The organism is Synechococcus sp. RC10A2 (genome assembly GCF_047502605.1).
Genome location: NZ_JANSHP010000042.1, coordinates 1 through 56,609, shown reverse-complemented (window position 1 = coordinate 56,609; position 56,609 = coordinate 1). Strand labels below are relative to the sequence as shown.

The window sequence follows — 56,609 nt, the reverse complement described above, 5'->3', positions numbered from 1 at the left end:
GCAGGCGGGCAACAATCAGGCGTTCTCGTTCGGCAAGGCGCGCGCTCGACGCTACAACGAGAACATCCCGCGCGTGACCTTCGACGATGTGGCAGGGGTAGAGGAGGCGAAGCAGGAACTCGCCGAGGTCGTCGACTACCTCAAAAACACGCAGAAGTACCAAAAACTCGGCGCGAAGATTCCCAAAGGCGTGCTGCTGCTGGGACCGCCTGGCTGTGGTAAGACGCTTTTGGCGCGTGCGGTCGCGGGCGAGGCGGGCGTGCCGTTTTTCCACATCAGCGGCTCCGACTTTGTGGAGATGTTCGTCGGCGTCGGCGCGGCGCGCGTGCGCGACCTGTTCGAGACCGCCAAAGCGAACCGACCCGCCCTCATCTTCATCGACGAGATCGACGCCGTCGGACGGCAGCGCGGCACAGGGCTGGGCGGCGGACACGACGAGCGCGAGCAAACCCTTAACCAACTGCTCGTGGAGATGGACGGCTTCGACCCGAATCTGGGCATCATCGTTATCGCCGCCACCAACCGCGCCGACATCTTAGACCCCGCGCTGCTGCGCCCTGGACGCTTCGACCGCCACATCGTCGTAGACCCGCCCGATGTGGAAGGGCGCAAGAAGATTCTGGAAGTCCACACGAAGGGCAAGCCGCTTGCCCCCGATGTGGATTTGGATTTGCTCGCCAAGCGCACCCCGGGCTTCACGGGCGCGGACTTGGCGAACCTGGTGAACGAAGCCGCGCTGATTGCCGCACGACGCAACAAGACGCGCATCACGATGGACGAGTTCGAAGAAGCCGTGGACCGCGTGATTGCGGGACCCCAGCGGCGCAACCGCGTCATCGACAAGCGCGAGCGCGAAGTTATTGCCTACCACGAGGTCGGGCACGCGATTGTCGGCGAACTGCTCCCCGAAGCGGAGCCAGTGCATAAAATCTCGATTCTGCCGCGCGGGATGGCGCTCGGCTACACGATTCAGATGCCTGAACGCGATCGGTATCTTTACACACGCCAAGCGCTGCTGGATCGCATCACCACGATGCTGGGCGGGCGCGTGGCAGAGGAGCTGGTGTTCGGCGAGGTGGGCACAGGCGCACAAGACGACCTCAAACGCGCCACCGAGATTGCCCGCGCGATGGTCACCGAATACGGCATGAGCGAAAAACTCGGTCCTTTGACCTTCGGCAGGCGACACGGCAACCCGTTCCTCGGACGCGACATTATGGAAGACCGCAACTACAGCGAGCAAATCGCCTACGAAATCGATCAAGAGGTGCGGCGCATTATCGAAGAGTGCTACCAGCGGGCGCGCGAGATTCTGACGCAAAACCGCGACAAGATGGATCGCGTGGTGCAGGCGTTGCTGGAGCGCGAGAACCTCACGCGCGAGGAGTTTTTGGCGCTGATGCGCGACGAGGAAGGCGACCAACCCGTGCAGACGCTGGAGCCTGCGCCTGTGGAGCCGCCTGCCACGACGCCCGAAATCGCTGATGAGAGTGGCGCGCCTGCGAAACGCTTGCGCCCACGCGCCGCACCCAGCAGCTAAAACGCGCCCCAGGGGGAGGGACAACCTGGGGCGCCTCGGAGAGGGAGGGACAAGATGCTATGACCGCACTCGCTGTGCCTCGTAGCAACTTTCGTGCCATTTGCCTCGCAGTGCGCCCCATGCTATAATTCTGCGGAGGTCGCTATGCCGCTCGATTTTCGCAGTCGGGACGAAGATGGGTTCTCGATCAAGCGGTTCCTAAAGACGGTCGGGGCAGGGGTCGCCGTGTTTCTTATCTTCATGGCGGTCGGCTACTACGGGCTGGGACCGCGCATCACCATCTCCGAAGAGGGGCGCCTGCAGCTGCGCCTGACGAATACGCCCACGGACGCGACATCCCCCCACCCTGCATCGCCCAACTCCAAGCCGATGCCCAAAGTAGTGGTACAGGAAAAGCTACCGCCCGATGTGACGGCAGGCACGGGCGTGATTATCGGCTCGCGCGAGGTCGCGCCGTTCGATTACGAGCGGTATCAACAAAAACGACGCGAACGCCAATCCAAACCCGTCACACCTCCCGAAGAAACGCCTGCGGACGAGCCGCCGCCTATCGATGACGAATACTTCGTGCCCGACGAATCGGGAGAGCCGCCCGCACCAGAGTCACCTGCGTCACAGCCCGAACCCACGCCTACCGAGCCAAGTCCCCCACAAGAGCCTGCGACTTCCCCACCGCCCCAAACGGAGACGCAAGCAGGCGTCCTGTATCGCGTGCAGGTAGGGATCTACGAGAGCCGCGAGAACGCGAATCAGGTCGCGCAGAGCCTGCTTGCAAGCGGCTTCGAGGCGAGCATCGTGCCGTTCCAACGCGAGGGCAAAACGCTTTATCGGGTGCAGACGCTGGTGACGCGCGACCGCGCCAAAGCCGAAGCGCTCAAAAATCAACTGGAAAGCAGAGGCTTCCCTGCGGTTGTGACGAAAGTGCCGTAGCGTTTATTTGTCCGCCGAAAGTTCCCGCGCCAGCGCGCGCAACTTGGTAAGCGCTTGCTTCTCTAACTGGCGGATACGCTCGCGGGAAGGGCGTTTCGTATGCCCTGGCGGAATCTCGCTCACATCCATCCCCAGATGGCGATAGAGCGCCCACCGCTCGCCAGGGGTAAGATGTCGCTCTACCGTCTCGAATATCTCCGATATCCAGACGCGCTCGATGGCGACGGTTTCGGGGTCTGCCTCTTCAGGGCTGGCGAGCAACCCACCGAGCGGCGTGCTTTGATCCTCATGCGCTTTATGCTCCAGCGAGTAGTTCGCGTGCGCGTACCGCGAGAGGCGCGCAACCTTGCTTACAGGCATCTGCAACTGCTCGGCAATCTCTTCGTTCGTCGGCTCCTTGCCCAGCAGCGCCCGCAGTTCGTTGCGCGTGCGCTCAATCTTGCGCAGGGAGTCGATCGCATGGTTCGGGAGGCGAATCATGTTGGTCTGCGAATCGGCAGCGCGACCAACGCTCTGACGAATCCAGTGAACGGCGTAGGTGCTAAACCGCAGTCCGCGATTGACATCGAAGTTGCGAATCGCCTTGATGAGACCAATTGCGCCCTCCTGCACGAGGTCTTCTAAGGGCGAACCGGGGCGCACATACCGCCGCGCGACGCTAATCACCAAGCGCAGGTTCGATTCAATCAGGCGGTTCTGCGCTGCTTCGTCGCCCTGCTGCGCCCGCTGGAGCAGTTCCAACTCCTCATCAGGCTGCAAGAGCGGGCGACGCAAGATTTCGCCAAACATCGCGTCCAGAGCAGTGCCGCTCAACCCTTGCTCCTGCTCCAACTCCAAAGCGTCACCGCTCCAGAACTCCGAATCAGTATAACAATCCATAGAATAGTGCATTGCTCTAAAACCCCCGCTGGATACCGCATGGGGTCTTACAGCAACTTTCGTGCCAAACGAAGTGGGGTTGCGTCCGAAGCGACAAGCGGGTATACTTGGCGTTAGAGGGAATTTGCCGAGTAGAGGCGCGGGCAAGCATCAGTACGCCGCGAGAGGCGCGCCGACACCGACGAACGCGGCGGAAAGGGCTGCCCGCCGAAGCCGCGCGGAGTCTCGGCGACCGCACGGCTGGGCTGCAAGAGAACATCTTGCAGACTGTCGCTTCGCCCCGCGCGAAGCGGAGCGCTACTCGATCAGGCAGACCGCCTGCTCGACTCACGCTTGCCTCGCTCGCTGCGTTCCCCAACCTGCCCTGCGTTCTGGGGCGACTCGGAGACGACGATGCGGATCGGACTCATCGGCTACGGACGGATGGGACAGGCGGTCGAGCGGGTAGCGACCGCGCGCGGACACACGATTGCAGGCGTCCTCCGCCGCGAGACCCCGCCAGAGGTGCGCCTGCAGATTGCCCAGCAGAGCGACGCGCTGATTGACTTCTCGCTGGCGGACGCCGTGCCCGCGAATGTCGCGCTCGCGCTGCAGACCCGTACGCCGCTTATCATTGGCGTGACAGGCTGGGACGCCCAGCGCGAGGCGGTCGCCCAGCAGGTACAGGCGGCGGGCGGCAGCGTGCTGTACGCGCCCAACTTCTCCATCGCCGTGCAGGTGTTTCTGCAGCAGGCGGTCAGCCTCGCCGCGCAACTGCTGACGCTGGAGGGCTGGGATGTCGCGCTGGAGGAGATTCACCATCGCGGCAAGTCGGACGCGCCCAGCGGCACCGCCCGCGCGCTGGCAAGCCGCCTGCAGCACGCGCTGAACCACACGCGCGTCGCCCAATATCCCGTACCTGCCGACCATCGCTTGCCCGACGCGCAGTTCGCCGTCGGCGTGGTGCGCCTCGGCAGCGAGTTCGGCACGCACCGCCTGATGCTGGACGGTCCGTATGACTGGATCGAACTGACACACCGCGCCAAAAGTCGCGACGGGTTCGCCTACGGCGCGGTGCGCGCCGCCGAGTGGCTTGTCGGACGCACGGGCTTTTATCACTTCGCAGAGGTACTGCACGAAATCTTAGCGCACAAGGAGGAACGCTGATGCGAACACCGCCGTTTCGAGGGCTGGGCGTGGCGATGGTCACGCCGTTCACGCGCGATGGGGCAGTTGACGAACCCCGCCTGCGCGCGCTGGTTGACTGGTTGATTGAATCGGGCGTGGACGCGCTGCTGCCTGTCGGCTCCACAGGCGAGGGCGCAACGCTCACCCACGAGGAACACCGCCGCGTGATGGACATCGTGCTGGAGCAGGCGAACGGGCGCGTGCCTGTGTGCCCTGGCGCGGGCAGCAACGCTACCCACGAAGCCGTCGGGCTGGCGCAGCACGCCAAGCGCGCGGGCGCAACCGCCGTGCTGTCCGTAACCCCCTACTACAACAAGCCCGAGCCCGAAGGCTTGCTGCGCCACTACGCCACCATCGCCGAGCAAGCCGACATCTCCATCATCCTGTATAATGTGCCCTCCCGCACAGGGCGCAACTACCCCGCTGATGTAATCCTGCGCATCGCGGATGAAGTGCCCCACCTCGTAGGCGTCAAGGAGTCGAGCGGCAACATCGTGCAGGCGTTGGAGATTCTCGGCAGCCGTCCGCCAGGCTTTGCGGTCTACGCAGGCGACGATATCTTCGCCGCGCCGACGATGCTGATGGGCGGCGACGGGGTGATTTCGGTCATCGGCAACGAGCTGCCCGAATGGACAGCGAAGATGACACGCGCCGCGCTGCAAGGCGACGCCGAGACCGCCCGCATGTGGCACTATCGGCTCCAACCGCTGATGCAGGCGAACTTCTGGGAGACGAACCCCGCGCCTGTCAAGTGCGTGCTGGCGATGCTGGGACGCATCGAGGAGAGCCTGCGCCTGCCGCTGACGCCTGTGAGCGAGCGCACGCGCGAACGGCTGCGGAATCTGCTGCGGGAGATGGGGATCCTTGGCTAAACGCACTGGTCGGGGCGGGCAGATTCGAACTGCCGACCTCTCCCACCCGAAAGGAGCGCTCTCCCATGCTGAGCTACGCCCCGACCACTCCCCAATTGTACCCAACGGCGCAGGCGGGCGTCAAGGGGTGCGGGCGCATGCGCCGACACATTGTTCACACCTGCCCCTGCTCCCCATCCTCTACCCACACTTGAAAAAAGCAGGCGCACCTCCTGTACACACTCTCCCCCACACCGCACTGTCGCTAACGGGTACAATCCCACTATGAGTCCACTGGCTTATCTCAAGCAACAGTTGGGCACGCTGTCGTGCGAAGAGGCACTGGCAGCCTACCAGCAGTGGTGGGAAACCACGGGACGCGCCCTTTCGGAAACGATAGACCGCTGGGGAACGCCCGCCTTACGCCAGTATAATCGCTACGGCGTGCGCGTGGACGAGATTATCCTACCCGCGGGCTACCCCGAGCTGGTGCAGGAGGGTTACAAGCACGGCGTCGTGTGGCGCGTGATTGAGCAGCAGGACTGGGTTGGCAGTTTCGCGCTGGGCTACCTGACGGCATACTACGATCCAGGGCTATATTGCCCGCACACGGTAAGCCTTTCTACAGCCGTGCCGCTGGCGAAGTATGGCGCGCCAGCACTGAAGGAACGCTACCTGCCCCAGATGTTGCGTCGCGACGGCGCGGCGTGGCAGGGCGCGACTTGGATGACCGAAGTAGGCGGCGGGTCAGACCTCGGCACGAATGTGCAGACCGTCGCCGTGCCTGACGGCGACGCGTACCGACTCACGGGTGCAAAATACTTTTGTAGCAATGTGACTGCGGAGTTGGCAGTGGTCGCGGCGCGTCCGCACGGCGCACCCAGCGGGGTGCGAGGGCTCGCGCTGTTCCTCGTGCCCCGCTACCGCGAGGACGGAAGCCTCAACTACACCATCCGCCGCATCAAGGACAAAATCGGCACGCGCGCCGTTATCACTGGCGAGGTAGACCTTCACGACAGCACGGGCTACCTGCTGGGCAGCGCGGACGCAGGCATCTACCTGATTCTGGAGGTGCTGAACGTCTCGCGTGTGGCGAACAGCGTCGGCAGCGTCGCTCTGATTCAGCGTGCGCTGGACGAGGCGGAGGCATTTGCGCAGCAGCGCGTTGTGTTCGGCAAGCCCCTGTGCGAGCAACCCCTGATGCGCACGCAAATCACGCGCTGGCGCAACATTTTGGATGCCGCCTTCGCGTTAGCGTGGGAGTCGGTGCGCCTGCTTGCCGAAGTGTGGGCGCAGACGCCGCCCTACAACTCGCGCTATCACTTGTTCCGCCTTCTCACGCACCTTGCGAAATACTGGACAGCGGAGCAGGCGGTACAGGCAGCCAAGTGGTGCATGGAGGCGCACGGCGGCGCGGGCGTGCTGGCGGAGTATGGCGTCGAACGCCTCCTGCGCGAGGCGATGGTGCTGCCCATCTGGGAAGGCGGTAGCCATCGCCAAATGCTGGACGCGCTGGAAGTAATCCAGCGACGCAACGCACACACCCTTCTGCTGGAACATCTCGCGCCTTTTGCCGACCCCGCCGAGTTAGATGCTTGGCATAAACGCATCGACGCCTACCTCCAGCAGCCGCTCGAAACGCAGGAGGCGGCTCTGGAGACGCTCATCCCGCCGTTGGCGGCGTGGGTAGGTCAAACACTGCAGACCGCACAGGCGCATAGGGGTGCGGGTTGAGCGTCGGGGAGTATTTTCGTATTTAGACTACCCCCTTGACGCGCCGAATATCCAGTAGGTATAATACGGGCGTCTAAGGACGGCGAAGGAGACGCGCACCTGTGGAAGGGCTATTCAACGCGCTTTGGGTGTTCACGCAAACGGGTGTAGGGGCGCATGTGCCGCCGCCCGTTTTTTCTGTGCTATCAGGGATTGCCGCGCTCGCGCTGCTGCTGTTCGCCATCTCGGCGACGCGCAACATGCAGCGTCGCCCCGGACGCCTCCAAAACCTCGCAGAAATCATTTACGAATTCTTCGATAACTTGGCAATCAGCGTCGTCGGCGAACACGGACGCAAATATGTCCCCCTTGCAGGCACGATTTTCCTGTTCGTCTTGTTCAGCAACTTGATGGGCTTGATTCCGCCTGGAATCGCGCCCACCGCAAGTTTAAACACCACGATTGCCCTCGCGCTGATTGTGATTGTTTATGTGCAGTATGAGGGCATCCGTGCGCGGGGCATCGGCGGCTACCTGAAGCACTTTGCGCGTTGGGGCGAGGTGCCCATCCTGCTGTCACCGCTGCTGTTCGTCATCGAAATCGTGAGCGAGTTGGCAAAGCCCGTCTCGCTCTCAATTCGTCTGTACGCCAACATGTTCGGCAAGGAGCAGGTCACGATGGCGCTGATTACCGCGCTGGCGATGCCTCTCTTCAAGGCGACCTTCATTCCTTTGCCGATCCAGTTCCCCGTGATACTGCTCGGGCTACTGGTGGCGTTCGTGCAGGCGTTCGTGTTTTCAATCCTGACGCTGATTTACCTATCGCTGGCGACGGAGCATCACGAGGAACATCACGCGGAACATGCGCATGCGCACTGAGACGCTTTCCTCTGCTACAGAGGAGCCGCCGCAGGGAGTTGCGGCAATACACTAAGCAAGGAGGAACACTATGGAAGTAGGTACTGGGCTTTATCTGATGGGACTGGCGTTGGCTGTTGGCTTGGGCTTGCCGCTGGCAGTGATTGGCGCAGGTCTGGGTCAAGGGCGCGCGGTCGCAGGCGCGATGGAAGGGATGGCGCGACAACCCGAAATGGCAGGGCGCATCCAGACGGGTATGATTATCGGTCTGGCGTTCATCGAGTCGCTCGTGCTGTTCTCGTTCGTCATCTTCTTCCTGCTGCAAGGTCGCTTGCCGACCGTCGGCGGGCAGTAAACGAGGCGTCGGGAGGGGCAGTCCGCCTCTCCCGCAGGAGGTTCACGAACAATGCTCCAACTGTACCTGTATCTACCGAACCTGCTCGGCGCGGCGGAAGGCGGCAAGGGCGGCGGACTGCTCGAGCTGCTCGGAATCGACTTCAACATCCTGATTATTCAGCTGGTCGGCTTCCTCGTGCTGCTGTGGTTCATGACCCGCTATTTCTGGAAGCCGATTAACGCGATGTTGGAGGCGCGCCGCCAAGACATCAACGCGACCTACGACAAGATCGAAGCCGACCGACGCGCGATGGAGCAGCTGCGCACGGAATACGAGGCGCGCTTGGCGCAGATTGAAGCGGAAGCGCGCGAGCGCATCCAGCAAGCCGTCGGCGAGGCGCAGCAACTGCGCGACCAAATCGTTGCCGACGCGCGCCGCCAAGCCGACGACATCGTCGCGCGCGCCCAAGAGCAGGCGAAACTGGAAGGCGAGAAACTGCGCAGCGAACTGCAGACCTATGTCGCCGACCTGACGCTTGCGGCGACCGAACGGCTGCTGCGCGAGGCGATGACCGACGAACGCCACCGCCGACTGGTACAAGAGTTTATCGAGACTGCGGAGGTGCGCTAAGATGGTAGACCTGCGTGTCGCCCGACGCTACGCCCGCGCCCTGTTCGAAGTCGCGCTGAAGCAGAACCAACTGCAAGCGACGGCGGACGACTTGCGCAACTTGCGCGGCATCATGCGCGAATCGGACGAACTGCGCGCCTTCTTCTACAGCCCGCTCATCCCGCGCGACCGCAAGCGCGACCGCCTGCGCGCAGCGTTCCGCGAGCGCGTCCAGCCCCACACGATGCGCACGCTGGAGCTACTCGTCGAAAAGCGACGCGAGAAGATGCTCGACGCCGTCTGCGACGAGTTCCAGAAACTCCAAGAGGCGCATCAGGGCATCGCGCGCGCACACATCCAGTCGGCGACGCCGCTCACCGAAGCCGAGCAGAACGCGCTTGTGCAGAAACTCCAACAAAGCACGGGCAAAACCATCATCCCGACCTTTGAGGTGAACCCCGAATTGATTGGCGGTGTGCGCGTGCGCATCGGCGACTATCAGATCGACGGCACGCTACGCGGCGCGTTAGACCGCTTGCGCGACCAGATTATGCTTGAAATCGAACGGCGCGGCGCACGCGCCACCTAAAAGCGAGGTGCGATTATGGCTATCCGACCCGAAGAGATTACCAGCATCTTAGCGAAGGAAATAGAGACCGCCGACGGTAAGCCGATTGCCGAGAGCGTCGGCACGATTCTGCAAGTCGGCGACGGCATCGCCCGTATCTATGGGCTGCCCGACGCGCAGATGGGCGAACTGCTGGAGTTCCCGCACGAAGTGATGGGCATGGTGCTGAACCTCGAAGAGGACAGCATCGGCGCGATCGTGCTTGGCTCCGACGAGGAACTTAAGGAGGGCGACCCCGTCAAGCGCACGGGGCGCATTGCCGAAGTGCCTGTCGGCAAGGCGCTTCTTGGGCGCGTGGTGGACGCGCTCGGACGACCCCTCGACGGCAAGGGACCCATCGTCGCCGACGAGTACCGCCGTATCGAGGTAATTGCGCCCGGCGTCATCACCCGACAGCCCGTCAAGCAGCCCCTGCAAACGGGCATCAAAGCCATCGACGCGATGATTCCCATCGGGCGCGGGCAACGCGAACTCATCATCGGCGACCGCTCCACAGGCAAGACCGCCATCATCCTCGACACCATCATCAACCAGAAATACACGCACGAGACTGAAGGCGAGAAGCCTGTGTATTGCATCTATGTCGCAGTTGGGCAGAAGATGGCGGCGATTGCCCGCTTCATCGACACGCTGGAGCGCTACGGCGCGATGCAATACACGACGGTCGTGGTGGCGTCCGCAAGCGACCCGAACAGTTTGCAGTATCTTGCGCCTTACGCGGGCTGCGCGATGGGCGAATACTTCCGCGACAACGGCATGGACGCGCTGGTGGTGTACGACGACCTGTCGAAGCACGCACAGGCGTACCGCGCGGTGTCGCTGCTGCTGCGCCGACCGCCTGGACGCGAGGCGTATCCTGGCGATGTGTTCTACCTGCACTCGCGCCTGCTGGAGCGCGCGGCGAAGATGTCCGACGAGTACGGCGGCGGCTCGCTGACCGCGCTGCCCATCATCGAAACGCAAGCGGGCGATGTGTCCGCGTACATCCCCACGAATGTTATCTCCATCACCGACGGGCAGATTTACCTTGAGCCGAGCCTGTTCTACGCGGGTATCCGCCCCGCGATTAATGTAGGTATCTCGGTTAGCCGCGTCGGGGGCGACGCACAAATCCGCGCCATGAAGCAGGTTGCAGGACGCCTGCGACTGGACATGGCGCAGTTCCGCGAGGTGCAGGCGTTCGCACAGTTCGCGTCGGACTTAGACCGCGCCACCCAGTTGCAGCTGGCGCGCGGGCTGCGCCTGCAGGAGGTGCTCAAGCAGCCGCAGTTCACCCCGATGCCCGTCGAGGAGCAGGTGATGATTATCTTCGCGGGCACGCAAGGCTACCTGGACGACATCCCCGTCGAGAAGGTGCGCGCCTTCGAAGAGGGCTTCCACCCGTTTATGCGCGAGAAGTATCCTGAGTTGGGCGAGAAAATCCGCCGCGAGAAGAAACTCGACGAGGATACCGAACGCACGCTGCGTCATGCAGTTGAGGCGTACAAGCAACAGTTCCTGAAGGAGCAGGGTCTGGCATGAGGACGCTACGCGGGATGCGCGCGCGGATTCGCGCCGCAAAGAGCATCCAGCAGATCACGCGGGCGATGAAGTTGGTCTCGGCGGCACGCCTGCGTCGGGCGCAAGACCGCGTGCTGGCGGCGCGCCCCTACGCCCAGCGCATGCACGAGGTGCTGCAGGAACTCGGACGCGCAGGCGACCTGCCCGACCATCCCCTGCTGCAGAAACGCGAGCCGCGCACCGTTGGATTCGTGCTGGCGACCTCCGATCGCGGACTATGCGGCTCGTACAACATGAACCTCATCCGCGCCCAGCAGAACGCCATCCGTGAGATGGGGCTAAGCCCAGAGCAGGTGCAGCTCATCTGCGTCGGGCGACGCGGGTATCAGTTTTTCAGCAAGCGCGGCTACCCGATTGCGCTCTACCGCTCGATGCCCACTTCGGGCGCGGGGCTGGAAGACGCGCGCGCCGTCGCCGACGCCGTGCAGCAGATGTTCGTCAGCGGCGCGTTAGACCGTGTCTACCTGATTTACTCACAGTTTATTAATCCCGTGACGCAGCGTCCGACGGTGTTGCCGCTGCTGCCCATCGAGCCGCCTGCAGGCGAGAACGACGGCACGCGCTACGACTTCGTGTTCGAACCGTCTGCAGAGGAGTTGCTGGCGCGCTTGCTGCCCCGCTACTTGCTGACCCAAGTGCTGCAGGCGCTGTTGGAAGCCAGCGCGAGCGAACACGGCGCACGCATGACCGCCATGTCGATGGCGAGCGACAACGCGGGCAAGATGATCCAGGAGCTGACGCTGACGATGAACCGCCTGCGTCAAGCCGCCATCACCAAAGAAATTGCCGAGGTGGTCGGCGGCGCAGAGGCACTCAAGGGCTAACGACGCGCCCGTGTCAGGTATCCTCATGCGGCAATGTTCGAGAGCCTGACTGACAAGCTGCAGGGGATATTCGCGCGCATTCGGGGCGCGAGCCGCCTGGACGAGAAGACCGTCGACGAGGTGCTGCGCGAGATTCGGCTCGCCCTGCTGGAAGCAGATGTGAACTTCCGCGTGGTGAAAGACTTTATCGCGCGAATCCGCGAACAGGCGATCGGCGAGGAAGTCCTCAAGAGCCTCACCCCCGACCAGCAGGTGATTCGCATCGTGCGCGACGAATTGATCGCGTTGTTGGGGGGCGAGGCGGAGCCGATACGCTGGGCAGCACGCCCGCCGACGGTGTTTATGCTCTGCGGCTTGCAAGGCTCGGGCAAGACGACGACTTGCACGAAGCTCGCACGCTGGGCGAAATCGCAGGGGCGCAACCCGCTGCTGGCGGCGTGCGACCTGCAACGCCCCGCCGCTATTAAACAGCTGGAGGTGCTGGGGCAACAGGTTGGCGTGCCCGCGTTCACCCCGCAGCAAGCGGGAACCCAAGACCCCGTGAGTACCGCACAGCGCGCACTGGACTACGCCCGCACGCACGGCTACGATGTGCTGATTGTGGACACGGCGGGACGCCTACAGGTAGACGAGCCGCTGATGGACGAGTTGCAACGGATGCACGCCGCGCTGCAGCCCCACGAAGTGCTGCTGGTGGTAGACGCCACCACGGGGCAAGAGGCGGTTAATGTCGCGAAAGCGTTCCACGAGCGGCTGGAACTGACGGGCGTCATTATGAGCAAGATGGACGGCGACGCGCGCGGCGGCGCGACGCTCTCGGTCAAGGCGGTCGTCGGCAAGCCCGTGCGCTTTATCGGCATCGGCGAACGCACCGACGCCCTCGAACCGTTCTACCCCGACCGAGTCGCCAGCCGTATCCTCGGCATGGGCGATGTGCTCTCGCTCATCGAGCGCGTCGAGCAAACCATGCAGGAGGAAGAGGCGAGACGGCTGGAGAAAAAGATGCGCGACGCCAGCTTCGACTTCGAAGACATGCTCGCGCAGATGCAACAAATCCGCCGCATGGGTCCGTTCGAGCAGTTGCTCCAGTTGCTGCCAGGCTTTAGTCAGATCAAAAGTCAGATAGGCGATATGCCGATTGATGACCGTGCGCTCAAGCGTGCAGAAGCGATTATCCTCTCGATGACCCCGCAGGAGCGACGCCATCCCGAAATCATTAACTACAGTCGCAAGGTGCGCATCGCCAAGGGCAGCGGCGTGAAGCTGGAAGAGGTCAGCGCGCTGGTGAACCAGCTGTTTGAGATGCGCAAGCTGATGAAGCAGATGACCAAGTTCCAGCAGCGCATGCAGAAGCGCAAGTGGTCGCCGTTCGGCAAGCGGCGGTAGCTATTCCAGCGATTCAGCATCCAGCGCGGCGGCGGTCAGCAGCGCGGGGTCGGGCAGCGCGTCTTCCAGAATCTCGCTGGCGCGTGTGAGCGGGTTGCGCCGCACACGCAGGCAACGGTCGGCAGCCTCGTTAATCTCCTCAAAGTGCGAGATGACCAAGATTTGGTCGAACCATGTGCGCAGGTTGTTCAGCAGTTCCATCACGCTTTGGCGGCGTTCGGCGTCCAGCGAGGCGAACACCTCGTCGAGAATCAGCAGCGAGAGGGGCTGCCCCGCGCGTTCAGTGATTAGGCGTGCGAGCGCAAGGCGCAAACTCAGGTTCACGATGTCCTCCTCGCCACCTGAGATGACCGCCTTTCGATGCCCCTCGTCCAGCAGAGTGAAGCGGTACTCCTCGTCGATTTCGAGTTCGGAGTAGCGCCCGTTGGTGAGCGCGGTAAGGAACTCGGTAGCGAGCGCGGCGAGGGTGGGGCGCAAGCGCGTGTTCAGGTCGGTGCGGAAGTCCTGCATCGCTTTGCGCAGCAGACTGTGCATGCGCAGTTGGTGTTCCTGCTCGCGCAGGGCGCGCTGGAGTTCGAGCAGGCGTTCGAGTTGGGCGCGGAGTTGGTCGCGCAGGGCGGTTTGGCTGGCATATTCGGCTTGGCGGGCGGCGAGGCTGCGCTCCAAGGCGTTCACCTTGGCTTCTGCCTGCTGGTACGCCACTTCCGCCTGCTGGTACGCCGCTTCCGAATAGTCTAACTGAGCCACCTGCGCCTCCAGTTGCTCTAAGCGCGTGGTAATCTCCTGCAGGGCGGCTTTTGCCTCTTCGATTTGGGCGCGCAGGGCGTCCCGCTGCTGGATAACGGGGACGAGCTGCAGGCTCTCCTCATAGAGGGGGCGCAGGCGTTCGGTCTCCTCGCGCAGGGCATAGTGGCGCGCGGGGTCATAGCCTTGCGGTAGGCGCGCGATTTCGGTCTGCACCCGCTGCGCCTCGCGTTCGGTCTGCTGGAGTTCGCGCTCGAGGGCGGGCAGGCGGCGCAGCTCGACTTCCAGCGTATGCGCCTGTTGCAGGTCGGGCTGGAGCGCGTCCAGCTCGGCTTGCACGGACTGCTCCTCCTGCGGGTCGTAGACGGGGATTCGGGCGAGCTGGCGTTGCAGGTCGCGCTGTTGGCGTTCTAAGGCGTCTGCCTGGCGCAGTTCGGTCTCCAGCTGGCGCAGGTTCGCTTGCAGTTCGGCAAGTTGCTGCTGGGCATTATCGCGCGCCTGCTGTTGCTGGGCGAGTTGTTCGCGCAGGGCGCGCGCCTCTGTCGGTTCCTGCTGGAGCGCGTTCAGTTGTTGGCGCAGGGCGCGCAGCTGGCGTTCGGTCGCGCGCGCCTCCTGCTGCGCGTTTGCCAGCACTCTGTGATAGGCGTCGCCGAGCGGTTGCCCGCAGGTGGGGCACTCGCTCGCTTCACCCAGTGATTCGAGTTGCTGCACGCGCGCGCGTTGCTGCTGCAGAGTCGCCTGCAGGCTGCGCTGTTCGGCTTCTATCTCCGCGCGTTGCTGGTTCCACGCTTGGAGTACGCGCTGCAGTTCGGCTTCGGTCTCGGCGCAGGCGCGCAGGTGTGCTTGGAGCGCGGCGTCGGCTTGCTTGGATTCGCGTGCGAGCGCGTCGCGCCTACGCGCCTTCGCCTGCAGGTCTTGCAGCTGCGCCTGGACGGCTTGCAGTTGCGCCTCGATTCGGGCGCGCTGGGCGACTTGCTGGGCAATCTGGCGGAGCTGCTCGAGGCGTTGACTCAGTTCGGCGGCGCGTTGGCGTTGGGGCAAGAGAGCGTGCAGTTGCGCCTGCTTCTGCTGGAGTTCGTCGCGTTCGGCGTGGAGTTGAGCGCGTCGCTCGGCGAGTGCATCCAGCCGCGCCTGCAGCTGGGCGCGCTGTTGCGCCGCCTGCGCGAGTTGCTCCATCGCGTCCAGCTCGCGGGCGAGCTGGCGGTAGCGGTCAGCGTCAGGCTTGATGGCTTTGTAGCGCTCGCACGCCGCCTTGAGTTGCTCCCAGTGGACGCGCAGCTCCTCGATGCGCCGCTGTGCGTGCTGGCAGTCGTTTTGCAGAAGGCTGTGCTGGTGCTGCAGGCTCTGATACTGCTCGCGCAGAGCGGCTTGGGCGTCGTAGTGGGCGCGTGCGGCGTCGCGCGCGGCGACAGCTTGCTCCAAGGCGGCTTGCTCCGCGCGCAGTGCGCTCTCGGTCTCCTGCAGGGCGCACTCCACCGCCTGCAGTTGCTCTTGCAGCGCGCGGGGGTCGCCGACGCCATAGCGCAGCCCTTCCACCGACGCTTTGAGTTCGCGCTCTGCTTTCGCGATTGCCTCTGCCGCCTCGCCGACGCGCTCGTAGCCGAGCATCTTGCTGATTTCCTCGCGTCGCTTCTGGGGCGTGTAGCCGAGAAACTCCAGCTCCTTCTGGCGCGCGCAGAAGCTGGTCTGAAACTGCAGATGGTTCATGCCGAGCAGCTGCTCCACCTGTCGGTTAACGGGGTTCGCGCCGCGCGCGAGGGAGAGCCATGCGCCGTCGGGGTTGAGTTGCGCGAGGTCAGCTTCGGTAGGCGTGCGCTTGACTCGATAGCGGCGATTGCCGAGTTCGAACTCCAGTTGCACACGCACCTTCGCGCCGCCTTGCGACCAGAGGAATCGGAGGGTGTCTACCCCCTCGCGGAGGGCGCGTGCGCCGTACAGCGCCCACAGAATCGCTTCCAGCAGGGTGGTCTTGCCCGCGCCGTTCGCGCCCACAATCGCCGTAACGCCCGACTCAAAGGCTACCTGCGCGTGGGCGTACTGGCGGAAGTTCTCCAGCTCCAGCGCAATCAGGCGCATCGCTCACCGCTTATCGGTCTTGGGCGTTTGAACCTTCACATCCTCTTCGGTTCCCCAGTTAGGCTCTGGCACATACATCGTGAAGGCGGTTATGGGGGTCAGCTCGCGTTTGACTCCGTCGATACTGGCGGTTCCCGTGCCTTGCATGGTGAACGCGCCAATGCCCTTGAAGTCGACGCGCACATCGCGTAGCACTGCCCGCACCGAGTCGTACTTGCCCTCGATGCGCACGGTGCCCTGTCCCATGTAGACCTTCAGTCGCTCGCTCAGCGGGGGCTTGATGCGCACGCCGCGCGGCAGCTCTTTCACTTCTTGGAAGCCCTCGATCTGTACCTTGCCTTGCACGGTGTTGATGACGAGGTAGCCGCGCCCGCGAAAGACCAGCGCGCCCTCGCCCCGCGAGAAAAAGTTGATTTGCCTGCCCTCGGCGATGAAAACGCCAGGCTTCGGCGGTTCAGGCTTCTGGGTTTTTTGTTGCGCCTGCTCTCGTTTCGGCGGCTCCTGCTTAGGAGCGTTTGATTGTTGTGCAGTCCCTCCGACCAGCACAGCGAACGCCGTAATCAGCGCGATCAGTTTTCTCATGGCGGATAACTCCGTGCGTTATTATACCAATCGCAAGGGCAGAGTTTACAATTGCCCCCCCTCCTTTAGGTTCCCCCCGCTGACGCGAGGGGAACCAAGCCCATCGGTTCCCCCTGCTCGCAGGGGGAACCTTAAGGAGGGGGTCTTCAATCTCGCTTGTTTTCATAAACTTTGCCCACGCGATTGGTATTATACCCTGCCTCGTGGAAGTGGATGTTCGATTCGCTTGGTGGAATCCCCCGTGCGTAAACACACCTCGCCACACACGCTCTTTCCGCCGTCTATGGCGACGATGTGTCGTAAACAAGCGAGGGGCGCGTTGGCGCGCCCTCTCACTCGTTACTGTCCTGCTTGCTCCGCTGCTCTGCCGCCGCCGCGCTGGTCCTTGGGCTTTACAGGACCTTCGTAGTAATAGCCACCTTCGGACTTCTCATCCGACTCCCGAGGTCCGCAGCCCACAGCCAGCCCTGCAATCATACAGAGCGCGGCCAAGTATAGCCACCAGCGTCGCATCGTGCTACTCCGCCGTGTAAGTGTAGTACTTCATGACCACGACGGGCTGCCCACCGCAGTTTGTGTCCAGGTAGTAGCGCTCGGAGTTGCGCGGGATGAACTTGGAGTGCCCATCCAAGAAGGTGAAGTTGCTCCCGTCTTGGTGGATGTAGCGGCTCTCACAGCCAATCGAGGTCCAGACCACCAGGCCACCGACATTCGAGAGCGCACTAATTCCATCACCTGTCAGGATGGTCTCCGCGGGACGGCGGATTTGAGCCAAGTAGACCACGACATTGCGCGTCGGGTCTGGGCGGCTTAGGAAAGACCCTGGGAAGTAATAGCACGGATCCTGGCGTGTCCCCGCGCACCTCCCGAGTTGCCGCGCCTCGCAGTGGTCTCGCCCGTAAGTCGCAGGCGCCATGTGGAAGACCGACGCATAGTAAGCATAGGCTTCGATCAAGTTGTTTATCGCGGGGCGATAGAAAGTCGGCACATCGTTGGGGTAGCAGTCAGGCTCTGCCGCGGCGCGCAGGTAGCGGTCTCCCGACCACGAAGGGCAGGCGTACAGCCCTTTCGGACGCGCACCCTCAATGTATAGCTGCCCTGCAGGCGGGCGGTTCACTTCGGTTTTGGTGTACGGCTGCAGCTGACCCACCCAGAAGCGCTCCCAGAGCGGTTGCCCGACATACGCGCCTCCAGAGATGTACCACGGCACAATCGCCTCGTCGTAGTCCTGCGCATACATCTGAATCGCAGTCCCCGTCTGGCGACTGTTGGAAAGACACTGGGTCTTGCGCGCGCTCTCGCGCGCCTGCGCAAACACAGGGAACAGAATCGCCGCTAAAATGGCGATAATCGCAATGACAACTAACAGCTCAATCAGCGTAAAGCCTCGACGGTTCCTCATAGATGAGCCTCCTCTGTGAAAGTATGACCTTCATTATACCCCAAATTCCCCAGTTGTCAAGGGCTGCCGATGCTCCTTATGGGAAATCTGGGGCGATTCTCATCTGCTCTTCATCCTGCGCCGATACATCGCGCTGTGCGTCTTGCGCGCGGCGGCGACCATCTCTGGGTACGGCGCGTCCGTAATCGTCACGAAACCGATGTTGTAGTTCTCGCCGTCCAGCGCACGCCCTGTGAGGGGCTGATCCATGTATTGGAACCAGTGGCAGCCCACAAACAGCGGGTGGTCTAACACGCTGTTGACATAGGTCTCGTACAGGCGGGCGCGTTCGCGCTGGTTCGGCGCGGCGACCAGCCCCGTGTGGAACATCCCTCGATCGAGCGCGCCGAAGTGGAACTCGCCGATAATCACGGGCTTGTCCAGCGGCACGAGGAAGCTGTACGCGCCGTGATCGAGTTTGGGCGCGTAGATGTTGAAGCTCAGCACCTCGCACAGCTCGGCGGCAGCGATAACGGCGTCCAGCGAGTACCATGCGAATCGGCAGCCCAAGTAGAGGTGGTTCGGCGCGAGTTCGCGCAGGATGGCGCGGATGGTCTGAAAGTATTGGCGTGCGAAGGCACGCACGAACGCGCTAAAGTCCTGCTGGCGGGCGCGCGTGGCGGCGGGCGGGAGCGACACAGGCGGGCGCAGCGCGTCCCAGCTGGGGTAGTTTGCGCCCCACGCCTCGTTGAGCCGTTCAATCGCGCCGTACTTGGCGCGCAGCTGCTCCAGAAAGGCGCGTTTGGCGGGCGATTCGTCGGCGTGCAGGCTCAACGCGCCGTATGCCAGCCCGTAGCGTCCGCCGTCCTCGCCCTGCCCTGCCCAGCTCAGCTCGTTGTCCACGAAAAAGCCGAGGCACCACGGGTCGTCCTTGACGCGCTGGGCGACGGGTTCAATCCCTGCGCGGGCGTTGACGGCGAACTGCGGGTCGAACGGGTCGTGCATCTTGCCCCAGTAGTCGCTGCCGCTGGGCACGCGCTTATGCTCGCCCCACACGCCCGCCGTTGCCACATACGGGATGCGCCCGTTGCGATGCCACTCCCACAGCGACCAGTTCGCGATGGTGTTGAACCCCCACGAGCGCAGGCGTCTAAGGGTCTGCTCGCGCCACTGGGCGGGGTAGTCCGCGCCGTACTTGCGCTCCAAGTTCGCCGCGTAGAAGTTGAAGGTCTTGCCCTCCTTGAGGGGACCCATCAGCGCGGTCGCGTGCCCGTAGTGTTTGGCGAGCGGGTCGCCCTCGCGCGGCAGCCAGCGGAACATATATTCGCGCCCCGTGATGAAGGTCGCGTCGCCGTAGTTGACGCAGTTGAAGCCTGTCGAGAAGAAGAGCCTGCCGTTGGGCGCGACGAGCCACCAGCGGTCGCCGACTTTCTCGGTACGGAAGTAGCCTGTGGCTTTCAGTTGCGGTCCCGTTCTCCACGCGCCGTACTCGTCGAAGTCTTCGGGGGCGGGCAGGCGTTCCAGCTCGCGCAGTTCCAGCGTGCGCGTGCGGCGCAGGTGGCTCAGGCTGCGGATCTTGCCCTGCCAGGTGTCGCGGGCGTATTGCCCGAACTCGTCGACGATGCCCTCCAGCGACTCGTCGCCTTCGAGCAGGCGGATGTTGTCGACGATCAGCGTGCGGGGCTTGTTGCCGCGCCACAGAAAGATTTGGAACGCAACGATATGCTCCAGTCGGATATTGCCCGCGTTGACGACGCCGATTCGCGTGAGGTCTTTGCCGAGTGGGGGTAGCCCGCGCATGCCGTAGTCCATCGGGTTGCGCCCCAGCGGGAACACGAACCGCATGCGCGTGCGTGGCTGGATTGTATAGGTTCCTTGGCGGCAGTGGTGTACGCCGTCAGCGCGCGGGTCATCGTCCACGCGCACGCCGAACTGCACAGGCTCGCGCATCGGGTTATACAGATCGAACGCCAGCCCCGCGTAGCCGCGCCAGTCCCACGGGCTGGGCGCGCGGAACATCAGGTTCGGCCAGTCGCGGTCGGGTAGGTACTCCACCTGCAGGGCGCGTTTGCCGTGCGTTGCGCCGCGCGCAGTCAGGCGCAGGCGCGTATGGTTCGCCGTCGCCGCCGCCAACTCGCCCTCATGTTCGAAGGAGAACAGAAGCCTCATCACGGGCTTCAGGTTCGTGCAAGGGTGTAGGATTCCTCTGTCTTAGAACCCCAGCGGCAGCCCGCCGCCGAGACTGCGAATTAGTTCCGTGCCCTGCGCGCCGATGGCGAAATACTTGCGGATGCCGTACTGCTCGCACACGCGGGTCAGCTCCTCGTCGGCGCGGGCGAACCGCGCGTCCAACTCGCTTTGCACAGAACCCAACATGCTCGTCAGCCCGCTCAGGTCGTTCTCAATGAGGCTCTTTTCAATCTGCGAGATGCTCGTGACATACTCGCTTAGCCCTGCGAAGTAGGCGTCGGCGAGCGTCTGGCACTCTGGCGGCGGGGGCACGCTCTTGAAGTATCGGATGAGTTCCGCCCATTCGCGTTGGCGTTGTTGGTAGCTCTGGCGCAGTTTCTCGCGTTCGCGCTCGTAGTCCGCCTCTGCCTTGTCGAAATCGCCTTGTGCGACACCGCTCAACGCCGCGGCGCGCGCGACCATCGCCTGCACCAGCATGCTCATCACAGGGGCGACATTGCGCTCCATCCGACGGCGCTGCTCTTCGGTACGGCGCAGATGCTCCAGCCAGTCCACCACATGCTTAGGCGGTGGCTTGGGCGATTCCGCCTCCAGCACGCTGGGGGCTTCTATCTTGGGCGGCTGCGCCTCCAGCACACTGGGCGCTTCCACTTTCGGTGCTTGGGCTTCCAGCACGCTGGGCGCTTCGAGCTTTTGCACCTTCGCGCGTGTGATCAGCCCCGACTGCGTGCCCACCACGAATGCGATTGCCATCAGCAGTAGCACGCCGACGCCGATTGCCCACCACTTCGCTTTAGACGCGCTGCGCGTAGCAGACGCGCCAGCAGGCGCAGCCGCCGTGCCACTAAGTGGACGCCCACACCCCGCACAAAACCGCGCGTTCTCAGGAATCGTCGCCCCGCAATAAGTGCATTTCATCGTCTTGTTCCCCTGTCACTTTAGAGTATACCTGTGCGAAAAAGTTCCACTATGCGTCGCCCTCCAGCAGCCACTCGCGGCTGAAGCGCGCCCACTTGATGGCGCTGCGCTTGGGTCTGCCCTGCTCGTCGCGGGGGAGGTCGTCGCGCTCCAGCGCGTAGCTGTAGGTCACATGAACCGTCCCGTCGCGCGCCTGAATCGCGCAAGGATAGGCGTAGCGTCCACGCCCTGGTGCGTCGCGTTCCAAGTAGCGGGCGACGCGCCATGTGCGCCCCTCGTCTTCCGAGAGCCAGACGGCAAGTTGATGGCGTCCCTGCTCGGTATCGTTGCCGATAAGCAGCCACTCGCCTGTGCGCAAGGCGAGCGCGGCGACGCTGGAACCAGGGTTGGGCAGGTCGGTCTTCTCGGCTTCTGTCCAGGTCTCGCCGTTGTCGCGCGAGTAGGCGACGAACACGCGATTGGGGGGCGGTCCATTGTCGCGCATGTAGGCGACGAGCGTGCCGTCGCGTCGGCGCATCAGGCTGGGCTGCACCGCGCCCGCGCCGAGAATTGGGCTACTGACGCGCCACTGCTCGCCCGAATCGTCGCTGATAGCCACCAGCGAGAAGCTGAACCCGTCGGAGTAGAGGGGCAAGTAAATGCGCTCGCCCTCAATCAGCGGGGGGATGCGCGTCATCCAGCCGAGCCGGCGCGAGAGTTCGTCGCGGGCGTGCTGGCGCACCGTCTGCAGGTAGACCTCCAGGCGCGGGCGCAGCGCGGCGGGCAGCGACGCGCCTTGCGCCTCCAGCCGCTTCAGCCAGCTCTCTACCTGCTCTATGAACCGCGCGTCGGGCGAGATATGCAACACCTCGCCGAATGTCCAGCGCGGCGCAAGCGCACGCTGGTAATCTGTACTAATCCGATACTTCAGCAGCGAGCCTTCCCAGCGGTGGTTCAGCACCGTAATCCATACCAGCCACAGCCGTCGCCGCGCGTCAATAAACAGCACGGGATTGCAGTCGGGGTAGTCAGGCGTATCCGCCATCACAAACGGCTGGCTCCAGCGGGTTGCGCCCCTACGCCGCCGCGCGCCCAAGATTCGCACATCGTCCGCCGTGCGCTCCCCTGATCCACTGAACCAGCACGCCAGCAGGTCGCCGTTCGGGCACTCCACAAGGCTGGAGGCGTGATTGTGCCAGCCATCGAGCGGGAAAATCAGTTGCGTCTCGAACACGGCACGCGATTCGCGCCCGTAGGCAATCCTCCTGCAGGTACACTATCGGCGTTATGCGAGTCGGAGTCGTCGGTTGTGGGAACATTAGCCCCGTGTATCTGCGCGTCGCGCAGCGGTTCCCTGAGATTGAGGTGGTAGCCGTTGCCGATGTGCGCTCGGAGTTAGCTCAGGAGCGCGCTGAGCAGTTCGGCATTCCGCAAGTGCTGGAAGTGGACGCGCTGCTCAATCACCCCGATATCGAAGTGGTGCTGAACCTCACGCCTCCTAAGGCGCACGCGCCCATCAACAAGGCGGCGCTGGAGGCGGGCAAGCATGTCTACTGCGAGAAGCCGTTCGCTGTCAGCCGCGCGGAGGCACTCGAGGTGCTGACGCTGGCGCAGCAGAAGGGGCTCTACATCGGCTGTGCACCCGACACCGTGCTGGGCGCGGGCATCCAGACCTGCTTGCAGCTCATCCGCGAGGGCGCGATTGGCGAACCTGTCGGCGCAAGCGCGTTCATGCTCTGCCCTGGGCACGAACATTGGCACCCGAACCCGGAGTTTTTCTACCAGGTCGGCGGCGGACCGATGCTCGATATGGGTCCGTACTACATCACGGCACTGGTCACGCTGCTGGGCGCGGCGCGGCGCGTGGCAGGGATGAGCCGCATCACGCGCCCCATACGCACCATCACCAGCGAACCCAAGCGGGGACAGCAGATTACAGTGGAGACGCCGACGCACATCACAGGCGCGATCGAATTCGAAAACGGCGCGATTGCAACAGTGATTATGTCGTTCGATGTGTGGGCGCACCGGCTTCCTTGCATCGAGATTTACGGCACGGAGGGCACGCTTGGCGTACCTGACCCGAACGGGTTTGGCGGTCCCGTGTTATTGCGCAGGGCGGGCGAGTCGGAATGGCGCGAGATGCCGCTTACCCACCCCTACGCAGAGCAGTACCGCAGTCTGGGGCTGGCGGAGATGATTCGCGCGATTCAGGAAGGGCGTCCGAACCGCCTGAACGGGCAGTTGGCGTCCCATGTGCTGGACATTATGCTCACCTTCAACGACTCGTCCGTGTCGGGGGCGCACCTCACGGTAGAGAGCGCCTGTACCCCGCCTGCGCCGATGCCTATAGAGGGGCTTTAGCGTTCCGCACTCGCGGGGCAGGTCTTGTGCCTGCCCCGCAAGCGTAAACGGGAGGCTACGGCACGGGCTGCGCCGCCACGACACGCTCGAACACAAACGCGCCGTCGCGGTAGTCCACGCGCACGGTGTCGCCGTCCGCAAACTCGCGGGCAAGCAGTCGCTGCGCCAGCGGGTTTAGCACCTCGCGCTCGATCGTCCGACGCAACGGGCGCGCCCCCAACTGCGGGTCGTAGCCCCGAACCGCCAGTTCCTGCTTCGCCTCCTCGGTCAGCTCCAGCGTAATCTTGCGCTCGTCCAGACGCTTCTGGATGTAGCGCAGCTGCAAGTCCACGATGCGCTTGATCTGCAGGATGTCCAACGGGTTGAACATGATGATCTCGTCGATGCGGTTCAGGAACTCTGGGCGGAAGTGCGCCCGTACCGCTTGCATAATCTGCTCGCGGATTTCGTCCTTGTTGAACTCGGTCATCTCCTGATACAGCACCGAGCCGATGTTGCTGGTCATTATCACCAGCGTGTTGCGGAAGTCAACCGTATGCCCTTGTCCGTCGGTGAGGCGTCCGTCATCCAGCAGTTGCAGCAGCACATTGAAGACCTCTGGGTGCGCCTTCTCGACCTCATCGAACAGGATGACGCTGTAGGGGCGTCGGCGGATGGCTTCGGTGAGCTGCCCGCCCTCTTCGTAGCCGACATAGCCTGGCGGCGCGCCGATCAGCCGCGCAACCGAGTGCCGCTCCATATACTCGCTCATGTCGATGCGCACCAGGTTGCGCTCGTCATCGAACAGGAACTCGGCGAGCGCCTTGGCTAACTCGGTCTTGCCGACGCCTGTCGGACCGAGGAAGATGAACGAGCCGATGGGTCGGTTGGGGTCGGATAGCCCCGCGCGCGAGCGGCGGATGGCGTTCGCAACCGCCGTAATCGCCTCGTCCTGCCCGACTACGCGCTGGTGCAGGCGTTCCTCGATGTGCAGCAGTTTCTCGCTCTCGGTCTCCTTGAGCCGCTGCACGGGGATGCCCGTCCACTTGGCGACCACTTCGGCGATGTCGTCAGCGTCTACTTCCTCCTTGAGAAGCTGCATTTCCTGTTGCACTTGGGCGAGTTGCTCCTGCAGGTTCTGGAGTTGCTTTTGCAGGTCAAGCAGCACGCCGTAGCGCAGTTCGGCGGCGCGCGCGAAATCGCCTGCGCGCTCGGCTTGCTGCTCTTCGAAGCGGGTCTGCTCGATGCGCTCTTTGGTCTCGCGGATACGGGTAATCAGCTCCTTCTCGCGTTGCCAGTGAGCGACCAGTCGGCTCTTTTCCTCGTTGAGGGCAGCCAGTTCGCGTTCCAGCCGCGCGATTTGCTCTTTGGCTTGCGGGTTTTCTTCCTCGCGGCGCAGCGCCTCGCGCTCAATCTCCAGTTGGCGGATCTTGCGGTCAATCTCGTCGATTTCGGTAGGCATGGAGTCGATCTCCATGCGCAGTTTCGCGGCAGCTTCGTCGATGAGGTCGATTGCTTTGTCGGGCAGGAATCGCTCGGTGATGTAGCGGCTGGAGAGTTTGGCGGCGGCGACAATCGCGCTGTCGCTGATGCGCACGCCGTGATGCACTTCGTAGCGCTCCTTCAGCCCGCGCAGGATGGCAATCGTATCTTCGATGCTCGGCTCGCCGACATAGACGGGCTGGAATCGGCGCTCAAGGGCGGGGTCTTTCTCGATATGCTTGCGGTACTCATCAAGGGTGGTCGCGCCGATGGTGCGCAGTTCGCCGCGCGCCAGCAGCGGCTTGAGCATATTCGCGGCGTCCATCGCGCCTTCCGCCGCGCCCGCGCCCACCAGCGTGTGAATCTCGTCGATGAACAGGATAACCTGTCCCTCCGCGCTGGTGACCTCCTTCAGCACAGCTTTAAGGCGCTCCTCGAACTCACCGCGATATTTTGCGCCTGCAATCAGCGCGCCGAGGTCTAATTGCACGATGCGCTTGTCCTTGAGCGTGTCGGGCACATCGCCCGTGGCAATCCGTTGCGCCAGCCCCTCTACGATGGCGGTCTTGCCGACGCCTGGCTCGCCGATTAGCACGGGGTTGTTCTTCGTGCGGCGGGATAGCACATGAATCACGCGCCGAATCTCCTCGTCGCGCCCAATCACGGGGTCGAGCTTGCCCTGTCGCGCCAGCAGAGTGAGGTCGCGCCCGTACTTTTCGAGTGCCTGATACTTCTCTTCGGGGTTCTGGTCGGTGATGCGCTGCCCGCCGCGAATGTCTTGTAGGGCGCGCAGGATGGCGTCGCGCGTGACGCCTTGCATGCGCAGGGCGCGTCCCGCCTCGCCCGCCGTGTCCGCCGCCAGCCCCAGCAGCAGGTGTTCCGTGCTGACATACTCGTCCTTGAGGCGCATCGCCTCGTCGAAGGCGGTATCCAGCGCGGTTTTTAGCCGCTGCGTAATCTGCGCGCCGACGGTGGACGCGCCCGACACCTGCGGGCGTCGCTGCAGGTCTTGCTCCATCGCGCTCTCAATCGTGCGGGGCAACGCGCCCAGTTTCTGCAGCAGCGACGGCACCACGCCCCCCTCCTGCCGCAACAACGCCAGCAGTAAGTGTTCGCAATCGATCGCAGGATGGCGGTACTGCTCCGAGAAGCGTTGCGCCTCGTACAGGGCTTCCTGCGCCTTAATCGTCAGCTTGTCAAACCGCATCGTCGTCCCTCCAAGTTGAGTGTTGTATTATCAAGTCGCTTGATACGCACTCTATAATACCCGATTCCCGCGCGGGGAGTTCCCCGCGCCTATAGCTTACTCCCACAAAAGTACGGACCGCAAAGCGGCTGCTCGTGGGTGTAGACCACCGTCCAGCGGCAGTCTTTGAGAGGAGTCAGGTACAAATCCACTGCTCCAGGCTCGAAATCACGGAGCACTTGCGCTTGGCAGACGAACGCAGGCAGGTCGCAAGTCTCGAAAAAGAGGGCGATAGGCTCCTTGTCGTCCTTGAGCAGCTGGTGAAGCGGCGGCAGTGGCTCTGTGCACTGAAGCGCGTCCCAGTCAAAGACTGCGACAAACCTACTGCCGCACCCCCTGCATCGATGGCGCCAGCGTGGGGGAATACGCGGAGGTAGGAAGCGCTGCCGCCAGCGCGCACGCAGCGCAACCGTTTCTGCCTCAGAGAGCGGGTCTATAGGTAACCGGTGACGGCGCAGGAACACCACTGCCTCCGCCAGTGAGCCGATGAACCCGAAATTTCGTGTTGACCCCACCTTACGGTTGCTGCCGGCTACTATCAAGAACGCGGGTTCGCAAGTCGCAGCGGCTTGGGCAATCAGGTCATAGCTTTTGAGCGTCCGCTTGCTGACGGGCAACCCATCGACGCAAAGACCCTTGTCGATGACGCCCACTGTTTGCCCTTGACACTGATGCGACCACTGGCAGGCTCGCTTGATAGCCTCGGCGTCGTCTTCCGCTTTCACAAAGAGCAGCACGACTGCGCCCTTTCTGCCTGGCGCAATCGCGTTGTCTGGCTTCCAGTTGACCGCTATCAGAACCCATCTGACCTGCCGCCAATCGTCCAGGTCGTAGGTCTGTTGCGTAGCCCCTGCAGACAAGCCATTCCGTGCATCCCACATCGTTCAAGCACGCCGCAATTCTACCTGACACAGAGTGGAGAAGGTATAATTCGCTTAGCGATGCCGATTATTGAGACCGTAGAGCAACTGGCGGAGTTTTTGGAGCAGAACGAGGAGTGGCGACGCAGGATCTATAGCATCCTCGTGCCGCGCGAACTGGCGCGCCTACCTGCGGAGTTCGACGAGTTCCGCACGGAGGTGCGCCGCGAGTTTGAATCCGTGCGCACGGAGATGCGCGAGGGCTTCGAGCAACTCCGTGCCGAGATGCGGGAGAACAGCGAGCGAATGGAACGGAAAATCCAAAGGAACACCGACGACATCGCTGAACTCAAGGGGATTTCACTGGAGCAGTATTACCGATTTGACCAACCGTTGCGGGAGGCGTAGCGAATGCGCACGGATTATATCCCCCAAGTGCTGCGCCTGTTGCAGGAGACCTACGCACGCCAGCAGGAGACCTTACAGACGGCGGCGACTTGGATTGCCGACGCGCTGGCAAGCGACGGCGTGCTGTATGTGTTCGGCGCGTCGCACGCAGGGATTATCACGGAAGAACTCACCTACCGCGCGGGTGGGCTGGTTCCTGTCAGCCCGATTTTCGTTCCGGGCTTGACCTGCGATGTGCGCCCGTTGCCGCTGACCTCCGCGCTGGAGCGCATCGACGGCTACGCGCTGGCAGCGGTGAAGCACATCCCGATTGGTGCAGGCGATGTGGTATTAGTGCATTCGGTGTCGGGGCGCAACGCCGCGCCTGTGGAGGTCGCGCTCTACGCCAAACAGCAAGGTGCGAAGGTGATTGCGCTCACCTCGCTGGACTACTCGCGGTCGGTCGCGCCGCGCTCTGGCACGGGCTATCGGCTGTTCGAGGTCGCCGACTTGGTGATTGACAACGGCGCGCCGCGCGGGGACGCCATCGTGCAACTAGAGGGCTTCCCGCAGCCTGTTGCGCCCGTTTCGACGGTGCTGGGCGCAGCGTTGGTGAACGCAATCGTCGCCGAAGTGTGCGCCATCCTGCTGGAACGCGGCATCACGCCCCCCGTCTTTATGTCCGCCAATCTCGACGGCGGCGACGCCCACAACGCGCGCCTGATGGAACGCTATCGGGGGAGGGTGTTGTATCTGTAGTCAGAAGCCGAATACACGATATACGCACTCCAGAACACAAGTTTGGTCGGCGTCTGTTATGCATCCCGATTACACCTGCGTCTAAGCGCGTTGCCGCGGCAAAGATATTCCGTCGTCGTCTAACCCTGCCGTTCGAAGGCAACCCTACACAATTTACTTGCCCTGCCGTTCTCGCTTCGAGTAGCTGAGCGGATCCGAAAACAGGTCGGCGTCTGCTACCTTTTCCAGACGCCCGCTCGGCAAGTGCAAGCGCCAGAGCGAGCGCGCCATCGTTGCGCTATTTTCCAAAAGTAAGAAATAGACATGGTTGTTTTTAGTGTCCGCACGCAAGCAGTCTACACGACCGCGAAATGATGTTCGCTGACTCTTTTGTCCGCTGCCCAACTCGACAGTCCAGACCTCACGCCAGTACTGATTGCCACCAGGAGCAACAATAGCGATTTGGTTCAAAGCAGGTAGCCAGACCGCTTCTGTACCTTCCGCAATTTTCCTACCCTTGATTTGCCCCTGTTGCAGCAAAGGGCGACTCTGCAACAGCCAAATCTCAGGCTCTTTTCCTCCTGCCGTGTCCGTTATAGGTCGGGCAGCCAGCGCGTGTTCACCCGATGGCGAAAAGCAAAAGACGTACCAATCCCCCCAACGCACGGGGAAATTTTGGAGGCGCTGGCGAGTTGTATCAACGGTGTGGTATCGCGCGGCGTACCAGTCCCAAACACTGCCGCCCATGCTGTAGGTAGTCAGTCGGGGTGTCCGCGCAAAGAGAATCGTAGACTTGTCGGGCAGAAAGCTCACAAATAGGTCCGCAACTCGTTCGCCATGAGTCAGTTGCTCGACCTTCCTATCGCGCAGGGTAATCGTGAACAGGTTCCAGCTACCCTTTGGGTTAGATGCTTCACGGCGCGCTTCAAAGACAACCGCGTCGCCGTTGGGCGTGAAGCGCGGATTCTTCTCCAACCAAGGCGAATTGGTGAGCCTCTGAACCTTCCGCGTCGATAGGTCGTACAGGTAGAGATCTGTACCGCCATCGCCTTTGGCTGTGAACACGATTAGATTAAGTTTAGGCTCTATATCGAAGCTAATGTCTCTCATCGCTTAGCCTCCTCAGGGGATGAGACATCCCCGAAGAATTGCAATCGCTAAAGCTTTTATGAGTATATCTCGCTGACCACGACAGAGAGCTGGATTTGGACTCCTGTTACAGTTTGTATTGAACAGGCAGTTGAAGAGATCTACATCGCATCGCAAACAACCGCAGAAGCTTAATCGGTGCATCGATGGGCGGGAAAACAGGCGGGTCGGGGAACAGCACTGGAGGCACTTCTTCACACTCTCCACCCTCACAACCCCCATACCCCAGCGGCGGGCAGGCAGCCGTTTGCGTAGGCACAACCACTGGGCAGACGCACGACCGCGCAAGCGCGTTCTGCACTGCCAGCCCGTTGCTGTCCATCGGATAGTACGCGCTCGGCTCGCCACTCGCCGTCATCATCAGCAACTCACCGCCTGAATATAGTTTATTTTTTGACCTTGAAATCCGAGATAAGCTCTCTAACAAGTTGTTCTGCTTGCTCAATTTGCTTGGGGAAAAACTCAAAGGTATACAGCTGACTGTCTATAACGGTTATTATCGCTATGCCCATAAGCTCCTTGCCGCTCAAATTAAGCTCTATAGGAAAGATAGGAGTAGAGCTACTGAATTTACCCTCAATCATAAAGTCCACGCGATACGAAGCAACTGTACCAGGTATGTTCATCGGTCGCACCTGCAAATACAGATTGACATATTCACCTTGGCTTTCATCTAAGTCTAAGCCTTCGCAAAAACTTGTCTCCGCCTCAACCAATACACGATCCCACTCTTCAAGTACACTATCTATGGCACGCTTCGCAGGCAATCCTTCAGGTATGTCGTATCGCAATATTTTACCTATCTCTTCAGCAGATGCCCCGTGAAGAACCTCTCTGCCGACCAGTACATACCTGCGTCCTTGTTCATATACAATAATGCGAACGTCCGACTTTTTCCCGTCTTGTTCCCAGAACGTTCTCTCTTGAGCGATTCCTAAAAACAAGCCTATCCAGAAAAGAACCGACAGCCATATAACCTTCATCCTTTTCACCTCCTAGCGTAAATTGGGCTTATTTGAGCTTGGGTTTCTCGGGCTTGGGCAATTTGGGATGCTTCTTGCGCATATCGTCGTCGCACGAGTCATATTGCTTAATACCTGTATCCACACTCTTATTCCATTCGTCTTCCTTTTGAGTAGGGAGCGTTGGAAAAGGTTTCTTGAACTGAGCGTGGCAAGATGCAATACAACCAAAAAGTGCATTTCCAGCCTTTGAAATGCATAGCATATACAGCGTGTAGCAAATCGATGGCATAGTTGAATTCAAACAGTCTATATACTCTTGATTACAGTCTTTCATCAAGTCTTCACCCATCTCCGTACAAGCATCTAAGCACTCCTGGAAGGGATCTTTCTTTGGAGCAGGCTTTGGGGGCTTTGGAGCAGGCTTTGGGGGCTTTGGGTTTTGCTGGGTTGTTTGCAGAAATAACGCATAGGTAGGTAAATAGCCCCCACACTGATCCGATAATAGCACCCCGTCATCTTGTCTTAGATACTCTGGTCCAGGCTTGAGCAAACCAGCAGGAATATACACTGTATGCACCTCTACGCCAAACTGATCCTGACAATACATCCAGCCGCCGCCTGCGGTCCAGTCTGCCAACCAGTGCCCAGACAGCCACACATAATGCCCGAAAGTTCCCTCCACGTGGGTGTAAGCAATCACCGTCGGCGTCCTCAAGTAATCCTCCACGCTCGCCCAACTCCCGCCGTTCATCGGTCGGTTATACACCCGCATCGGCACACCGCCACAACCAATCCCACACACATACCGATACTCCTGCTCGTTCTGCATATCTCGTCTGTCCCGCTTCCACACACGCGCACCGTCGCTATTATACCCATACTCATACGCTGCCTGCACACCACCAGCCCCGTAATCGCGCTCTATCTTCACCAAACGACCCTCCTCATCATACCCAAACACACGCGCATAACCATTCGGCTGTTCCCAACGCGCCAAAGTGCCCTCAGGGTTCCACACAAAACTGTTCACCTCGCCCGTCCACTCATCCTGCACCGACGCCAACCGACCCGACACAGGGTCATACGCATACACATCCCGATGCGCCCCGTGCAACATATCGTTGCGCTCCACAGTATGCCGACTGCCGTCCAGATGATACTCATAAGACCGACTGTACCACACCTGACCCTCGCGCACTTCGCTCTCTAATCTACCCACAGGCGTGTAGGCATAAACCGTCTTATCGCCATTCGGATACTCCACACTCGTCTCCACGCGACCCAGCAAATCATAAACATACTCGTACCCAACCAGCAGACTATCATTCGTCGCACGCTTGTGCTCCACCCTCCACACAAAGCCCACCTGCGACGGATTATCCGCGCCGTAGTAAGTATACGCTACATAACTGCCGTTCGGATAGTCCTCCCGCTGCAACCGACCTGTGCCTGTCTCATAATGATACACCACCGCGCCCCGATAGTCACCCACCGTCTTCAGCCGACCCAGACCATCGAACGATTCAGAAGCCCGATTCGATGGGTCATAACCGAAAAATTCCACGAATTTCGCCCGCAAATCGGGCAGATACCCGCGCATGGTGCTGGCTTTGACCCCCAACTGCTGCGCCGCCTCCTCCCACGAGTAGCCCGCCAAGCGCAACTCTACGGCGGCGCGCAGGCACGGCGGCAGGCTCGCCAGGAACCGCTCGCCGTCGATGTCTCCCTGCACCTGCGGGGCGATGTCTACGCAGGCGACGCCTTCGGGCAGCGTCTCCAGCGCGAGGCAGAGGTGGCGCTGGGCATAGCGGTGGGCGTCGCAAGCGAGGGCGCGGAGTTTTTGGTAGCACCAGCGCAGGGCGTGGGCGGGTTCGGGGTGTTGCCACGGGTAGCGGCGGTGGTGGTCGTAGAAGGCGATTAGGCAGGTATGTGCGAGGTCGTCGGCAGACTGTGGGCAGGCGGTCAGTCGTTGTGCCTGCCGCTGCAGGTATTGCAGCCACTCCGTTTCGCGCCATTCCGAGAGAGGACGCTTCGTTGCGTCGGGCATCAGCGTTTTCCCCTATGGCAGGGTTCGAGGCGAGGATGGGGATTCCTGCTGGTTTCGCGCTGGATTTCCGTGAGTTTGGGACGCGCCTCTGCCCACCTCTGAAGAGCGCTACTAACATCCCGTCCGACGGGTATCTTTATAGGCATGGACGGCGAGCTGGTGTGGAAAGGCAATATGCTGTTTGAGGGCGCGTGCGACATTACGGGGCACAAGGTGCTGTTCGACGCGCACCCCCATTCAGGCGGCAACGACATCGCCGCCACGCCGATGGAACACTTGCTGCTGGCGATTGCAGCGTGCACGGCGATGGATGTCGTCACGATTTTGCGGAAGATGAAGCAGGAGCTGACCGCCTACCGCATCGAGATTCACGGCGAGCGACACCCCGAACACCCCCGCCGACTCACAGAGGTGACGATTACGCATTACCTGCAGGGCAACAACTTAGACCCGAAGGCGGTGGAGAAGGCAGTTCAGCTCTCGGACGAGAAATACTGTTCGGCGTCGGCGACGCTACGCATGCCGACGGAAGTGCGCACGGAGTTCGTGATCGAATGATGGGCGTGCGTTCGGACGACTGGCTCTACCGCACAGGCTGGGTGCTGGTGCGGGGCTTTGCGCGATTGGTGTGGCGGCTGGAGGTGCAGGGCGCGTCGAATGTGCCGCTGGAGGGTGGCGTGATTATCGCGCCGAACCACCTGAGCCTGCTGGATCCGCCGCTGATTGGTTGCGCCTGCCCGCGCGAGCTGCGGTATCTCGCAAAAGCCGAGCTGTTCCGCAACAGGCTATTCGCGCGGTTCATTCGTCGGCTGGGCGCGTTTCCTGTGGAGCGCGGCACGGCAGATGTGGGGGCGATTAAGACCGCGCTGCAGTTCCTGAAAGATGGGCGCGCGGTGATTATTTTTATCGAGGGCACGCGCGGCACGGGCGAGTGTCTGCTTCCGCCCACGCCAGGCGTGACGCTGCTTGCGCGTCAGTCAGGCGCGCCTGTGGTGCCGACGGCAATTGTCGGGAGTGAGCAGGCATGGCCGAAAGGCTCGAAGCTCCCCCACCGCGCGCAGGTCAAGGTCGCTTTCGGGACACCCGTGCGCTACCAGGAGCTGTTTGGCGCGCGCACCGACCGCGAGGCGCGCGACGCCTTCAGCGAACTGATTATGGAGCGGATTGAAGCGCTAACCCATCAGTTGGGGCGTCCGCTTCCGCGCCTGCGCCAGGGAGCGGGATCGCCAGCCAGCCCGACCGATCCAGCTCCGCCCCGTACAGTTTGACCCGTGCCAGCAGGTAGGCGCGTTCGGCGTTGGAAAGCGGGCGGTGCGGGAGCCAGATATGGAGCGTGCTGCCCTCCTTTCGCGCCGCCAGTCGACGATTGGGGTACCGCCAGCGTGTGTCGCTCCAGTTGCCCTGCGCGTCGACGCTCAGCAGCGTCAGCTCCAGTTGGTACGGTGCGCGGAACGGCTGGCGCGTTTCGAGGCTCACGCGCATGCCTTCGCGTCCCGCCTGTACCTGCACGCTGGCTAAATCAGCGCGCGGCTGCAGGTGTATCGCAGGGTTGTCGTCGGTAGGCAGGGTGTAGCGTGCGCGGGGCGGCGGCGCAGGCGCGAACAGCTCGTTGCGTCGCACGAAACTACTCAAAAAGCGTGCCATAATCGCGTATTGCGACTCGTGGGCACGGATTGCCTCGCGCTTGCGCTGGAGCGCGGCGTCGTCCAGCCAGAACGCTTGCCACGACTCGCTTGTTAGCCCCAGCGGCGGGGTCAAGGGACGGTCGGGATGCATGCCCTGCGGCAGCGGCCAATCCCCGAAGTGGACGAGGTAGTAGTAAAGCGCAGGTGGGCGTATCTCGCCTGCGTGGACGGCTTGCGCAATCGCTTCCCGTGCAAGCAGGGCGGCGGCGGCGTGGTCTTCGTGGTCGTCCAGCGGATGGGTGGTGAACACGCGCGTCGGCTGGAACTCGGCGATGACGCGACGCAGGTCGGCAATCAACGCGGGGGCAAGATACGGCGCGTTCGGCGACTGTGTGTCGTCATACGGCACGGCGCGGGCGCGCGTTGTGCCCGACTCTTGCACACGGTTCGGGCGAACGGTCATCGGCAGCAGCCCGCGGTCGGGGTAGCCCAAAAACACGGCGTCTTCAGGAGGGAGACCGAGCGTCTCCAGTCCGCGCCGCACCTCTTGCATCCGCAGCCGCCCCAACTGCAGGCATTCGTCTGGGTCAGGCGCAGTACGCGCGGTGAGCGCGGCGGCGACGGTGAACGCATCCCCAGAAGTAAGGTACACCACGCGCACAGGTATCCCCTGCGCTGCCGCCGTCGCCATCAGCCCCCCACAGCCCAGCACCTCGTCGTCGGGATGCGGCGCGACAATCAGCAAGCGGTCGTCGGGGCGCAGCGCAGGGAAGGGATGGTGTCGGTGCGCTTCTTGCGAGAGGCTGGCGCGGTGCGTCGCCGCCACAAATAGCAACGCGCTTAGCCCGACATACGAGCCAAGCCCGCCTACGAGCGCGAGCGCAATCCGAACTGTCCAGCGTTTCACACGCGCCTCCCCTTCCAGCGTGCGTGGCGGAGGGGGAGGGATTCGAACCCCCGTCCCACGCGAGGTGGGATGCGGTTTTCAAGACCGCCGCCTTCAGCCACTCGGCCACCCCTCCGCGCGGCAGGCTATTATACCCCAACGCCGCGCCGTCGCTCGCACCCCCAACTCGTGGCTTCCTAAGCGTGGAGCGCGAACTCGCGAATTGTCAGGAGCACTTTGGGGCTGATGTCGGTCGGCACGGAGCAGCCAGGCGCAAGGATAAGCCCGCGCCTGCCGACGCTATCGCGCGCGTCCTGCGCCTGCTGGAACACCCGCTCGCGACACATGTCGGGCAACTCGCGCTCGTTCAGCCCGCCCATCACACAGCGGTCAAAGAGCCGCTTGCCCGCCGCAAGACTCAGCGTCGTGCTGCGGTCGCTCCAGCACACAATCGCGGCGGGCGCGTCCGCCAATAGATCGGCGTACAACTCGCCGTAACCATGCAGGTGTAGCACATTGAACCTGCCGTCAGCAACCGATTCCAAAAACGCGCGATCGAGCGGGGCGAAGTGTTCCTCGTACACATGGCGGGGCGCGGCGTCCGCGCCGATACCGTTCACGGCGTAGTAAATCCCGTCGCACACGGTCAGCGCATAGCGGGCGTACAACTGCAGGTTCGCCTGAATCGTGCGCAGCCCCTCCTGCACGGCGTCGGGCGCAAGCGCGAGATGCTCCAGCAACTTACCCTCGCAAAGTTTATTCGCGTAGTAGAAGGCGTTGAAGACGGTCTCGACAATCGGCACCTCGTCGGGAACCATCGTGCGCAGACGGCGCAGCATCTCAATCTGCGCGCCGAAATGTCCCATGTCTGGCTCCAGTGGGGTGAGTTTCGCCCAGTCGTCGGCAGTGCGCACAAAGGGCAAGCCTTCAGGCGTCTCGTACGGGATGTCGTGCATGACTTTGAGCAGGTCGGGCTGGTAGCGTCGCCAGAACTCGTAGGTCGCACGGCTCATCCCGTCGATATATTGCTGCAACACAGCTTCGCTGGCGGGGGCACGGTACTCGACATACAACGCCTGAGGGAACCACGGCTCTGTACGAAAGTGGTACCAGAAGCAGTAGGGCAGCCGATCCACTTCGCCGCCGACAATCGCCTGCTCGATGCGCTCGCGCGAGGTCATCACGGGGGTATTTTACCACAAGCGCACGGTTTTTTACACAGACGGCTCCTGAATCTGCTGGAGGTACGCTTCCGCGAGGCGCAGGGCATGCTCGGTGTCGTCGGGGTGCAGCGTACCTTCAATCACCTGCTCTTCCAAGTAGCGCTTGAGTCGTCCCACGACAGGGCTGGGCTTCAGCCCGAAATGACGCATAATCTGTTCCCCTGTAAGGGGGCTACGCCAGCGTGTTGGGGGCTGCGCGGCTTGCACTTGGGCGATTCGCTGGCGCAGGGCGGCGATGTCGGCGTGGAGCACATCCTGCCGCTGCGCTTTGATGTCCGCCTCCGCCAAGCGCAGCAGCGGCTCCAGCAAGTCGCCCGCGTCACGGATGAGGCGTCGTACTGCCGCGTCGCTCCACTGGGGCGTGTAAAAGCCTGGGCGCATGTGCAAGCGCACCAGCGTCGTGATTCGCTCGATGGTTTCGTTCGAGTAGCGGAGCGTGCGTAGCCAGTCGCGAGCAATTTGTGCGCCCACGCGATCGTGTTCGTAGAAGTGAATCGTGCCGTCTTCGTCCACACTCTTCGTTGCGGGCTTGCCGACATCGTGGAGCAGCGCCGCCAAGCGTACCTCCCACGCAGGTATCTCCAGCCCTGTGGGGTCTATGTTCTCCATCGTCTTCAGGCTGTGTCCCCACACATCGTAGAGGTGGTAGTCGTTCTGCGTGCAGCCGACCATCGGCATAAGCGGCTCGGCGAACTGCGAGAGTAGCCCCATCTCCAGCAGCATCTGCAGTCCTGCCGCCGCTTGGGGCGAGTCCATTAGGCGCGTGAACTCGGTCTGAATGCGTTCGATGCTGACGATTTTCAGTCGCTCGGCTTGCTCGCGAATCGCTTGTGCGGCGGCGGGATCCAGCGTGAAGCCGAGTTGCACGGTGAAGCGCACCGCCCGCAGCATGCGCAGCGGGTCTTCGTAGAAGGTCTCGTGCGGGTCGCGCGGCGTGCGCAGCAGTTTTGCTTGCAGGTCGCTTAGCCCAACGCTTAGCGGGTCGACAATCTCGCCTGTGTGCAGGTTCTCCAGCAGCGTGTTGACCGTGAAGTCGCGGCGCAGGGCGTCGTCATAGAGGGTGGCAGGCTCCACTTTGGCAGGCTTACGGCTTGTATCGTGATACGACTCGGCGCGGGCGGTCACCAGCTCGACCGTCAGCTCACCGACATGCACCATCGCTGTGCCAAAGCGCGGATAGGTCACGGGCGGGTGGTCGGCGACGCCGTGTTCGTAGAGGAACTGTGCCAGCGCCAGCGCGTCGCCTTCCAGCACAAGGTCGACATCGCTGGGCAGGGGGCGTCCCAGCAACTTATCGCGCACATAGCCCCCCACGAGGTAGACCTTTCCCTCGTAGGGCGTGCCAGATAGTCCTTCGCGCAACCGCCGCAGGGCGCGCTCGAGCATCTCATCGTTGCCGATGAAGCAATTCTACCTCAAGGAGGGCTATCCAGTCGCGCACCCACTGGTCGGCGGGTTCGTCAATAGGGGCTTTCTCTCGCCGCTTTTGACAGAGGCATTCTATATACACCTTCATCCAAGAGCGGGCGATTGAGTCACGCTCTTGCTCAAGACCATATCGCCGTAGCTGGAGTTCAATCCAATCGGGTAGGGATAAGATTTGGACATCCGATTGGAGTAGACGCGCAAATGAGGTTCCGTCTGCTTTTCCCGCTGTTTCATTGCCGTTGTTTATACGAAGCATTCCAGAAGTTTTGGCTGCACGACGGTCTCTTTCACACGGCGGCGCGCCAGTTCACAGTAGTCGGGGTTAATCTCAAAGCCGATAAACCGTCGCCCCATCCGTTTAGCGACGACAGCCGTCGTACCCGAACCAATAAACGGATCCAGAACGAGGTCGCCAACCTCTGTGGTGAGATGCAGAAGCTCCTGCACAAGATACTCTGGGTACACCGCAGGATGATTTGGCGATTTGACCGCAATCACAGGGCACTCGATGACATCGCGTTTGATAGCGCGATCGTACATACGGATGATGGTGAAACCTTTGTTTTTCAGGTGGCTTTTGCGACCACCCTCGTAGCCGCCGTATGCCTCCGAGTGGATGCCGCGAATCTTCATACGAAACGACGCGATTTCGCCGCGTTGCACCTCCGCAATTGCCTGTTGAAGGGCGAGGCGCGCCTCCTGCTTCTGTTCGGGCGACAGGTCAGACTGCTCAATCAGCTCCATGTATTGTTTGCCGATATTGTTGCCTGCCTTGACGCGCTGGCGCACCAAATCGCGATGCGCCATAAAACGCTCATAGAAGTATCGATACTCATCGGATTTGACAAAGTGAAAGATCGGCTCTGTGCTGCTGACCAAGCGTCGGCGATACTGACGCGGTTCGGGATTCGGCTTGACCCAAGTGATGATGTTGATGAGCTTGACCCCCGTATGCCGAACAGCCGCGTTCGCAAAGAGGTAGGGAGCCAGTTGCAGCGAACCGCTCTCGTACTTGTCCCCGATGTTGAAAAAGATGCTCCCCGTCGGCTTCAGGCAGCGCACGCACTGTTCGAACACTTGCAGCAGGTTTTGGATATAGGCATCGAGACTTGGTTCGTTCCCGATGTCGCCTATGCCGTAGTCGCGTTGCTGGTAGTAGGGGGGACTGGTAATTACGGCGTCCAAACATTCGTCAGGCAGTTGCGGCAACAACTCCCGACAGTCACCCTGCACGATTGAGTCAACAAATGGCACAGAGCCTTGAGGCGAAGTTTGGCGGCTATGCATCGGAATTAAGATACCCTAAGAGCGCCACGCACCACTCAGACGCAGCTGCATCAAGCTCACGATTAATAGCCCCAGCGCGAGCGTCCAGCCGACTGCTGACGCATAGCCTAAGTCGCCCGCCACATAGCCATTAATATATAAATACATCACTATCGTCAGCCCTGCGCCATCAGGACCTGGCGACCGCCCCAACATCACCCACGGCAGCTCGAACAGCTGGAACGAACCAATCGTGCTGATAATCACCACGAAAACCAGCACATGGCGGATGCCAGGCAGGGTCACATGCCAGAACTGTCCCCAGCTACCTGCGCCGTCCAGTTGCGCCGCCTCGTAGAGTTCGCGCTCCACCGTCTGCAGCCCCGCCAGAAAGTAGACCATGTGCATCCCGACATACATCCAGAGGCTGGTCAGCACCAGCGCGGGCATCACGAGGCTCGGCTCGCCCAGCCAGCGCGTGTCCAGCGGCGTGCCCACCGTCGCGTGCAAAAACCGATTCACCAGCCCGTACTGCGGCACGAACAGCACGCTGAACAGCACGCCCACAAACACTTGCCCGACCAAGTTCGGCGAGAAAAACGCCAGGCGGAAGAATTCGCGCCCCTTGACCCAGCGCGAGTTCAGTAGAATCGCCAGCCCCAGCCCCAGCGGAACCTGCAGCGCCAGCGACCAGAAGGTGTAGACCACCGTGTTGCGCACCGCCTTCCAGAAGTCGGGGTCGCTCAATAGGAAGCGGAAGTTCTCCAGCCCGACGAACACCTGATCGCGCGGCCCGCTGGTGATGTAGAACGCCAGAATGACGCTTTTAATCAGCGGGTACGCGCCGAACACCAGAAACAGAATCAGGAACGGCGCGACGAACAGGTAGGGCGCGAGTCGGTCGCGTCGCGGGGGTCGGCGGCGGCGCGTGTCGGGGCGCGCGGCAGCGCGGTCGGCAAGCATGTCAGGTGTTCTCATGGAGGTACGGGTTGCGGCGCATCTGACGGCGCACTTCGGCGGCGGCGCGCGCCATCTGTTGACGCACGAACCCGCCGAAGCCGCTTGCGCCGTACTGGTCGTAATAACGCACGCAGGCAATCAGCGCCTCGCTCAACTTCGCTTTCGCCAGTCCGATGTAGGGGCTGGTGTATTGCGGCGGCGTTTCGGGCGCGAGATTCGCGTACAGCCTACCCAGCGGCTGGTTGCTCCAGAACGGGCGCGGCTCATCGTAGGCGGGATGATCCCACAAATCACGCGCAGGCGGCAAAATGTTCGTGTTGCGGAACTGCTCGGCAAGGGCTTCCTTGTTCAAGTAGAGGTGCATGATGAGTTCCCACGCGAGGTCGGGGTCAGCACAGCGTTTGGTGATGCCAATCATCGTGCCGCCCCAAGTGCTGGTGCGCCGCCCGCCAGGGTAGAACGCGGGCAGCGGCATCAGCGCCATCTTGCCCGCCACCTTCGGCACATCCTGCTCGATGACCTTCGTGCGCCAGTCGGGGGCGACCATAAACAGGTAGTAGCCGTCTTCGAGGGCGCGGGTGAAAATCTGCCCGCCGCCGAGGTCGTTGCCGATGCGCTCCTTTCCCGCCACCAGTGGCGCGTAGTAGCGCATCGTCTCCACCGCAATCTCGTTGTCCAGCGTGCAGTTGCCCTGCGCGTCGAAGTAGCCCCCGCTGCGCTGGAACAGCATCACCTCCAGCACAGAAATCCCCGCAGGCGGCAGCTCCATCATAAACCGCTTGCCAGGGATCGTGACGCGCTTGCCGACCTCCACGAACTCGTCCCAAGTGCGCAGGCGTTCGACATCGATACCAAGCTTTTCGACCAAGTCGCGCCGATACGCCAGCATCACGGGATGCACATCGTGCGGGATTCCGAAGATGCGCCCGCGCGTGGTGTAGGGGGCGAACCGCGCCTGCACGATGCGCGCCCACAACCCCGTCTGGTGTACGCGCTCGGTCAGGTCGCGGAAGCCGATGCTTTGTAGCCTGCCGCGAAAGAAGCTGCCTGCCCAGCTGATTTCCACCTCCGCGAGGTCGGGCACATCGAGGTTCGACCAGAACGCCGCTTGCAGGCGCGAGGTGACCGCCTCGCCCGCCACGACTTGGATGTCCACCGACACACCTGGATGCTTGCGCAAGAAGTCGGGCAGCATCTTGAGGTAGGCGTCGCCGTGCGGCTTGGCGAATGTCCACAGGCGCAGGTCATAGCGGGGTTTTTGGGTGCGCCGCGCCGTGAGGTACGCGCCGCTGGCGACCGCCAGCCCCGCCATCACCGCCGCCGACGCGCCATAAGGAAACCGCGCCATAACGCCTTCTTAATCCACACGCCTACGCCGATTCCTGCTTTTGGAAATGGACGCGAGGAGCGTCGCCCATCGGTGGGGGCTTATACCAATCATACGCGCCATGCTGTCATGTCATCGCGTAGGTGTCGGGTACACTCTTGGGCGCGATGGAAGGCGTTGAGAAACTGATTATCGTCGGTTCGGGACCTGCGGGCTACACGGCGGCAATCTATGCTGCGCGCGCGAGTTTGCAACCCCTGCTGTTTGCAGGCATTCAGCCTGGCGGGCAACTGATGATTACCACCGATGTCGAAAACTACCCTGGCTTCCCCGACGGGGTGCAAGGACCTGAACTGATGGAACTATTCCGCAAGCAGGCGGAGCGGTTCGACACACGCATCCTATACGAGACGATTACACAGGTGGACTTCAGCGGGCATCCGTTCCGCCTGTGGAGCGACGCGGGCAAGGAGTATCGCGCGCAGGCTGTGATTATCGCCACAGGCGCGTCCGCCAAGTGGCTGGGGCTGGAAAGCGAGGAGAAACTGCAAGGCAGAGGCGTGTCGGCGTGCGCCACCTGCGACGGATTCTTTTTTAGGGGCAAGCGCGTGATTGTGGTCGGCGGCGGCGACACCGCCATGGAGGAGGCACTCTACCTCACCAATCACTGCGAGAAGGTCTATGTAGTGCATCGCCGCGATGAGTTGCGCGCCTCCAAAATTATGCAGGAGCGCGCCTTCCGCAACCCCAAAATCGAGTTTATCTGGAGTACCATCGTGCGCGACATTTACGATGTGAACGCGGGCAAAGTCACGGGCGTGCGCCTGCACAACCTCAAAACCGACGAAGAGTACGACTTCCTCATCGACGGCGTGTTTATCGCAATCGGGCACACGCCGAATACCCAAATCTTTCGCGGCGTCCTGGAGATGGACGAGCAGGGCTACATCCTCACGCGAAACGGCACCTATACGAGCGTAGAGGGCGTGTTCGCCTGTGGCGATGTGATGGATAAGGTCTATCGGCAGGCGGTCACGGCGGCGGGCACGGGCTGTATGGCAGCGTTGGACGCCGAGCGCTGGCTGGCAGCGAAGTTCCACTGATGATTGGCAGCGTTGGGCGTCTCGTCGGCTGGATGGTCTTGGTGGGAGCGTGCGTAATGTCTGCGGCGGCGCAGACGCGCATCTTGTATGTCGCGCCTGACGGAAACGACTCGTGGTCGGGGCGGCTCGACCGTCCGAACCGCTCGCGCACGGATGGTCCCCTGCGCACGCTGCATCGTGCCTTGCAACGGGTGCTGGAAGGCGAGCCTACGCCGACCGAGATTCGCCTGCGCGGGGGTACCTACTTCCTGCATGAGCCCGTGCGCATCACGCCCGAACATGCGGAACGCGCCCAACGCCGCCTTGTCATCACCGCCGCGGCAGGCGAGCAACCCATCCTCAGCGGCGGACGCCTCATCACTGGTTGGCAGGCGACCGAGTGGAACAGGAAGCGCGTCTGGGTCGCGGAGATTCCCGAAGTGCGCAACGGGCAGTGGTACTTCCGTCAGTTGTTCGTGAACGGCGTGCGCGCCACCCGTGCGCGATACCCCAATCGTGGCTACCTGCAGATAGAGGCGCTGCTGGACGAGACGCCCGATTGGACGCGCGGGCACACGCGACTCCAGTATTATGCAGGCGACCTTCCAACACTTGCGTATCCCGACGAGGGCGAGGCGCTCGTCTTTAACCGCTGGGTGGAGAACCGACTGCCCCTGCAGTCGGTAGACCCCGCGCAGCGCATCCTGACTTTCCGTAAGCGCAGCACCTTCGCCCTGCAGGCAGGCGACCTCTACTACTTGGAGAACCTGCCCGAAGCGTTAGACACGCCTGGCGAGTGGTATCTTAGCCGACGCGAGGGCAAACTGTATTACCTACCGCGCCCAGGCGAGCGGTTGGAAACGCTGCAGGCGGTCGCCCCCGCCCTCACCTCCCTCGTGCGGATAGAGGGCGCGCCTGAGCAGGGACGATTCGTGGAAGGCGTCCACCTGCGGGGGCTTACCTTCCGCCACGCGGAGTGGTCGCTGCCTCCAGAGATGGAGACAGGCGGCTTCGTGCAGGCGGCGTACGGCGTGCCCGGGGCAATCCGCGCCGAAGGCGCGCGCCGATGCCTCTTCGAAGCATGCGTCGTGGAACAGGTCGGTACCTATGCCATCGAGCTGGGGCGCGGCTGCCAACGGAACCATATCGAAGGCTGTGTCCTGCGCGACCTTGGGGCAGGCGGCGTCAAAATCGGCGAGACGACCTTACGCAACGACCCATGCGAGCAGACCTACGGCAACCTCGTGCAGGACTGTATCATCCAAGACGGCGGCAAACTGTTCGCCAGTGCGATTGGCATCTGGATTGGGCAAAGCTACAGCAACCGCCTGCTGCACAACACCATCCGCGACTTCTACTACACGGGCATCTCTATCGGCTGGACTTGGGGCTACGGCGAATCGCTGGCGGGCGGCAACCGCGTGGAGTGGAACCATGTGCATCATATCGGCGTGCGCAGCGACGGCGACGGACCCGTGCTGAGCGACATGGGCGGTATCTACACGCTGGGCACGCAGCACGGCACGGTCATCCGCAACAATCTCTGGCACGATATAGCAGGCTACCGCTACGGAGGCTGGGGCATCTACTTCGATGAGGGCAGCACGGGCATCCTCGCCGAGAATAACCTCGTCTACCGCACGACGCATGGTGGGTTCCACCAGCACTATGGGCGCGAGAACCTCGTGCGCAACAACATCTTCGCCTACGCTCGCGACCACCAGATTCAACTCACGCGCCCTGAGCCGCACCTGCGTCTAACCTTCGAGCGCAACATCATTATTGGCAGAGGCGCGCAGTGGGTGGCGGGCGGAATCGACGCGAACCTGCGGTTTGACTACAACCTCTACTGGCGTGAGGATGGCGACGAACTCCGCTTTGGGGACGACGACTTCGCGGCGTGGCAAGCGAAGGGGCAGGATATGCATTCGCGTATAGCAGACCCGCGTTTTGTCAACCCATCAGCGGGCGACTTTCGCCTCGCGCCCGACTCGCCTGCCCACGCACTGGGGTTCCAACCGTTCGACCTTAAGGGTGTAGGCGCACGGCAGCCGCGCTTGCCTAAGAACTCGCCAACGGGGAACCCTGCCACACCCAAGTAGCCGCCGCTGTGAGCAATTGTGCTACGCCGCGCCCGCGCGAGACTCCAACCCAACTTGGGCGCGCGCAACGCTAAATCCCGTTTTTACCTGCAGAAAAGCGACCCTTTACAACGGCTCCGTGCCTTCGTTGAGTATTGCCAAGTAGCGTTCGTAGGCGAACATGCGGCGGCGTTTGTGCCCCGTGAGTTCGCGAGCGGTGCCCAGCGAAAGCAGCGTCTCCATGCCTCTGGAGACCGCAGGAAAACTCAGCCCTGTCCGCATAGTACCCCGTCAAGCCGCGCTTCACCGCTCGCGCCTCCGTTATTTACCGATGTTTAATTACCCGCCGCCTTATTAAACGAAACCGCCGAATCGTTTATTAAGCCCTCGCCTACCCGCTGAGTATGGACAACGGCATGTTGAACCGCGCCGATTCGTAGCCTGTGATAGCGACAGCAGCGGCGCGGTAGCCATCCTCGCCCGTCGCCAGCGTTGCGGGCGCCTCGCCCGCCACCACGCGCACGAACTCGTCAATCATCAGGTAATCGATGTTGTCGCCCCAGAACGCCTGCCGAATGCGGTCGACGCGGTCGTCGTAATGCACCAAGTGCTGCGCGAACATGTCCATCTCGATGATTCCGCGCGTGCCAATCGCCGCGAGCGTCACATCGCCCCAAGTGGGGAAGGTCCTCGGACGCGACCAGCTCGAATCGAGCGTGGCGAATATGCCGTTTTGAAGCGTCAGGGTCAGCATTGCGGTGTCGTCGTACCTGCCGTGAAACATGTTGTTGCCCGTCTCGGCGTACACTTGGGCAATCTCCTGCCCCGTAAGCACTCGTATCAGGTCGGCGACATGCACGGTGTGGTCCATCATCGCGCCGCCGCCCGCCAGTTCGGGGTCGTTGAACCAGCCGCCGGGATTGGAGCCGCGATTCGTGCCGCGCAGCGCGAGCAGTTCGCCGATGACGCCCGCCTGCACCATCCGACACATCTGCTGAAAGGCGGGGCTGAATCGGCAGGGGAAGGCGGTGAACAGGTGGACGCCCGCGCCTTGCGCTGCCGCGAGCATCGCCTTGCCGTCTTCGAGGCGGGTCATCAGCGGCTTCTCACAGAGGATGTGCTTGCCTGCCGCCGCCGCCATCTGCGCCAGTTGCGCGTGCTTGGCGTTCTCCGAGCAGATAATCACTGCCTGCACATCGGACGCCAGCAGCGCTTCGTAGCTGCTGAACGCCTGCGTTTCGAACTGGAGCGCTTTCGCTTTCGCGCGCGCCTGATCGTGGTCGGCGACGCCGACCAGCTCTGCCTGCGGGTGCTGTTTCAAGCAAAGCGCGTAGCTATCCGCGTGCAGGTGCGCGAAACTCATGATGCCCACTTTGACCGTCATAGCGTGATGACCCTCCCCGTTTGCGCCGATTCAATCGCGGCGAGCGCGAGCCGCACGGCGTTGTAGCCGTCTTCTACAGTGATTTCAGGCGTTTGCCCCGCTTGCACGCAGTCCACGAAGTGGCGCAGTTCCAGATAGTACGGGTTGTGTACGGCGGGGCTTTCGGGAACCTGCACGCCACCGCCTGCGCCGTCCTCCGCGCGGGTCGCGACCTGCAGGGCGACTTGGCGCGTGGAATCGTACTCAATCATCCCCGTATCGCCACACACCTCGAAGTTCACCTTGAAGCCGCCAGGGTCGCACCAGACGCCCTCGATGTGCCCGACTGCGCCGTTTTTGAACTTTAGCGTGACGAGCGTGTAGTCCAAGTATTGCAGGTTGCGGAAGGTGAGCGCTTTGGCATACACGCGCTCGACTGCGCCGAGCGTCCACAGCAGCCAGTCGAAGTCGTGGATGATAAGGTCTAAGATGACGCCGCCGCTTTTCTCGAAGTCGGCGTACCAATCGCTTCGGGTGCGTGGGAAGTCGCCGCCGCGTCGCATGCGCACCGCCGCCACCGTGCCGACCGCGCCGTTGCGTATCAGTTGATGCGCCGTGCGGTATTCAGGGAAAAAGCGCAGCACATGCGCGGGCATAAAGGGCGTGTTGTGGTTCTTGACCGCCTCCACGATGCGTTCGCACTCCTCGAGGGTGCGCGCGAGCGGCTTCTCGCACACGACCGCCTTGCCCGCCTCAATCGCAGGCAGCGCGTACTCCGCGTGCCGATAGGTGGGCGTGCAGATGTCGATGATGTCGCACCGACTGAGCAGGGTGTCGAAGTCGCTGGCAGCGAACACGCCGTACTCCTGCGCGAACGACGCCGTGCGTTCCTCACGACGATCGTATACCGCTGCTACCTCTACATCGGGCATCTGACGGTAAGCCTCCATATGCTGGCGCCCCATCGTGCCCAAGCCGATAATGCCTACTTTCACCATCGCATGCCTGATTCGCCCCTGCTTGTAAAACTCCTGCACTCCAGAAACAGCCGTGGTCCCGCCACAATTACCTGTATGAGCCAAGGCGAGGTGCTGGAGTTGGGGCGTCAAGCGATGCTGGTCGGCTTGCAGGTCGCGCTGCCCATCCTGATTGCCGCGCTGATTGTAGGGCTGATTGTGAGCGTGTTTCAAGCCGTCACGCAGATTCAGGAGATGACACTGCAGTTCATTCCGAAGATGATAGCCGTCGGGCTGGTGGTGCTGTTCGCAGGTGGCTGGATGCTAACGCAGATGGTGGAGTTCACCGTGCGCGTGTTCACGAATCTCCCGCCGCGATGAGTTTAGATACCGAGTGGTTCTGGGCGTTTTTGGTGGCGTTTGTGCGGGCGTCGGGCGTGTCGCTGGTCGCGCCTGTGTTCGGCAGTCGGCTCGTGCCTACCCCGATACGGGTGGGGTTGTCGGCGGTGCTTGCGCTTGCGCTTGCGCCGCTGATTCAGCCCTACACGGGCGCGCCGCCCACCGACTGGGTTCCGCTAATCGTGCGTCTGGTGGGTGAGGCGGTGATTGGGCTGGTGCTGGGCTACGGGGTGAGCCTGATTATCGGCGCAGCGGTGATGGCAGGCGAGGTGCTGGACACAATGATGGGTTTCAACCTGATGCAGGTACTAAACCCCGTCTCGTCGTTCCCGACCACGCTGCTGGCGCAGTTCCACTATATGCTGGCGATGACGCTTTTCGCGCTGGTGAACGGGCACTATTGGCTGCTGCTGGCGTTGGCACGGAGTTTCGAGACGCAGGCGGGATTGGGGAGCCTGAGCGCGTGGTCGGACGCCAGCCTTGCGACGGCGACGCAGTTAGGCGGCGAGGTACTGATGCTCTGCGTGCAGATGGCAGCGCCTGCGGGGGGCGTGCTGCTGGTGGTGGACGCGGCGATGGCGGCGGTCTCGCGCGCCGTACCGCAAATCCCCGTGTGGCTGATTGGCATGCCCGCCAAAATTGCTGTCGGCATCGTGGCGCTGGGCGCGAGCCTGCCTGCACTGGTGGGCGTCAGCACGCGCATGACCGACTTGTCGGTGCGCTATCTGGAGAACATCCTGCGCTTGCTGGGGGTGTGAGCAGCAGGAAAACGCGCCGCTGGCGTGAATCGTACCCCTATCTGGGGGCTGTTCATGGAAAACGGCAAGCAAGCGGCGGAGTGGTTCCGCCAGACCTATGCCGCGCTCAAGGCGCAGGTCGGGCGCGTGGTGGTCGGGCAAGAGGAGGTCGTCGAGAACACGCTGGTCGCCGTGTGCGCAGGCGGGCACGCGCTGCTGGAGGGCGTGCCGGGGCTGGGCAAGACGCTGCTCGTGCGCACGATTGCGCAGGCGCTCCATCTGGAGTTCGCACGCATCCAGTTCACGCCTGACCTGATGCCCGCCGACATCACAGGCACGAACATTCTTGTGGAGAGCGAGACAGGCGCACGCACCTTCGCGTTCCGCGCGGGACCCGTGTTCACCAACATCCTGCTGGCGGACGAGATTAACCGCGCCACGCCGAAGACGCAGTCCGCGCTGCTGGAGGCGATGCAAGAGCAGGCGGTCACGGTCGCGGGCAAACGCTACCCCATCGAGCCGCCCTTCTGGGTGCTGGCGACGCAAAACCCCATCGAGCAGGAGGGCACCTACCCGCTGCCCGAAGCGCAGTTAGACCGCTTCTTCTTCAAGATCCTGGTCGGCTACCCAACGCTGGACGAGTTGCGCGAGATTGTCGACCGCACGACGGGCGTAGAGATTCCACAGCCCGAAGTCGTGGCGGACAAGGAGACGCTGCTGCGCATGCAACGCCTCGTGCGCGAGGTGCCGATTGCCCGACCCGTGCAGGACTTCGCGCTCAAACTCATCGTGGCGACCCACCCTGGCTCGGAGTACGCGCCGCCTGAAGTGAACAAGTATGTGCGCTACGGCTCCAGCCCGCGCGGGGCGCAGACGCTGATTCTGGCAAGCAAGGTGTTCGGGCTGCTGGATGGGCGATACAATGTGGCGCGTGAGGATGTGCAGCGCGCGCTCAAGCCCGCCATGCGCCACCGAATCTTGCTGAACTTCGAAGCGGAAGCGGACGGCGTTACGCCTGACCAGATTTTGGAGACCATCTGGAACCATGTCGCCCGCACAGAGGGCGAGCCACTGAAGGTGTGAGGAGGCTTTTGCTATGCGACGGAAATACGGCGCAAATGATCGTATCCGAATCGCAATCATCGGCTGTGGCGGAATCGGACGCCACCACTACCGCATGTTCAGTCGCCTCAGCGGGCAGTGCGAGATTGTCGCGGCATGCGATGTGTACCAAAAGCATCTGGACGAGTTCCGCACCATGACGGGACGCCCCGACATCGAGCCGTATAGCGACTATCGGCGCATCTTGGAACGCAAGGACATCGACGCGGTGGTAATCGCCACGCCCGACCACTGGCACGCGAAGATGACCGTCGACGCCTGCGAGGCGGGCAAGCATGTGCTTTGCGAGAAGCCCGCCATGCACAATATCGCAGAGGGGCTAGCGATGGTGCATGCCGCCCGCGAACACAAGCGCGTGGTCGCGATTGGACTGCAACAGCGCAGTGGGGAGCATTTCAAGGAGGCGGTGGAGATTGTGCGTTCGGGCAGGCTGGGCAAAATCACCACCGTCCACTGCTGGAATGTGGGCAACGAGGCGCCCAACGGTATCGGCAACCCGCCCGACGGCGACCCGCCCCCAGGATTGGACTGGGACCTCTGGCTCGGACCCGCGCCGAAGCGACCGTACAACCCGAACCGCTGTATCTACAACTTCCGCTGGTTCTGGGACTATGCAGGCGGCAAGGTGGCAGACTGGGGCGTGCATCTAATCGATATTGCGCTGTGGGCGATGGGCGAACACAACCCGACCGAAGTGTGCGCCTACGGAGGCAAGTTCGCCCTGAACGACAACCGCGAGACGCCCGACACCATCGACTGCATCTGGCGGTTCAAGGACTGGACGCTGGTCTACACGCATCGCGCAGGGAGCGACTACCCGCTTTATGGACGCGGGTACGGCACGATGTTTTTCGGCACGAACGGCAGCCTGTATGTGAGCCGTGAGGGGCTGGAGGTGCATCCCGACAAGGAGCGCATTCCCGCCTACAAGCGCGGCGGCTCGGCGCAGAGTGAACCGCAGGCTGAGAACTTTCTGGCGGCGATTCGGGAGGGCGCGCCGTTGGCAGTCGATGTGCTCACAGGCGTGCGCTCGACGATTGTGCCGCTGCTGGGCAATATCGCCTACCGCGTGGGGCGCAGTATTCGCTGGGATGCCCAACGCGCCCAGATTATCGGCGACCGCGAGGCGAACGCGCTGCTGAGCCGCAACTGGCGTGCCCCGTGGGCAATCCCCAAACGGTACATCAAGCCGATTGGGTAAGCGGCTACATGGTACAATAACACTATGCACGATGGAACAGCAGAAAGTCTATTCCGCGAATATCTGGAGCGTCAGGGCTGGCAATACTGGACGGAAGCCGAGTTCCGCCGTGCGCTGGGGCTGAAAAGAGCTGCTCCTGCCCCAGACTTTACTATACTGGACGCCTCAGGTGCGCCCAAAGCGCTTGTCGAGGTGAGCCAATTCACGAAAGAGATTGATGAACTCATCCCGACGGATGCGCTAACGCCCATCAAGACTTCGCCGCTGCCTCAAAAGGTGCGTAAGGAGGCGAACCAGCTGCGCCGTGTCCTCCAGCAAATAAGCGGACAGTGGGGCATCTTACCGACGATGCTTGTGCTGTATGACCCGCTGGGGGCACAGACCCACCAGATGGTCATCTTACAAAAGATTCTGGGGCTGGCGCGCTTTGCCAACATCCATCCTCTGGTTGGGAAGGTTGGGGCACAAGGTTTGGTGCTCACCCCAGAGGGACAGTTCTTCCGATATGCGCCTCAAAACGCCCACCTTAGCGCAGTCGCCGTCTTGCGCAAAGAGAGGGTGTTCGCGTATCTTTCTGGGTTTGAACGCGAGGTCGCGGCGATAGAGGCACAAAACTTCGAGGAGTTTTCGGTCAAGTTTCGTGAACTATACGAAAAACACTTTGCGAACGGCGTCCCTGTGGATGAGGAGGTTCCCGTGCTTGAAGTCTACCTAAATCCTGCTGCGCAGGCACAGTGGCCTCCTCGGTTGTGGGGGCAATTCGATAGGGTGTGGGGCTTAGCCGACTCGCAGACCTACGGTTTGGTATACAACGGTTTGCTGGGTGCGCACGCGGGCGCTCTTGCGGGCGTTTCCCTACCTCTGCCTGCGCAAAGCACACGCGCGTCAGGTTTCTACGATGAGTAGTCAGCGGGTTCTGATTGACACATCGGTTGTTCTGCGCTACTATCTGAAGGACGATATGCGCCACAGCGAAGCCGTTGGCTACCTCTACTGGCTTCGCGTGCAAGGATATCTACTTTGCATTGCGCCGCAAGTGTTGTACGAGGCTTGGGTAGTATTCACGCGCCCGAAGGCGCAAAACGGGGTCGGCTTGACGGCAGAGGACGCGCATGCGCTCGTCCAGCAGATTGCCAGTGATTTCACACTACTCCCTGACCCCGAAGATTTGTGGCGGCGTTGGGCAGAAGTGTGTCGCCAGCGCTCAGTGATTGGGCGTCAAGCACATGATGCGCGTTTTGTTGCGTGGATGGAGAGCTACGGAATACGCTATCTCTGCACTTTCAACCCCGACGATTTCAGGCGATTTCCCCAAGTGCAGTTTCTGCCCTCGTAGAGGCGAAGGTTCAGATGAGGCTCACCGCCAACAGCCACGATTCGAGGCAGTCGGGCGCGTGCGCGAGTTGCTGTAAGTGCGGATGGCTCGGTAAGGCGTGGCGCAGAATCTGGAGCGCGGAGCCGTAGTCGCCGTAGGCGTAGGCGCGCAGCGCGTCCGAAAGTTCGGGATTCTCGCGCAGGCGCACGGCAAGCGCTTTCTCGATGAGCCGATCGCGGCGCGGCTCGTCGACCGTGAGCAGCGTGTAGAGCGAGTCGTAGCGTCCCATCAGGTGCGCGACGCTGAGAGCAATCTGTTGTCGCGCCAACGGCGATTTAGCTCGCGTGATCTGCTGTAGCAAAGGCTCGATATCGTCTTCGTTGCCGTGTCGTGCGAGCGCGCGCGCCAACGCCGCCAGCGCTGCAGGCTCGGTCTCATGCTGTAGGCGCAAACGCAGCAGCGGCGCAAGCGACGGGTCAGTAGGCGCGCTTGCCAGCGCAAGCGCGGCATCCGCACGCACACTCGCATGCTCCGATTCCAGCCAGCGTGTGAGCGCGTGCAGGTCAAAGGGGATAGGGAGCATGTCTGGCTCGGCGCGTTCCAGCGTGGCGGTAATCGCTTCCAGCAAGGTCGCCTGCTCCAGCGGTCCGGGCGCGTGTTCCAGCCGCTGGAACAGCGCGGGTAGTGCGCGTGGGTCTGCGATGCGGCGCAGGGCTTGCGCCGCGGCAATCCGCGCCTCGATGCGCTCGGCGTGCAATAGGGGTAGCAGCGCGTCGGTCGCTTCGGGGCTGCCAATCGCGCCGAGCGCGTCCGCCGCCTCCAGCACGAGGTTGCTCGCAGGGTCTTGCAACGCCTGTATCAGTGCGGGGATGGCGCGCGCGTCGCCAATCGCGCCCAGCGCACGCGCCGCCTCGCGACGCACCTCTGGGATGGGGTCTTGCAGCGCGGCGGTCAACTCCTCCACCGCCAGCGGCGTCTTCTCCTCCAGCAGTGTGCGAATCGCAGTCAGGCGCGTGGCGACATCTGCCTGACCGCGCAACTGACGCATCGCGCGCCACCCACGCGGACGCACCGACGCCCTGAGTTGCGACAACACATAGCGCGTGGAACGCTCGTCAGGCTCGCGAATCGCCCGCAGCCACGGCAGCGCCAGCAGCCGAAACAGCGACGCCGCCCCAAACAGCACGAAAAAGCGTGTCGGGTCGGGCACGAACGGCTTCAGCACCTCCATCAGCGCGCCGCTGCCAAACGCTGCCAGACCGCCCATCAGCGACACAATCGCGCTCAGTGCGCCCATGTAAATCGCCCGCTGCTCCGACGGCGCGACAGCGACATTCAAATTGAACTGCGTCAGCCCCACGCCCGCCCACAGTGTGCCCGCCAGCACCTGAATAAAGAGAATCACCCCAACGCTCCAGAGGTAGCGGTCAGGGTCAGTCAGAAACCACAGGTACGGCAGGAACACCACACCCCACATCGACAGCACCAGCAGCGGCTTGTTGCCGAACTTGTCCGCCAGATAGCCCCAGAGGGGCATCGCAAGGCTGCTGAACAACGCGGCGATTAGCCCTGCGACCTGCACCATCAGGTAGGGCATCCGTATCTGCTCCAGCATGTAGACCGTGAAGAACTGCCCCGCGAACATCTGCCCGAACACGAGGAAGGTGTTGAACCCCAGCAGCGCGCGGAAGTTGCGCGTGCGGAACGGCTCGCGGTAGAACGCCCAGAAGCCGCGCAGCCCCTTGCGTTCGGCAGGCGTGCGCGGCGGTTCAGGCATCTTGCGCAACGCCCACAGCGATAGGAACAGAAACAGCGCGCCCAGCCCGTACAGCACGGCGAACGCGAGTGCCTCCGAGAACCGCTGGTACTTGACCGCCTGATCCAGAAAAATCGCGGGCGGCAGCGCGGACGCCGCCGAGACCAGCCCCAAAATCATGTTGCGCCTGCCAAAATACCGCCCCCGATAGTCGGGTGGTACCAGCGCGCTTAACCACGCCAGAAACGCTGGTCCCGCGAACGACCCCAGCACCGCCGAGAGAATCAGCAGCCCCGCAAACAGTTGCAGGCGCGGCGCGGCATCGCCTAAGAACGGCAGGAACGCTATCGCCACGAACGGCAGGCGCGAGTAAAACGCATAGCGAATCACCAGCCGCTTCTGGCTCGGCGCGGTGTCGGCAAGGTACGCCGTCAGAATCTGCAGCGCGCCCGCCAACGACGGCACGGAGGTGATAATCCCAATCCACAAGTCGTTCGCGCCGAAGAATCGCGCCAAACCGATTTGGAACGCGCCTGAGGTCAGCGCGACAAACAGCGTGAAAAACACCGCGTCCCAGTTCGCCCAGCGCAAGCCCCGCGCAATCTCCAGCCGCGTCAGCCCCTGCGGCTGGCTCATAACGCGCGTACCTCCACCCGCCAATCTACAATATCCAAGTCGGGGTCAGGTACATCCCCGCGAGGCTCAAGGTTCGTGTCGGCGTTGCGCACGATGCGGTTCTGGTCAATCCGCAGGTTCAGGTACTGGCTCACGCCCAGGTTCGGGTCGCCCAGCGCGTCTACCACCTTGCGAGTGGGGTCGTTGGGGTCTAACGGAAGGCGGTCGGTCGCGATGATATTTAGTTGAATAAACTGCATCTGCGCAGCGTCGACAGGATTGGGAATGAACTGCGTTAGGTCGATTTCGAAGCGTAGGCGGTTGCTCTCGGCAGTGATGGGTTCGCTGAAGCGCGGCGCGCCCAGATACTGGAACACCGATAGGTTCGTATTCGGCTGCACGCGGTAGAGCGCGTAGCCGCCTGCGGGCTGGAGGCTGTCGAAGCGCATAAAGTGCGTGAACGCGCCTGCGGCGAAGCCGTTGCCCCACGGCGGCGCGACCACAGGCACAGGTCCCGCCTGTCCCGTTGGGTCGTTGCTGAGATTGAACAGCACGAAGTAGTGATAGTCGGGGCGGATGCGCCCTGCGACCTGCACCTCCACTGCGATTCGGCGCACACCGCCCGTAGTGGGCGCGTCAGGGAACCGCGCACAGGCGGCAAGGGCAAGCAAGAAGATGCATATCCCTGCCTGAATGCCTCGCTTCGCCCGCCCCGACGCGCTCTGTGGCATAACGCTCGATATGTCGCCCTACTCTTCGCCGACCGTCTCCTCGGGCACCTCCTCTTCCGCAACGCCCTTCGGCGGCGCGACCGACGCAATCGTCGTGTCGGGGTCGTCTAACGCCTGCACGCCCGCAGGCAACTGGATGTCGCGCAAGTGAATCGTGTCGCCGAAGTTCTCCAGCGCGGCGAGGTTCACATGAATCGCTTCGGGAATCTGCGTGGGCAGGCACTTGACGCGCAGTTTCTCGACGGGGTGAATCAGCACGCCGCCCGACTTGAGCGCAAGCGATTCGCCTTCCAGCACAATCGGCACTTCGGTTTCGATGGGTTCGTCCATCGCCATTGCCCACAGGCTTACATGGCGGATGCGCGTTGTGATTGGCTCACGGTCGACCTCGCGCAGCAAGGTCGTCAGCCGTTCGCCGTTCAGTTCCACCTCAATCAGGTGTGTCGTGCCCGCGTGATGCAACACGCGCCCCAGCATGCGCTCCTCGAACTGCACGGGCGTCGACTCTCCGTTGGAGCGAAACACCACCCCGGGCACATAGCCTTGCCGTATCAGTCGTTTTGCCTTCTTGCCTAATAAAGTACGCGGTTCTGCCTTAATCGAGTAAGTGGTTGCCATCGGTTGCCTCCTCTATTGGGTATCAACGGCGAATTATACCCTGCCTGCGCGAGCATGTCGGGCAGGGATAACCTCACCCGCCGACGCTCATGGTCTCTTCGGGGCTTGGCGCGTCCCCGTCGCGCCCCGATGCGCCCACACATCCTGTCCATCGTCGTTGAATGGGGATTCGCTGGCGTTGAATTGGGATTCGTCGCCGTTGAACCGCGATTCACTGGCGTTGAATCGGGATTCGTCGTCGTTGAATGGGGATTCGCTGGCGTTGAATCGGAATTCAACGAGGCTGAACGAAGCTTTCCCCTCTCCCCCGTCGTTGGGGGAGAGGGGCGGGGCGCAGGGGGTTAGCACCCACTGCCGAAGTTGAACAGCACCTCCAGCAGGTCGGCGTCGTCGACGATACCGTCGCGCGTGAGATCTTCGGGGAGGTTGTTGCCTGTAGCGCCGAACGCGAACAGCACCCGCAGCAGGTCAGAGTCGTCCACGCAGCCGTCGCCGTTCACATCGCCGTCGCGGCGCGACGGGCGAGTATCCAGCAAGTAGGCTTCCCTGCGTTCTGTGGCGGCGTTGTAGCCCGTGCCCACGATGTAGCGCCCGTCGGGAGAGATGGCTTGCGCTGTCTCCAGATACGAGCCGTCGTCCAGCAGGTTGGCGTAGGCGACATTCAGGTCTTCCATGCCGCCCGCCTCTGTCCAGCGGAAGGCGCGGTAGACCCCCCCAGCGTCGCTGGAGCCGACCACGATGCTCCCGTCGGCAGAGACGGCGTTCGCCGCGCTCCAGTTGCCTCCAGGCAGCACGCCGAGGTTTTGCATGCCCTCGTCTGCCTTCCAGCGAAACGCGCGATTGCGTTCGTCGCTGTTGTACGCGCCGCCGACCACGATGTTCCCGTCGGCAGAGACGCCATACGCCTCGCTCAGAGTGCCGCCCAGCGTGCCGAGCTCTTGCATCCCCCCGTCCGCCGTCCAGCGAAACGCGCGATAGACAAATCCAGAGGTGCTTGCATAGCCGACCACAGTGCTTCCGTCGGCAGAAATGCCCATGGCGTAGCTCCAGTCAAAGCCTGGCAGTGTGCCGAGGTCTTGCATGCCGTCGTTCGCCGTCCAGCGAAACGCGCGGTCGGTGAATGTGTCAGTGCGGGCATAGCCAACCACGACGCTCCCGTCAGCGGAGACGCCGAGCCCCAGACTGTAGTTGCCGCCCAGCGTGCCAAGCCAAGTCAGGGTCTGCGACCAACCCGTGGTTGCAATCAGCGACAACGCTACGCACGCGCCTGTGAGCGCGCAGAACCGATTCAGACCACTGTGTCTCATCTGTCCTATCTCCTCCAAAGGTTGCCGTGCGTCTTTGGCGACGCAGGCTGTGCGAATTACACCACACTTCACGGGGAAGCGTTCGGGGGGAGGGGCATCGTGCTCTCCCCAGCCCCAGAGTTAGCAAAGACCGCGTGGTTAGGGGGTTTCGCGCGAGGTCTCTGCAGGCGGGTTCACAGTGACGGTCACCTTCGCCTGTGCGGGGCGTCCTTCCGCGTCGTAGGCAGTGAGCGTGTAGGTGGC

The 56,609-nt window shown here is 62.3% G+C and carries 51 protein-coding genes, 2 tRNA genes and 1 riboswitch (1 of these 54 running past the window's edge); of the genes, 26 read left to right on the top strand and 27 right to left on the bottom strand.

Going from position 1 to position 56,609, the window contains the following annotated elements; all coding sequences use genetic code 11:
* Both ftsH and NW848_RS04535 read left to right on the top strand, forming a co-directional pair.
* Positions 1-1,540: the 3' portion of an ATP-dependent zinc metalloprotease FtsH gene (gene ftsH / locus NW848_RS04540; RefSeq protein WP_414510518.1), read on the top strand. The gene continues 398 nt to the left of window position 1, outside the view; only the last 1,540 of its 1,938 coding nucleotides appear in the window; its start codon lies off the left edge, out of view; it ends in the stop codon at positions 1,538-1,540.
* A 144-nt stretch (positions 1,541-1,684) separates the two neighbouring features.
* Positions 1,685-2,470, top strand: coding sequence for an SPOR domain-containing protein (locus NW848_RS04535; protein ID WP_414510517.1), 786 nt, complete (start codon positions 1,685-1,687; stop codon positions 2,468-2,470).
* Between the two features lie 3 nt (positions 2,471-2,473).
* Here the strand turns inward: NW848_RS04535 and NW848_RS04530 are convergent, their stop codons facing one another.
* Positions 2,474-3,349, bottom strand: a complete 876-nt coding sequence (locus NW848_RS04530) for an RNA polymerase sigma factor RpoD/SigA (RefSeq protein ID WP_414510516.1) — start codon at positions 3,347-3,349, stop codon at positions 2,474-2,476.
* Between the two features lie 124 nt (positions 3,350-3,473).
* Positions 3,474-3,657: riboswitch (Lysine riboswitch) on the top strand.
* Between the two features lie 85 nt (positions 3,658-3,742).
* Between NW848_RS04530 and NW848_RS04525 the strand changes: the two genes are divergently transcribed.
* Both NW848_RS04525 and dapA read left to right on the top strand, forming a co-directional pair.
* Positions 3,743-4,495 (top strand): 4-hydroxy-tetrahydrodipicolinate reductase, encoded by a 753-nt coding sequence (locus NW848_RS04525; RefSeq protein WP_414510515.1) that lies wholly within the window; start codon positions 3,743-3,745, stop codon positions 4,493-4,495.
* The gene (gene dapA / locus NW848_RS04520; RefSeq protein WP_414510514.1) at positions 4,495-5,388 is read left to right on the top strand and encodes a 4-hydroxy-tetrahydrodipicolinate synthase; all 894 of its coding nucleotides are present in this window, start codon (positions 4,495-4,497) and stop codon (positions 5,386-5,388) included. Before NW848_RS04525 ends, dapA begins: the two co-directional genes overlap by 1 nt.
* Positions 5,389-5,394: 6 nt before the next feature.
* Here the strand turns inward: dapA and NW848_RS04515 are convergent.
* Positions 5,395-5,471: transfer RNA gene (locus NW848_RS04515), tRNA-Pro, on the bottom strand.
* On the opposite strand from NW848_RS04515, the gene NW848_RS04510 reads away from it, so the two are divergent.
* The 9 genes from NW848_RS04510 (at position 5,454) to ffh (ending at position 13,281) form a co-directional block, all read left to right on the top strand.
* Positions 5,454-5,582, top strand: coding sequence for a hypothetical protein (locus NW848_RS04510; RefSeq protein WP_414420376.1), 129 nt, complete (start codon positions 5,454-5,456; stop codon positions 5,580-5,582). The two genes, NW848_RS04515 and NW848_RS04510, sit on opposite strands and share 18 nt — an antisense overlap.
* A 70-nt stretch (positions 5,583-5,652) precedes the next feature.
* A complete protein-coding gene (locus NW848_RS04505; protein WP_414510513.1) occupies positions 5,653-7,101 on the top strand; it encodes an acyl-CoA dehydrogenase family protein in 1,449 nt (482 codons plus the stop codon).
* A 101-nt stretch (positions 7,102-7,202) separates the two neighbouring features.
* Entirely contained in the window at positions 7,203-7,958 is a 756-nt protein-coding gene (gene atpB / locus NW848_RS04500) for a F0F1 ATP synthase subunit A (protein ID WP_414510512.1), read from the top strand.
* A 70-nt stretch (positions 7,959-8,028) separates the two neighbouring features.
* Positions 8,029-8,292 (top strand): ATP synthase F0 subunit C, encoded by a 264-nt coding sequence (atpE, locus tag NW848_RS04495; RefSeq protein WP_414510511.1) that lies wholly within the window; start codon positions 8,029-8,031, stop codon positions 8,290-8,292.
* 51 nt (positions 8,293-8,343) lie between these two features.
* Entirely contained in the window at positions 8,344-8,904 is a 561-nt protein-coding gene (atpF, locus tag NW848_RS04490) for a F0F1 ATP synthase subunit B (protein ID WP_414510510.1), read from the top strand.
* Between the two features lies 1 nt (position 8,905).
* Positions 8,906-9,472 (top strand): F0F1 ATP synthase subunit delta, encoded by a 567-nt coding sequence (locus NW848_RS04485; protein WP_414510509.1) that lies wholly within the window; start codon positions 8,906-8,908, stop codon positions 9,470-9,472.
* A gap of 12 nt (positions 9,473-9,484) precedes the next feature.
* Positions 9,485-11,032, top strand: a complete 1,548-nt coding sequence (gene atpA / locus NW848_RS04480) for a F0F1 ATP synthase subunit alpha (protein ID WP_414510839.1) — start codon at positions 9,485-9,487, stop codon at positions 11,030-11,032.
* Positions 11,029-11,895, top strand: a complete 867-nt coding sequence (gene atpG / locus NW848_RS04475; RefSeq protein WP_414510508.1) for an ATP synthase F1 subunit gamma — start codon at positions 11,029-11,031, stop codon at positions 11,893-11,895. The genes atpA and atpG overlap by 4 nt, the downstream gene beginning before the upstream one ends.
* Before the next feature lie 33 nt (positions 11,896-11,928).
* A complete protein-coding gene (gene ffh, locus NW848_RS04470) occupies positions 11,929-13,281 on the top strand; it encodes a signal recognition particle protein (RefSeq protein ID WP_414510507.1) in 1,353 nt (450 codons plus the stop codon).
* On the opposite strand, the gene NW848_RS04465 is transcribed toward ffh, so the two are convergent.
* The 6 genes from NW848_RS04465 to NW848_RS04440 form a co-directional block, all read right to left on the bottom strand.
* Positions 13,282-16,101 (bottom strand): AAA family ATPase, encoded by a 2,820-nt coding sequence (locus NW848_RS04465; protein ID WP_414510506.1) that lies wholly within the window; start codon positions 16,099-16,101, stop codon positions 13,282-13,284.
* A 3-nt stretch (positions 16,102-16,104) separates the two neighbouring features.
* A complete protein-coding gene (locus tag NW848_RS04460; RefSeq protein WP_414510505.1) occupies positions 16,105-16,683 on the bottom strand; it encodes a hypothetical protein in 579 nt (192 codons plus the stop codon).
* 517 nt (positions 16,684-17,200) lie between these two features.
* Positions 17,201-18,085, bottom strand: a complete 885-nt coding sequence (locus NW848_RS04455) for a prepilin-type N-terminal cleavage/methylation domain-containing protein (RefSeq protein WP_414510504.1) — start codon at positions 18,083-18,085, stop codon at positions 17,201-17,203.
* A gap of 99 nt (positions 18,086-18,184) precedes the next feature.
* Positions 18,185-20,233, bottom strand: coding sequence for a beta-galactosidase (locus tag NW848_RS04450; protein WP_414510838.1), 2,049 nt, complete (start codon positions 20,231-20,233; stop codon positions 18,185-18,187).
* A gap of 42 nt (positions 20,234-20,275) precedes the next feature.
* Positions 20,276-21,172 (bottom strand): zinc-ribbon domain-containing protein, encoded by an 897-nt coding sequence (locus NW848_RS04445; RefSeq protein WP_414510503.1) that lies wholly within the window; start codon positions 21,170-21,172, stop codon positions 20,276-20,278.
* 49 nt (positions 21,173-21,221) lie between these two features.
* Positions 21,222-22,385, bottom strand: coding sequence for a sialidase family protein (locus NW848_RS04440; protein WP_414510502.1), 1,164 nt, complete (start codon positions 22,383-22,385; stop codon positions 21,222-21,224).
* A 53-nt stretch (positions 22,386-22,438) separates the two neighbouring features.
* Here NW848_RS04440 and NW848_RS04435 point away from each other — a divergent pair, with 53 nt between their 5' ends.
* Positions 22,439-23,515 (top strand): Gfo/Idh/MocA family protein, encoded by a 1,077-nt coding sequence (locus NW848_RS04435; RefSeq protein WP_414510501.1) that lies wholly within the window; start codon positions 22,439-22,441, stop codon positions 23,513-23,515.
* 55 nt (positions 23,516-23,570) lie between these two features.
* Here NW848_RS04435 and clpB read toward each other — a convergent pair whose 3' ends face one another.
* Positions 23,571-26,183, bottom strand: a complete 2,613-nt coding sequence (clpB, locus tag NW848_RS04430) for an ATP-dependent chaperone ClpB (RefSeq protein WP_414510500.1) — start codon at positions 26,181-26,183, stop codon at positions 23,571-23,573.
* Between the two features lie 89 nt (positions 26,184-26,272).
* Positions 26,273-27,103 (bottom strand): hypothetical protein, encoded by an 831-nt coding sequence (locus NW848_RS04425; RefSeq protein WP_414510499.1) that lies wholly within the window; start codon positions 27,101-27,103, stop codon positions 26,273-26,275.
* 60 nt (positions 27,104-27,163) lie between these two features.
* Between NW848_RS04425 and NW848_RS04420 the strand changes: the two genes are divergently transcribed.
* A complete protein-coding gene (locus NW848_RS04420) occupies positions 27,164-27,490 on the top strand; it encodes a hypothetical protein (RefSeq protein ID WP_414510498.1) in 327 nt (108 codons plus the stop codon).
* Between the two features lie 3 nt (positions 27,491-27,493).
* Complete coding sequence (locus tag NW848_RS04415; protein WP_414510497.1) at positions 27,494-28,228, top strand: sugar isomerase domain-containing protein; 735 nt, start codon at positions 27,494-27,496, stop codon at positions 28,226-28,228.
* 153 nt (positions 28,229-28,381) lie between these two features.
* On the opposite strand, the gene NW848_RS04410 is transcribed toward NW848_RS04415, so the two are convergent.
* The 3 genes from NW848_RS04410 to NW848_RS04400 form a co-directional block, all read right to left on the bottom strand.
* Positions 28,382-29,317 carry a TolB family protein gene (locus tag NW848_RS04410; protein ID WP_414510496.1) on the bottom strand — a complete coding sequence of 312 codons (936 nt, stop codon included), beginning with the start codon at positions 29,315-29,317 and terminating at the stop codon, positions 28,382-28,384.
* A 425-nt stretch (positions 29,318-29,742) separates the two neighbouring features.
* Positions 29,743-30,339: a hypothetical protein gene (locus NW848_RS04405; protein ID WP_414510495.1), complete on the bottom strand. Its 597-nt coding sequence runs from the start codon at positions 30,337-30,339 to the stop codon at positions 29,743-29,745.
* 28 nt (positions 30,340-30,367) lie between these two features.
* Positions 30,368-32,368, bottom strand: a complete 2,001-nt coding sequence (locus tag NW848_RS04400) for a sigma factor-like helix-turn-helix DNA-binding protein (protein ID WP_414510494.1) — start codon at positions 32,366-32,368, stop codon at positions 30,368-30,370.
* 144 nt (positions 32,369-32,512) lie between these two features.
* Here NW848_RS04400 and NW848_RS04395 point away from each other — a divergent pair, with 144 nt between their 5' ends.
* Positions 32,513-32,926, top strand: coding sequence for an OsmC family protein (locus NW848_RS04395; protein WP_414510493.1), 414 nt, complete (start codon positions 32,513-32,515; stop codon positions 32,924-32,926).
* Positions 32,923-33,636 carry a lysophospholipid acyltransferase family protein gene (locus NW848_RS04390; RefSeq protein WP_414510492.1) on the top strand — a complete coding sequence of 238 codons (714 nt, stop codon included), beginning with the start codon at positions 32,923-32,925 and terminating at the stop codon, positions 33,634-33,636. The genes NW848_RS04395 and NW848_RS04390 overlap by 4 nt, the downstream gene beginning before the upstream one ends.
* On the opposite strand, the gene NW848_RS04385 is transcribed toward NW848_RS04390, so the two are convergent.
* The 7 genes from NW848_RS04385 to NW848_RS04355 form a co-directional block, all read right to left on the bottom strand.
* Complete coding sequence (locus NW848_RS04385; protein ID WP_414510491.1) at positions 33,521-34,900, bottom strand: PIG-L deacetylase family protein; 1,380 nt, start codon at positions 34,898-34,900, stop codon at positions 33,521-33,523. The genes NW848_RS04390 and NW848_RS04385 overlap by 116 nt on opposite strands.
* Before the next feature lie 24 nt (positions 34,901-34,924).
* A tRNA-Ser gene (locus tag NW848_RS04380) sits at positions 34,925-35,015 on the bottom strand.
* A 61-nt stretch (positions 35,016-35,076) separates the two neighbouring features.
* Positions 35,077-36,060, bottom strand: a complete 984-nt coding sequence (locus NW848_RS04375; protein WP_414510490.1) for a uroporphyrinogen decarboxylase family protein — start codon at positions 36,058-36,060, stop codon at positions 35,077-35,079.
* 33 nt (positions 36,061-36,093) lie between these two features.
* On the bottom strand, positions 36,094-37,488 hold the full coding sequence (locus NW848_RS04370) for a CCA tRNA nucleotidyltransferase (protein WP_414510489.1): 1,395 nt from the start codon (positions 37,486-37,488) through the stop codon (positions 36,094-36,096).
* 285 nt (positions 37,489-37,773) lie between these two features.
* Positions 37,774-38,742, bottom strand: coding sequence for a DNA-methyltransferase (locus NW848_RS04365; protein WP_414510488.1), 969 nt, complete (start codon positions 38,740-38,742; stop codon positions 37,774-37,776).
* A 90-nt stretch (positions 38,743-38,832) separates the two neighbouring features.
* On the bottom strand, positions 38,833-39,774 hold the full coding sequence (locus NW848_RS04360) for a carbohydrate ABC transporter permease (protein ID WP_414510487.1): 942 nt from the start codon (positions 39,772-39,774) through the stop codon (positions 38,833-38,835).
* On the bottom strand, positions 39,761-41,104 hold the full coding sequence (locus tag NW848_RS04355) for an ABC transporter substrate-binding protein (protein ID WP_414510486.1): 1,344 nt from the start codon (positions 41,102-41,104) through the stop codon (positions 39,761-39,763). Before NW848_RS04355 ends, NW848_RS04360 begins: the two co-directional genes overlap by 14 nt.
* A gap of 122 nt (positions 41,105-41,226) precedes the next feature.
* Here NW848_RS04355 and trxB point away from each other — a divergent pair, with 122 nt between their 5' ends.
* Positions 41,227-42,186, top strand: coding sequence for a thioredoxin-disulfide reductase (trxB, locus tag NW848_RS04350; protein ID WP_414510485.1), 960 nt, complete (start codon positions 41,227-41,229; stop codon positions 42,184-42,186).
* Positions 42,187-42,242: 56 nt separating this feature from the next.
* Entirely contained in the window at positions 42,243-44,267 is a 2,025-nt protein-coding gene (locus tag NW848_RS04345) for a right-handed parallel beta-helix repeat-containing protein (protein ID WP_414510484.1), read from the top strand.
* A 370-nt stretch (positions 44,268-44,637) separates the two neighbouring features.
* Here NW848_RS04345 and NW848_RS04340 read toward each other — a convergent pair whose 3' ends face one another.
* On the bottom strand, positions 44,638-45,630 hold the full coding sequence (locus tag NW848_RS04340) for a Gfo/Idh/MocA family protein (protein WP_414510483.1): 993 nt from the start codon (positions 45,628-45,630) through the stop codon (positions 44,638-44,640).
* Positions 45,627-46,691, bottom strand: a complete 1,065-nt coding sequence (locus NW848_RS04335; RefSeq protein WP_414510482.1) for a Gfo/Idh/MocA family protein — start codon at positions 46,689-46,691, stop codon at positions 45,627-45,629. The genes NW848_RS04340 and NW848_RS04335 overlap by 4 nt, the downstream gene beginning before the upstream one ends.
* Between NW848_RS04335 and fliQ the strand changes: the two genes are divergently transcribed.
* From fliQ to NW848_RS04305, 6 genes are read left to right on the top strand one after another with little or no spacing between them, the layout of a single operon-like run.
* On the top strand, positions 46,683-46,946 hold the full coding sequence (gene fliQ / locus NW848_RS04330; RefSeq protein WP_414510481.1) for a flagellar biosynthesis protein FliQ: 264 nt from the start codon (positions 46,683-46,685) through the stop codon (positions 46,944-46,946). The genes NW848_RS04335 and fliQ overlap by 9 nt on opposite strands.
* Positions 46,943-47,722 carry a flagellar biosynthetic protein FliR gene (locus NW848_RS04325; RefSeq protein WP_414510480.1) on the top strand — a complete coding sequence of 260 codons (780 nt, stop codon included), beginning with the start codon at positions 46,943-46,945 and terminating at the stop codon, positions 47,720-47,722. Before fliQ ends, NW848_RS04325 begins: the two co-directional genes overlap by 4 nt.
* 24 nt (positions 47,723-47,746) lie before the next feature.
* On the top strand, positions 47,747-48,784 hold the full coding sequence (locus NW848_RS04320) for an AAA family ATPase (protein ID WP_414510479.1): 1,038 nt from the start codon (positions 47,747-47,749) through the stop codon (positions 48,782-48,784).
* A 13-nt stretch (positions 48,785-48,797) separates the two neighbouring features.
* A complete protein-coding gene (locus NW848_RS04315; RefSeq protein WP_414510478.1) occupies positions 48,798-50,024 on the top strand; it encodes a Gfo/Idh/MocA family protein in 1,227 nt (408 codons plus the stop codon).
* 24 nt (positions 50,025-50,048) lie between these two features.
* Positions 50,049-50,930, top strand: coding sequence for a hypothetical protein (locus NW848_RS04310; RefSeq protein ID WP_414510477.1), 882 nt, complete (start codon positions 50,049-50,051; stop codon positions 50,928-50,930).
* The gene (locus tag NW848_RS04305; protein WP_414510476.1) at positions 50,923-51,360 is read left to right on the top strand and encodes a type II toxin-antitoxin system VapC family toxin; all 438 of its coding nucleotides are present in this window, start codon (positions 50,923-50,925) and stop codon (positions 51,358-51,360) included. The genes NW848_RS04310 and NW848_RS04305 overlap by 8 nt, the downstream gene beginning before the upstream one ends.
* Before the next feature lie 10 nt (positions 51,361-51,370).
* Here NW848_RS04305 and NW848_RS04300 read toward each other — a convergent pair whose 3' ends face one another.
* The 5 genes from NW848_RS04300 to NW848_RS04280 all read right to left on the bottom strand — a co-directional run bounded on the left by NW848_RS04300 (position 51,371) and on the right by NW848_RS04280 (position 56,366).
* Positions 51,371-53,731 (bottom strand): MFS transporter, encoded by a 2,361-nt coding sequence (locus tag NW848_RS04300; protein WP_414510475.1) that lies wholly within the window; start codon positions 53,729-53,731, stop codon positions 51,371-51,373.
* Positions 53,728-54,441, bottom strand: a complete 714-nt coding sequence (locus tag NW848_RS04295; protein ID WP_414510474.1) for a hypothetical protein — start codon at positions 54,439-54,441, stop codon at positions 53,728-53,730. The genes NW848_RS04300 and NW848_RS04295 overlap by 4 nt, the downstream gene beginning before the upstream one ends.
* An 18-nt stretch (positions 54,442-54,459) precedes the next feature.
* The gene (locus tag NW848_RS04290; RefSeq protein WP_414510473.1) at positions 54,460-55,059 is read right to left on the bottom strand and encodes a 50S ribosomal protein L25; all 600 of its coding nucleotides are present in this window, start codon (positions 55,057-55,059) and stop codon (positions 54,460-54,462) included.
* Positions 55,060-55,146: 87 nt separating this feature from the next.
* Positions 55,147-55,407 carry a hypothetical protein gene (locus NW848_RS04285; RefSeq protein ID WP_414510472.1) on the bottom strand — a complete coding sequence of 87 codons (261 nt, stop codon included), beginning with the start codon at positions 55,405-55,407 and terminating at the stop codon, positions 55,147-55,149.
* A complete protein-coding gene (locus tag NW848_RS04280) occupies positions 55,401-56,366 on the bottom strand; it encodes a hypothetical protein (protein ID WP_414510471.1) in 966 nt (321 codons plus the stop codon). The genes NW848_RS04285 and NW848_RS04280 overlap by 7 nt, the downstream gene beginning before the upstream one ends.
* Positions 56,367-56,609 lie beyond the last annotated feature (243 nt).

Bases quoted from the DNA above. Each gene is read 5' to 3' on its own strand.
- NW848_RS04325 (WP_414510480.1), top strand. From the start codon at position 46,943: ATGAGTTTAGATACCGAGTGGTTCTGGGCGTTTTTGGTGGCGTTTGTG.
- NW848_RS04460 (WP_414510505.1), bottom strand. From the start codon at position 16,683: ATGAGAAAACTGATCGCGCTGATTACGGCGTTCGCTGTGCTGGTCGGA.
- NW848_RS04375 (WP_414510490.1), bottom strand. From the start codon at position 36,060: ATGACCTCGCGCGAGCGCATCGAGCAGGCGATTGTCGGCGGCGAAGTG.
- NW848_RS04310 (WP_414510477.1), top strand. From the start codon at position 50,049: ATGCACGATGGAACAGCAGAAAGTCTATTCCGCGAATATCTGGAGCGT.
- atpG (WP_414510508.1), top strand. From the start codon at position 11,029: ATGAGGACGCTACGCGGGATGCGCGCGCGGATTCGCGCCGCAAAGAGC.
- NW848_RS04420 (WP_414510498.1), top strand. From the start codon at position 27,164: ATGCCGATTATTGAGACCGTAGAGCAACTGGCGGAGTTTTTGGAGCAG.
- NW848_RS04370 (WP_414510489.1), bottom strand. From the start codon at position 37,488: ATGCTCGAGCGCGCCCTGCGGCGGTTGCGCGAAGGACTATCTGGCACG.
- NW848_RS04485 (WP_414510509.1), top strand. From the start codon at position 8,906: ATGGTAGACCTGCGTGTCGCCCGACGCTACGCCCGCGCCCTGTTCGAA.
- NW848_RS04345 (WP_414510484.1), top strand. From the start codon at position 42,243: ATGTCTGCGGCGGCGCAGACGCGCATCTTGTATGTCGCGCCTGACGGA.
- NW848_RS04280 (WP_414510471.1), bottom strand. From the start codon at position 56,366: ATGAGACACAGTGGTCTGAATCGGTTCTGCGCGCTCACAGGCGCGTGC.
- NW848_RS04530 (WP_414510516.1), bottom strand. From the start codon at position 3,349: ATGGATTGTTATACTGATTCGGAGTTCTGGAGCGGTGACGCTTTGGAG.
- NW848_RS04305 (WP_414510476.1), top strand. From the start codon at position 50,923: ATGAGTAGTCAGCGGGTTCTGATTGACACATCGGTTGTTCTGCGCTAC.
- NW848_RS04360 (WP_414510487.1), bottom strand. From the start codon at position 39,774: ATGAGAACACCTGACATGCTTGCCGACCGCGCTGCCGCGCGCCCCGAC.
- NW848_RS04315 (WP_414510478.1), top strand. From the start codon at position 48,798: ATGCGACGGAAATACGGCGCAAATGATCGTATCCGAATCGCAATCATC.
- atpE (WP_414510511.1), top strand. From the start codon at position 8,029: ATGGAAGTAGGTACTGGGCTTTATCTGATGGGACTGGCGTTGGCTGTT.
- NW848_RS04400 (WP_414510494.1), bottom strand. From the start codon at position 32,368: ATGCCCGACGCAACGAAGCGTCCTCTCTCGGAATGGCGCGAAACGGAG.
- fliQ (WP_414510481.1), top strand. From the start codon at position 46,683: ATGAGCCAAGGCGAGGTGCTGGAGTTGGGGCGTCAAGCGATGCTGGTC.
- NW848_RS04435 (WP_414510501.1), top strand. From the start codon at position 22,439: ATGCGAGTCGGAGTCGTCGGTTGTGGGAACATTAGCCCCGTGTATCTG.
- NW848_RS04300 (WP_414510475.1), bottom strand. From the start codon at position 53,731: ATGAGCCAGCCGCAGGGGCTGACGCGGCTGGAGATTGCGCGGGGCTTG.
- NW848_RS04390 (WP_414510492.1), top strand. From the start codon at position 32,923: ATGATGGGCGTGCGTTCGGACGACTGGCTCTACCGCACAGGCTGGGTG.
- NW848_RS04340 (WP_414510483.1), bottom strand. From the start codon at position 45,630: ATGACGGTCAAAGTGGGCATCATGAGTTTCGCGCACCTGCACGCGGAT.
- NW848_RS04415 (WP_414510497.1), top strand. From the start codon at position 27,494: ATGCGCACGGATTATATCCCCCAAGTGCTGCGCCTGTTGCAGGAGACC.
- NW848_RS04535 (WP_414510517.1), top strand. From the start codon at position 1,685: ATGCCGCTCGATTTTCGCAGTCGGGACGAAGATGGGTTCTCGATCAAG.
- dapA (WP_414510514.1), top strand. From the start codon at position 4,495: ATGCGAACACCGCCGTTTCGAGGGCTGGGCGTGGCGATGGTCACGCCG.
- NW848_RS04525 (WP_414510515.1), top strand. From the start codon at position 3,743: ATGCGGATCGGACTCATCGGCTACGGACGGATGGGACAGGCGGTCGAG.
- ffh (WP_414510507.1), top strand. From the start codon at position 11,929: ATGTTCGAGAGCCTGACTGACAAGCTGCAGGGGATATTCGCGCGCATT.
- NW848_RS04425 (WP_414510499.1), bottom strand. From the start codon at position 27,103: ATGTGGGATGCACGGAATGGCTTGTCTGCAGGGGCTACGCAACAGACC.
- NW848_RS04290 (WP_414510473.1), bottom strand. From the start codon at position 55,059: ATGGCAACCACTTACTCGATTAAGGCAGAACCGCGTACTTTATTAGGC.
- NW848_RS04355 (WP_414510486.1), bottom strand. From the start codon at position 41,104: ATGGCGCGGTTTCCTTATGGCGCGTCGGCGGCGGTGATGGCGGGGCTG.
- NW848_RS04505 (WP_414510513.1), top strand. From the start codon at position 5,653: ATGAGTCCACTGGCTTATCTCAAGCAACAGTTGGGCACGCTGTCGTGC.
- NW848_RS04510 (WP_414420376.1), top strand. From the start codon at position 5,454: ATGCTGAGCTACGCCCCGACCACTCCCCAATTGTACCCAACGGCGCAG.
- NW848_RS04455 (WP_414510504.1), bottom strand. From the start codon at position 18,085: ATGAGGAACCGTCGAGGCTTTACGCTGATTGAGCTGTTAGTTGTCATT.
- NW848_RS04295 (WP_414510474.1), bottom strand. From the start codon at position 54,441: ATGCCACAGAGCGCGTCGGGGCGGGCGAAGCGAGGCATTCAGGCAGGG.
- NW848_RS04445 (WP_414510503.1), bottom strand. From the start codon at position 21,172: ATGAAATGCACTTATTGCGGGGCGACGATTCCTGAGAACGCGCGGTTT.
- NW848_RS04395 (WP_414510493.1), top strand. From the start codon at position 32,513: ATGGACGGCGAGCTGGTGTGGAAAGGCAATATGCTGTTTGAGGGCGCG.
- NW848_RS04465 (WP_414510506.1), bottom strand. From the start codon at position 16,101: ATGCGCCTGATTGCGCTGGAGCTGGAGAACTTCCGCCAGTACGCCCAC.
- NW848_RS04450 (WP_414510838.1), bottom strand. From the start codon at position 20,233: ATGAGGCTTCTGTTCTCCTTCGAACATGAGGGCGAGTTGGCGGCGGCG.
- NW848_RS04405 (WP_414510495.1), bottom strand. From the start codon at position 30,339: ATGAAGGTTATATGGCTGTCGGTTCTTTTCTGGATAGGCTTGTTTTTA.
- clpB (WP_414510500.1), bottom strand. From the start codon at position 26,183: ATGCGGTTTGACAAGCTGACGATTAAGGCGCAGGAAGCCCTGTACGAG.
- NW848_RS04410 (WP_414510496.1), bottom strand. From the start codon at position 29,317: ATGAGAGACATTAGCTTCGATATAGAGCCTAAACTTAATCTAATCGTG.
- atpF (WP_414510510.1), top strand. From the start codon at position 8,344: ATGCTCCAACTGTACCTGTATCTACCGAACCTGCTCGGCGCGGCGGAA.